General features: G+C 60.1%; 49 protein-coding genes and 2 pseudogenes (1 of these 51 cut by a window edge). 24 read left to right on the forward strand and 27 right to left on the reverse strand.

Going from position 1 to position 57,671, the window contains the following annotated elements:
- The 7 genes from metZ to N4R57_05180 all read left to right on the forward strand — a co-directional run.
- Position 1: a 1-nt sliver of an O-succinylhomoserine sulfhydrylase gene (gene metZ / locus N4R57_05150; protein ID UYV38462.1), read on the forward strand. Its footprint begins 1,181 nt before the window's first position; only 1 of the gene's 1,182 nt is visible here; the start codon falls outside the window, past its left edge; only part of the stop codon is in view: it crosses the left edge, with 1 base visible at position 1.
- A gap of 121 nt (positions 2-122) precedes the next feature.
- A complete protein-coding gene (locus tag N4R57_05155; GenBank protein ID UYV38463.1) occupies positions 123-317 on the forward strand; it encodes a hypothetical protein in 195 nt (64 codons plus the stop codon).
- Positions 317-1,036: a DUF4386 domain-containing protein gene (locus tag N4R57_05160; GenBank protein ID UYV38464.1), complete on the forward strand. Its 720-nt coding sequence runs from the start codon at positions 317-319 to the stop codon at positions 1,034-1,036. The genes N4R57_05155 and N4R57_05160 overlap by 1 nt, the downstream gene beginning before the upstream one ends.
- Before the next feature lie 193 nt (positions 1,037-1,229).
- Positions 1,230-2,333: a GTP cyclohydrolase FolE2 gene (folE2, locus tag N4R57_05165; protein UYV38465.1), complete on the forward strand. Its 1,104-nt coding sequence runs from the start codon at positions 1,230-1,232 to the stop codon at positions 2,331-2,333.
- Between the two features lie 159 nt (positions 2,334-2,492).
- Positions 2,493-2,717, forward strand: coding sequence for a hypothetical protein (locus tag N4R57_05170; GenBank protein UYV38466.1), 225 nt, complete (start codon positions 2,493-2,495; stop codon positions 2,715-2,717).
- A gap of 88 nt (positions 2,718-2,805) precedes the next feature.
- Positions 2,806-4,254: a TrkH family potassium uptake protein gene (locus N4R57_05175; protein ID UYV38467.1), complete on the forward strand. Its 1,449-nt coding sequence runs from the start codon at positions 2,806-2,808 to the stop codon at positions 4,252-4,254.
- Positions 4,254-5,921, forward strand: a complete 1,668-nt coding sequence (locus N4R57_05180; protein ID UYV38468.1) for a thiamine pyrophosphate-binding protein — start codon at positions 4,254-4,256, stop codon at positions 5,919-5,921. The genes N4R57_05175 and N4R57_05180 overlap by 1 nt, the downstream gene beginning before the upstream one ends.
- A 332-nt stretch (positions 5,922-6,253) precedes the next feature.
- On the opposite strand, the gene N4R57_05185 is transcribed toward N4R57_05180, so the two are convergent.
- On the reverse strand, positions 6,254-8,005 hold the full coding sequence (locus N4R57_05185; protein ID UYV38469.1) for a serine protease: 1,752 nt from the start codon (positions 8,003-8,005) through the stop codon (positions 6,254-6,256).
- A gap of 173 nt (positions 8,006-8,178) precedes the next feature.
- Here N4R57_05185 and N4R57_05190 point away from each other — a divergent pair, with 173 nt between their 5' ends.
- The 5 genes from N4R57_05190 to N4R57_05210 all read left to right on the forward strand — a co-directional run bounded on the left by N4R57_05190 (position 8,179) and on the right by N4R57_05210 (position 15,401).
- The gene (locus N4R57_05190) at positions 8,179-9,123 is read left to right on the forward strand and encodes a glycine--tRNA ligase subunit alpha (protein ID UYV38470.1); all 945 of its coding nucleotides are present in this window, start codon (positions 8,179-8,181) and stop codon (positions 9,121-9,123) included.
- Positions 9,120-9,677, forward strand: coding sequence for a DUF6446 family protein (locus tag N4R57_05195; protein ID UYV38471.1), 558 nt, complete (start codon positions 9,120-9,122; stop codon positions 9,675-9,677). The genes N4R57_05190 and N4R57_05195 overlap by 4 nt, the downstream gene beginning before the upstream one ends.
- 1 nt (position 9,678) lies before the next feature.
- Positions 9,679-11,928, forward strand: a complete 2,250-nt coding sequence (glyS, locus tag N4R57_05200; protein UYV38472.1) for a glycine--tRNA ligase subunit beta — start codon at positions 9,679-9,681, stop codon at positions 11,926-11,928.
- Positions 11,929-12,057: 129 nt separating this feature from the next.
- Positions 12,058-14,604, forward strand: a complete 2,547-nt coding sequence (gene ppdK, locus N4R57_05205) for a pyruvate, phosphate dikinase (GenBank protein UYV38473.1) — start codon at positions 12,058-12,060, stop codon at positions 14,602-14,604.
- Between the two features lie 179 nt (positions 14,605-14,783).
- Complete coding sequence (locus tag N4R57_05210; GenBank protein ID UYV38474.1) at positions 14,784-15,401, forward strand: cell wall hydrolase; 618 nt, start codon at positions 14,784-14,786, stop codon at positions 15,399-15,401.
- An 11-nt stretch (positions 15,402-15,412) separates the two neighbouring features.
- On the opposite strand, the gene N4R57_05215 is transcribed toward N4R57_05210, so the two are convergent.
- Positions 15,413-16,411 (reverse strand): DUF2125 domain-containing protein, encoded by a 999-nt coding sequence (locus N4R57_05215; GenBank protein ID UYV38475.1) that lies wholly within the window; start codon positions 16,409-16,411, stop codon positions 15,413-15,415.
- An 81-nt stretch (positions 16,412-16,492) separates the two neighbouring features.
- On the opposite strand from N4R57_05215, the gene N4R57_05220 reads away from it, so the two are divergent.
- The 8 genes from N4R57_05220 to N4R57_05255 all read left to right on the forward strand — a co-directional run bounded on the left by N4R57_05220 (position 16,493) and on the right by N4R57_05255 (position 25,606).
- On the forward strand, positions 16,493-17,020 hold the full coding sequence (locus N4R57_05220) for a gamma-glutamylcyclotransferase (GenBank protein UYV38476.1): 528 nt from the start codon (positions 16,493-16,495) through the stop codon (positions 17,018-17,020).
- Between the two features lie 119 nt (positions 17,021-17,139).
- Positions 17,140-18,372: a biopolymer transporter ExbB gene (locus tag N4R57_05225; GenBank protein ID UYV38477.1), complete on the forward strand. Its 1,233-nt coding sequence runs from the start codon at positions 17,140-17,142 to the stop codon at positions 18,370-18,372.
- 3 nt (positions 18,373-18,375) lie between these two features.
- A complete protein-coding gene (locus N4R57_05230; protein ID UYV38478.1) occupies positions 18,376-20,484 on the forward strand; it encodes a peptidoglycan -binding protein in 2,109 nt (702 codons plus the stop codon).
- A 115-nt stretch (positions 20,485-20,599) separates the two neighbouring features.
- Positions 20,600-21,202 carry a sulfurase gene (locus N4R57_05235; protein ID UYV38479.1) on the forward strand — a complete coding sequence of 201 codons (603 nt, stop codon included), beginning with the start codon at positions 20,600-20,602 and terminating at the stop codon, positions 21,200-21,202.
- Positions 21,203-21,389: 187 nt separating this feature from the next.
- Positions 21,390-23,066 (forward strand): formate--tetrahydrofolate ligase, encoded by a 1,677-nt coding sequence (locus N4R57_05240; GenBank protein ID UYV38480.1) that lies wholly within the window; start codon positions 21,390-21,392, stop codon positions 23,064-23,066.
- Between the two features lie 78 nt (positions 23,067-23,144).
- Positions 23,145-24,029 (forward strand): bifunctional methylenetetrahydrofolate dehydrogenase/methenyltetrahydrofolate cyclohydrolase FolD, encoded by an 885-nt coding sequence (folD, locus tag N4R57_05245; GenBank protein ID UYV38481.1) that lies wholly within the window; start codon positions 23,145-23,147, stop codon positions 24,027-24,029.
- 101 nt (positions 24,030-24,130) lie between these two features.
- Positions 24,131-24,595, forward strand: coding sequence for a hypothetical protein (locus tag N4R57_05250; protein UYV38482.1), 465 nt, complete (start codon positions 24,131-24,133; stop codon positions 24,593-24,595).
- A gap of 243 nt (positions 24,596-24,838) precedes the next feature.
- On the forward strand, positions 24,839-25,606 hold the full coding sequence (locus tag N4R57_05255; protein UYV38483.1) for a LytTR family transcriptional regulator DNA-binding domain-containing protein: 768 nt from the start codon (positions 24,839-24,841) through the stop codon (positions 25,604-25,606).
- Between the two features lie 15 nt (positions 25,607-25,621).
- Here N4R57_05255 and pdeM read toward each other — a convergent pair whose 3' ends face one another.
- The 3 genes from pdeM to N4R57_05270 all read right to left on the reverse strand — a co-directional run bounded on the left by pdeM (position 25,622) and on the right by N4R57_05270 (position 30,590).
- Positions 25,622-26,284: a ligase-associated DNA damage response endonuclease PdeM gene (gene pdeM, locus N4R57_05260; GenBank protein ID UYV38484.1), complete on the reverse strand. Its 663-nt coding sequence runs from the start codon at positions 26,282-26,284 to the stop codon at positions 25,622-25,624.
- Positions 26,285-26,346: 62 nt separating this feature from the next.
- Entirely contained in the window at positions 26,347-28,761 is a 2,415-nt protein-coding gene (locus N4R57_05265; protein ID UYV38485.1) for a ligase-associated DNA damage response DEXH box helicase, read from the reverse strand.
- 521 nt (positions 28,762-29,282) lie between these two features.
- Entirely contained in the window at positions 29,283-30,590 is a 1,308-nt protein-coding gene (locus tag N4R57_05270) for an ATPase (protein ID UYV38486.1), read from the reverse strand.
- 215 nt (positions 30,591-30,805) lie between these two features.
- On the opposite strand from N4R57_05270, the gene N4R57_05275 reads away from it, so the two are divergent.
- Positions 30,806-32,302 carry a hypothetical protein gene (locus N4R57_05275; protein ID UYV38487.1) on the forward strand — a complete coding sequence of 499 codons (1,497 nt, stop codon included), beginning with the start codon at positions 30,806-30,808 and terminating at the stop codon, positions 32,300-32,302.
- Positions 32,303-32,308: 6 nt separating this feature from the next.
- Here N4R57_05275 and N4R57_05280 read toward each other — a convergent pair whose 3' ends face one another.
- The 12 genes from N4R57_05280 to N4R57_05335 all read right to left on the reverse strand — a co-directional run bounded on the left by N4R57_05280 (position 32,309) and on the right by N4R57_05335 (position 43,524).
- On the reverse strand, positions 32,309-32,803 hold the full coding sequence (locus tag N4R57_05280; protein ID UYV38488.1) for a prepilin peptidase: 495 nt from the start codon (positions 32,801-32,803) through the stop codon (positions 32,309-32,311).
- 11 nt (positions 32,804-32,814) lie between these two features.
- Positions 32,815-33,672 (reverse strand): tetratricopeptide repeat protein, encoded by an 858-nt coding sequence (locus N4R57_05285; GenBank protein ID UYV38489.1) that lies wholly within the window; start codon positions 33,670-33,672, stop codon positions 32,815-32,817.
- 38 nt (positions 33,673-33,710) lie between these two features.
- Positions 33,711-34,265 (reverse strand): tetratricopeptide repeat protein, encoded by a 555-nt coding sequence (locus N4R57_05290; protein ID UYV38490.1) that lies wholly within the window; start codon positions 34,263-34,265, stop codon positions 33,711-33,713.
- 148 nt (positions 34,266-34,413) lie between these two features.
- Complete coding sequence (locus N4R57_05295) at positions 34,414-35,385, reverse strand: type II secretion system F family protein (protein UYV38491.1); 972 nt, start codon at positions 35,383-35,385, stop codon at positions 34,414-34,416.
- A 15-nt stretch (positions 35,386-35,400) separates the two neighbouring features.
- Positions 35,401-36,369, reverse strand: coding sequence for a type II secretion system F family protein (locus N4R57_05300; protein UYV38492.1), 969 nt, complete (start codon positions 36,367-36,369; stop codon positions 35,401-35,403).
- Positions 36,370-36,374: 5 nt separating this feature from the next.
- Entirely contained in the window at positions 36,375-37,829 is a 1,455-nt protein-coding gene (locus tag N4R57_05305; GenBank protein UYV38493.1) for a CpaF family protein, read from the reverse strand.
- A gap of 18 nt (positions 37,830-37,847) precedes the next feature.
- Positions 37,848-39,086: an AAA family ATPase gene (locus N4R57_05310; protein ID UYV38494.1), complete on the reverse strand. Its 1,239-nt coding sequence runs from the start codon at positions 39,084-39,086 to the stop codon at positions 37,848-37,850.
- Positions 39,087-39,505: 419 nt separating this feature from the next.
- Entirely contained in the window at positions 39,506-40,162 is a 657-nt protein-coding gene (locus N4R57_05315) for an OmpA family protein (GenBank protein UYV38495.1), read from the reverse strand.
- A 16-nt stretch (positions 40,163-40,178) separates the two neighbouring features.
- A complete protein-coding gene (locus tag N4R57_05320) occupies positions 40,179-41,606 on the reverse strand; it encodes a type II and III secretion system protein family protein (protein UYV38496.1) in 1,428 nt (475 codons plus the stop codon).
- A 229-nt stretch (positions 41,607-41,835) separates the two neighbouring features.
- Complete coding sequence (gene cpaB, locus N4R57_05325; GenBank protein UYV38497.1) at positions 41,836-42,717, reverse strand: Flp pilus assembly protein CpaB; 882 nt, start codon at positions 42,715-42,717, stop codon at positions 41,836-41,838.
- A 288-nt stretch (positions 42,718-43,005) separates the two neighbouring features.
- Positions 43,006-43,194 (reverse strand): hypothetical protein, encoded by a 189-nt coding sequence (locus tag N4R57_05330; protein ID UYV38498.1) that lies wholly within the window; start codon positions 43,192-43,194, stop codon positions 43,006-43,008.
- 150 nt (positions 43,195-43,344) lie between these two features.
- On the reverse strand, positions 43,345-43,524 hold the full coding sequence (locus tag N4R57_05335; GenBank protein ID UYV38499.1) for a hypothetical protein: 180 nt from the start codon (positions 43,522-43,524) through the stop codon (positions 43,345-43,347).
- Between the two features lie 367 nt (positions 43,525-43,891).
- Between N4R57_05335 and N4R57_05340 the strand changes: the two genes are divergently transcribed.
- Together N4R57_05340 and N4R57_05345 are read left to right on the forward strand one after the other, a co-directional pair.
- Positions 43,892-44,770 carry a lytic transglycosylase domain-containing protein gene (locus N4R57_05340; GenBank protein UYV38500.1) on the forward strand — a complete coding sequence of 293 codons (879 nt, stop codon included), beginning with the start codon at positions 43,892-43,894 and terminating at the stop codon, positions 44,768-44,770.
- A complete protein-coding gene (locus N4R57_05345) occupies positions 44,770-45,945 on the forward strand; it encodes a UbiA family prenyltransferase (protein UYV38501.1) in 1,176 nt (391 codons plus the stop codon). Before N4R57_05340 ends, N4R57_05345 begins: the two co-directional genes overlap by 1 nt.
- A 35-nt stretch (positions 45,946-45,980) precedes the next feature.
- Here N4R57_05345 and N4R57_05350 read toward each other — a convergent pair whose 3' ends face one another.
- The 8 genes and pseudogenes from N4R57_05350 to topA all read right to left on the reverse strand — a co-directional run bounded on the left by N4R57_05350 (position 45,981) and on the right by topA (position 54,230).
- Entirely contained in the window at positions 45,981-46,718 is a 738-nt protein-coding gene (locus N4R57_05350; GenBank protein ID UYV38502.1) for an SDR family oxidoreductase, read from the reverse strand.
- Entirely contained in the window at positions 46,715-48,019 is a 1,305-nt protein-coding gene (locus tag N4R57_05355; protein ID UYV39510.1) for an FAD-binding oxidoreductase, read from the reverse strand. The genes N4R57_05350 and N4R57_05355 overlap by 4 nt, the downstream gene beginning before the upstream one ends.
- A 24-nt stretch (positions 48,020-48,043) precedes the next feature.
- Positions 48,044-48,958 (reverse strand): annotated as a pseudogene (locus tag N4R57_05360) (flippase-like domain-containing protein).
- A 211-nt stretch (positions 48,959-49,169) separates the two neighbouring features.
- Entirely contained in the window at positions 49,170-49,796 is a 627-nt protein-coding gene (locus tag N4R57_05365; protein ID UYV38503.1) for a CoA transferase subunit B, read from the reverse strand.
- Positions 49,797-49,816: 20 nt separating this feature from the next.
- Complete coding sequence (locus tag N4R57_05370) at positions 49,817-50,032, reverse strand: hypothetical protein (protein ID UYV38504.1); 216 nt, start codon at positions 50,030-50,032, stop codon at positions 49,817-49,819.
- Positions 50,033-50,043: 11 nt separating this feature from the next.
- Positions 50,044-50,742 (reverse strand): CoA transferase subunit A, encoded by a 699-nt coding sequence (locus N4R57_05375; GenBank protein ID UYV38505.1) that lies wholly within the window; start codon positions 50,740-50,742, stop codon positions 50,044-50,046.
- Between the two features lie 200 nt (positions 50,743-50,942).
- A complete protein-coding gene (locus N4R57_05380) occupies positions 50,943-51,497 on the reverse strand; it encodes a L,D-transpeptidase (GenBank protein UYV38506.1) in 555 nt (184 codons plus the stop codon).
- 145 nt (positions 51,498-51,642) lie between these two features.
- A pseudogene (gene topA, locus N4R57_05385) lies at positions 51,643-54,230 on the reverse strand (type I DNA topoisomerase).
- A gap of 164 nt (positions 54,231-54,394) precedes the next feature.
- On the opposite strand from topA, the gene N4R57_05390 reads away from it, so the two are divergent.
- Positions 54,395-54,847, forward strand: coding sequence for a hypothetical protein (locus N4R57_05390; GenBank protein ID UYV38507.1), 453 nt, complete (start codon positions 54,395-54,397; stop codon positions 54,845-54,847).
- 45 nt (positions 54,848-54,892) lie between these two features.
- On the opposite strand, the gene dprA is transcribed toward N4R57_05390, so the two are convergent.
- Both dprA and N4R57_05400 read right to left on the reverse strand, forming a co-directional pair.
- Positions 54,893-56,068, reverse strand: a complete 1,176-nt coding sequence (gene dprA / locus N4R57_05395; protein UYV39511.1) for a DNA-processing protein DprA — start codon at positions 56,066-56,068, stop codon at positions 54,893-54,895.
- A gap of 87 nt (positions 56,069-56,155) precedes the next feature.
- The gene (locus N4R57_05400) at positions 56,156-57,574 is read right to left on the reverse strand and encodes an FAD-binding oxidoreductase (protein ID UYV38508.1); all 1,419 of its coding nucleotides are present in this window, start codon (positions 57,572-57,574) and stop codon (positions 56,156-56,158) included.
- Positions 57,575-57,671: the final 97 nt, after the last annotated feature.

The raw sequence follows: 57,671 nt of genomic DNA on the forward strand, positions 1-57,671 counted from the left end.
ACGCCGCAAACGACGGCATCACCGGGACTGTGAAATTTGGGCTTGATCTAAAGTTAACTTGAGGAATTACACCCTTTGGGGACAACGCGATCTTTAATCGCAAATCCCCAAAGGAGACCCTCATGTTCCGACACCCCCTGAACCCCCGTCCGCTGTCACGCGCCACCAAGGAGCGCGCCACGCCTGCACGCTCCGCCATGAGCGACGAATTGATGAGCCTCTGCCTCAAAGCCCAGTTTCAGGCGCTGATCGAACGCACCGCTGCGCCCGATTGTGGCTGCCTTGCGCATTATGACCATCAAAAGGGGGGCGCGTGATGTCTGGTAAAACAACGGGGTTCGCGCGGCCCATCCGCACGCTCGCCCTCCCGGCTGGCGGGCTTTACATCGCGATCATCCTGCTCGGCATGACCTCGGAAATCGCCCTGCGCGGCCCGCTCATCGCCTATGGCGACGCCGCTCAAACCGCCGTCAATATCCTCGCCAATGAGACGGCCTTCCGCCTGTCTCTCTTGGCCGATCTGTTGATGGCGATGGCCGATGTCGCGCTGGCGGTGCTGCTCTGTGCGATGTTCTGGGCGATTAGCCCGCTTTTGGCCGTGCTCGCCACCGCGTTCCGCCTGATGCAGGCCGCGACGATCGCTGCCAACCTGCTCACCCAGCAAAGCGCGCTGCTGCTTCTCACCGGCCCGATGGACCCCTCCGCCGCCGCGCCACTCGCGCTCCATGCCATGACGCAGCACGCTTATGGCTATGATCTGGGCCTTGCTTTCTTTGCACTAAACTCTGCGCTGCTCGGTCTCTTGCTGATCGTTGGGCGCGACATGCCTGCATGGCTTGGCGTGGGGCTGATCGGGGCAGGGGCCGTCTATGCCACCGGCACTCTGCTTCGCTTGCTCGCACCGTCGTATTTTGCCGCGTTCACCCCGGCCTATGCCCTCCCTCTCTTGGCTGAAACGGCGATGGCGCTCTGGCTGCTCTGGCGGGCGTTCGCGCTCAAAACGGCCCACCATCGCCCGCCTCTCGCGCAAATGTGACCCGTTTGCCTGCGGCGACAAACCACCACCAACAACGTGACCCACAGGCAAGTTTCGCGCCAAAACGCCCCGATCTGGCCGTAACATTTCACCCGCCACTGGCGTCGTTTTCCCGCATTTTGCGCCGCCCCATTGGTAATCCCGTCAAATCCGCCTAAATTGACGACACAAACGCTCCTGAAAGGACGCAGCGATGAATCGGCACGTTTCAGAAATTGATGAACAGCCCAGCCGCGACGAGGCCGAAACCGCTCTCGCGCGTCTGCGTCAATGGGCCGAAACCGCCACACCGGAAGAGATTGCCGACCTCGACCCCGCCATTTCGCGCCTTTTGCCAGAGACCACGCTGATGAATTACCCGGCGCTGGTCCGTGCCTATCCTGAGGATTTTACCGTCGATGACGCCTACAAGGCCTCGCTGCCCGATCTGCAAAACGGCCCCGAAAGCCTGATCAAAGGCGCGCGCCGGCTGATCCAGCACGTCGGCATCTCGAATTTCCGCCTGCCGATCCCCTATCACACCCGTGACAATGGCGACCTCACGCTCGAAACCTCGGTCACCGGCACGGTAAGCCTTGAGGCCGAGAAAAAAGGCATCAACATGAGCCGCATCATGCGCTCGTTCTATGGCCATGCGGAAAAAACCTTCTCCTTCGAGGTGATCGAAGCCGCGCTCGACGACTATAAAGCCGATCTCGAAAGCTTTGATGCCCGTATCCAGATGCGGTTTTCCTTTCCAATGAAAATCCCGTCGTTGCGCTCCGGGCTCTCCGGTTTTCAATACTACGACATCGCTTTGGAACTGGTGGAACAGGGCGGGGTGCGCTCGAAGATCATTCACCTCGATTTCGTTTATTCCTCAACCTGCCCCTGTTCGCTCGAACTTTCCGAGCACGCCCGCCAGACCCGTGGCCAACTCGCCACGCCGCATTCCCAACGCTCCGTTGCACGGATCTCGGTCGAGGTGAAATGCGACACCGATTGCCTCTGGTTCGAAGATCTGATCGAACTCGCCCGCTCTGCCGTGCCGACCGAAACCCAAGTGATGGTCAAACGCGAGGACGAACAGGCCTTTGCCGAACTCAACGCCGCCAATCCGATTTTTGTCGAAGACGCCGCCCGTCTCTTTGCCAAGGCCCTCGAAGAAGAAGAGCGCATCGGTGATTTTCGCATCGTCGCCTCGCATCAGGAAAGCCTGCATTCCCATGACGCCGTGTCGATCCTGACCGAGGGCGAGCTGTTCAAAACCGACAGCCTCGACCCCAAGCTGTTCACCACGCTGTTTCACGTCGGCTGACGCATTTCGCGGCTTTTCGCAAACTGCACATAAAATTTGCTGCGTTGCAGCGAGCGGGGGCGGCCATGCAAAAGCGTCAATTGTTATGTCAGCATTCATGTCCTATCTTCAATGGCAGGGAGGGAACCAAACCTCAATACATTGGAAAGGTTTCCAAAAATGGCCGACGTTACATCACAGTTCACTTTCGCCGATCACGCCCGTTCGGGCTTTCAGCGGGCACTCCGTTCCGTAGCGAATGGGATCGAACATTACGCACGCGCACGTTCGCGTGTTGACCAGATCGAAAAACTCGAAGCAAAATCCGATGCCGAGCTGGCAAAAATGGGCATCGCCCGTGACCAGATCGCCTATCACGTCTTTCGCGACCTGTTTTACGTCTGAATGATCACGGCCTTCGGGCCGGACTTGCGGCAATTTCAGCGGGCGAGGCGCTTGACTTCGCCCGCCGCTGCACCCAACGCTTTGCCGCATGATTGATCTTCGCCCCGTTGGATATGTAATCGGACTGCTGACCACCGCACTTGGCCTGACCATGCTGCTGCCGATGGTGGTTGATCTGGCCGAAGGGCGCGGCCATTGGGCCGCTTTTGCCGAATCCTCGGTGCTCACGGTGCTGACCGGCGGGTTGATCGCGCTCACCTGTCAGAACGGCGTGCGCGAAGGGCTGACGCTCCAGCAAACCTTCCTTCTGACCTCCGGCGTCTGGCTGGCTTTGCCATTTTTTGCCGCGCTCCCCTTCATGCTGGGCGAAACCGACGCCCGCTTTGTTGATGCGTTTTTCGAGGCGATGTCAGGCCTCACCACCACCGGTTCGACCGTGTTCACCGGGCTTGATGATATGCCAAAGGGCATTTTGCTGTGGCGCGGCATCCTTCAATGGCTCGGCGGGATCGGCATCATCGTCGTGGCAATGGTCTTCCTGCCCGAACTGCGGGTCGGCGGAATGCAAATTTTCCGCTCCGAAGCCTTTGATACAATGGGTAAAATTCTTCCCCGCGCGACACAGATCTCGGGCCAGATTTCGGTGATCTACCTTGGCATCACCATGGCCTGTATCATCACTTACCTGTTCCTCGGCATGGATGCGTTTGATGCCACCGTTCATGCGCTCACCACGGTGTCGACGGGCGGGTTCTCGAATTATGACAACTCCTTTAGTGGCTTCTCTGGCGCGCCCGAATACGCCGCATCCTTCTTCATGATCCTCGCCGCTTTGCCCTTCGTGCGCTATGTGCAACTGGTCAACGGCAATGCCAAACCGCTGCTCAAAGACACCCAGTTGCATGCCTTTCTCGGCACAATCGCGGTGCTGACGATCATCACCACGCTGATCCTCACCTCGATCTTCCCGCACCATTGGGAACAGGCCATGCGTGAGGGGCTGTTCAACATCACCTCGATCATGTCTGGCACCGGCTATTCCTCGGTCGATTACATGGCTTGGGGTCCTTTCCTCATCACAATCTTTTTCTTTGTCGGCCTCGTCGGCGGCTGCGCCGGGTCAACCGCCTGTTCGGTCAAGATTTTCCGCTACCAGATCCTGTTTTCCTCGATCAAAGCCCAGATCAAGCGCACCGCCTATCCGCATGGCATCTTCCCGCCCCTCTACGATGGCCGCCCCATTTCCGAGGATGTCCTGAACTCGGTGATGAGCTTTTTCGTCTTCTTCACCGTCACTTTGGGCCTGCTTGCCGTGGCGCTCTCCCTCACCGGGCTCGATCTCATCACCTCCCTGTCCGGCGCGGCCACTGCCATCGCCAATATCGGCCCCGGCCTCGGCGACACGATCGGCCCGGCGGGCAATTTCTCGACGCTCAATGACACCGCCAAATGGATTTTGGCCCTCGGCATGTGGATCGGGCGGCTCGAATTGATGGCGGTGTTTGCCCTCTTCACTCTGCAATTCTGGAGAGCCTAATGTCAGATCAGGCCACATCCCCCCTCGGTGCTCAAATCTCTCATATGCTCAAATCGCGTGGGGTGGACACGATTTTTGGCATTCCCGGCGTTCATAACATCGAAATGTATCGCGGAATCGAAGACGCCGGCATCACTCATATCCTCGCCCGTCACGAACAGGGCGCGGGGTTCATGGCCGATGGCTTTGCCCGCGCAACCGGACGCCCCGGCGTGGCCTATGTCATCACCGGGCCGGGGGTCTGCAACATCATGACGCCGATGGGGCAGGCCTATTCCGATTCCGTGCCGATGCTGGTCATTTCGTCCTGTCTCGATGAAACCGCCCGCCGCTGCGGGCAACTTCACCAGATGCTGGATCAAGAGAGTGCCGCCGCCACGGTCTGCGACTGGAGCCATGAAGCCCGCACGCCGCAATCCGCCTTTGATCTGATCGACCGCGCTTTTTGCGAATTCAACAGCCAACGCAAACGCCCCAAGCATATTCAAGTGCCGATTGCCCTCGGCGGCATAGCCTGCGCGCCGGCCCCGAATGCCCGCGATTCGCTCACTGGGGCAGCAGGGGTAGGGGGGCTCGCCTCCGCCGATCCGACCGCGATAACCGCCCTGTCTGCGCGCCTTGCGGCTGCGCAAAAACCACTGTTCATCTTTGGTGGCGGCGTCGTTGCCGCGGGGGCCGAACAACGCGCCCGCGACATGCTGCAGCACTTCGGCGCGGCTGGGTTTACCACCTACGCCGCGGGCGGCGTGCTTGCCCCCGATGACCCGATGAGCTTTGGCTGCTACCTCGGTAGACCGGAAAGCGCGTCGATCATCGCCAGCTCTGATCTGGTGATTGCGATTGGCACGGAACTGGCCGAGGTTGATCTCTGGCGCAACACCCTTGGCCATACCGCCACCTTGGTGCGCGTCGATATTGATCCGGCGGTTCTGGCCGACGAACATCGCGCCGACATTATCTTTCGCGCCGATGCCAAAGCGTTCCTCGATGCCCTTCTTGCGATGTCGCAAGAGGCCAGCGCAAAAGGCAACGCCGCGCCGTCCGCCAAGCCATCGCCCAAACGCTCTACGACCCGTTGGGACGCTGCTGAAATCGCGGCCTTCCGGGCCCGCTCGCGCGCCGAAGTTGACGCCGAACGTCCCGGCATCACCCCGATCTGCGATGCGCTGCGCGACTGCCTGCCTGTTGACGCTATGATCTATTCCGACATGACCCAGTTCGCCTATGTCGCGCGGGAGGTTTGGGACATGCCGCGCGCGGGTCATTGGCACCATCCCACGGGCTTTGGCACGCTGGGGTATGCGCTGCCAGCGGCGATCGGCGGGGCGGTCGCGCGCTCTGGTTTGCCGACGCTGGCCATTGCGGGTGATTACGGCCTGCAATACACCATCCAAGAGCTCGGAACCGCTGTCGAGCTGCGCTTGCCTCTGCCGATCCTGATCTGGGACAATGCCAAGCTGGGCGAGATTGAAGACGCCATGACCGGCGCACAGATTGCGCCCAACGCGGTGGTCGCGCGCAACCCGGATTTCCTCAAACTGGCCGAGGCTTACGGCGCTTACGCTGCCGAACCCACAACCCTTGCTGACTTGCAAAAGACCACGCTTGCCGCGCTCAGCGCAGATCGTCCCACGCTTATCCGCATGACGTCCGCGCTGTCTGTATAGGCGCGGCATTGGCCCGGCGTCCCCGCTTAGGCGCCTGTGCACCCGGCTCATCCCCCATCGGTGGGCAGCGGTCAGAACCCGCCTCACCGCGAGAATGATCCAAACAAAGTTGAGAGACAGACGCCATATCATGCGCAAAGCGTGGCAGAGAAACCTTGAGCTTTGGTTAACGCGCCGTGCGCCGTAGTAAAGTTAACCTGCGTTAACCACTGCTCACCGAACGGCAGCCGGGAGTCAGCCGGATGTCAGCCGGGAGTCACCCCCCCAATTTGCCGGTTTTTGCACCGTTAACCTTTATCGCAAAACCGCCCCCAAAACGGGGGCGGACCTACTTACCAACAGCTTACCAAAACGGTCATGCCCTGCGCCTTGAGCGTCAAATCTTCAGGCGCCATCGCGGCAGTGCTGTCCGGCAGGTTGGCGCTGATTCCAGCGGCTTCAAGCACTTGCCGCAGCGTGTTGGAATCCATCGAGAAACTGACGTTTTCAGGCAGCTTCTTGTCACCCTCAGGCAGCGGAAGAAGCATCCCCATCACCGCGCCGCCCGCATCAAACACAGGCCCGCCCGCATCCCCGGGCAACGCGCTCAGCGCCAGCCGGTTCAAATCACTCTCACCGCGCAAACCTTTGACATCGCTCAGCTTTCCAAAGGTCATCGTCGGTGCGCCCAGAACGCCCTCGTAAGAGAACCCGGCAACCGCCACGTCCGACTGCAACCGCGGCTCTCCCTCGCGCAGCGTCGCAAATGACGCCGGCGCCAGCGCGTCGCGCGCGCGCAAAACCGCCACGCCCCGCGCCGCGTCGCTCATCACCACATCGGCCTCGTGATCGCCGTCCAGCGTGATTTTCGAACAGCCTGCAATCGCCTCGACTGTGGTTACAACCGTGCCTTGAGCATCGACATAAAAGCCCGAACGTGACAGCTTGGGACGGCGGATTTCAAGCCCGGCCACAAGGTCAATGTTCTGCGCTTCATTCATCCCCGCAGCGGGGCTCATGACGCCATCCAAACGTTTGAAACTCTTCTGCATTTCACCCAACAGACGGGTCCGGCGTTCTTCGTCACCGGCGGGCCAGACAAGGGTGAAACCCTTGACCATTCCGCCCTCAAGACGCGCTTCGGTATGCGAGATGAAATCGGCGCCTTCGCCGATGAGAACAAAGCTGTTGTTCTTGCGCTCACGCGGGCCAGCCTCGGGCACAACTTCCAGCGTTTGCATGATGTCGTACAGCCCGAAAAGCGTGTTCTGATCGCCCTGTTGGCTGATCAAAAGAACCCGCGCCGGGATGTCGCCAGCGGCCTCGAAATGGGCAAACGGCGGGCTGTATTTGGCGAATGTCACAGCCCCCAAAGGCAGCTTCATCTCGATCCCGGTTGTCGTGTCGCTCACCACCTGAAGGTCAAGCCCGTCCAGCACAGCGTTATACATCTTGCGCAGGGCAATGCGTTGTTTTGTCGTCAAAATCCCTGTCTTCTCGAACCCGTTCGCCTCTTGCCAGCTGGCCATCGAGCCGCGTGTGCCGCGCCCGAATGCGCCATCGATGCCGCCGGTGTAATGCCCGGCCCATTTCAGCATCACTTGCAACTCCATGCGCTCCTCGCGGCTCAACGCCGCTTCGCTGCGCCGGGCCTGGCTTGGGGTTTCATCTGCGGGGATAATCTCAACCGGAGCCGAAGGGGCGGCGGGCTGCGTGTTGGTCGCGCTCCCGGTGTCACCAATCTGCGGCTCGGCCACTTGCGGCAGGTTCAAAAGATCTGCACCCACCGGCCAGAATTGCTGACGAAAGGCGCTGGAAAACGCCAGGAAACTGTCACTCGGAATTTCGCGTTCCGCCCGGTAAACCTGCAAGACCCGCTCAGCATCGCTGCGGGTATATGGCCCCAAAACAATGGCATACCAGCCGCCGCCAAGGGAAAAGCCGTTCACATCAGGCAGCCGCGCCCCATAAGCGCGAATGCGTGTCTGAGTGGTGTTGAGGTTCGGATGCGCTTCGATCTGCACCCATGCGATATCCTGCTGGGCCTGAACCGCGTTAACCTGAATTAGAAGCGTGAGAATTACTGTAACGAAAAGTCTTTTCATCGTCCCCAAAGTGCCCTTGCATGTTCGCGTGTTACGTCCTGTCTGCGGGGACTTCTATCAAATCTAGGGTCTCTTGCACCCAAATAATGCGTGAGCACGCAATTGACCCTGCCGCGCCCCACCAGTAAGCAGGGCGCGATTACGTTTTAAGCACTCGGGCAAGGGGTTTTGGCATGACAGCCGGGCAGACCAAACCACGCAGTTTTCAAGAGATTATCCTGCGTTTGCAATCCTATTGGGCATCGCGCGGCTGTGCCGTGATGCAGCCCTATGATATGGAGGTCGGCGCCGGCACGTTCCACCCCGCCACGACATTGCGCTCACTTGGCTCTCGCCCTTGGGCCGCGGCCTATGTGCAGCCTTCGCGCCGCCCCACCGACGGGCGCTATGGTGAAAACCCGAACCGTTTGCAGCACTATTACCAGTATCAGGTGCTGATCAAACCCTCGCCGCCCGACCTTCAGGACCTCTACCTCGGTAGCCTCGCGGCCATTGGCATCGACATGGATATGCACGACATTCGCTTTGTCGAGGATGACTGGGAATCGCCCACGCTCGGCGCTTGGGGGCTGGGCTGGGAAGTTTGGTGTGACGGGATGGAGGTCTCTCAGTTTACCTATTTTCAACAGGTTGGGGGGCATGATTGCCATCCAGTCTCGGGAGAGTTGACTTACGGGCTGGAACGCTTGGCGATGTATGTGCTGGGCGTCGATCATGTGATGGACATGCCGTTTAATGACCCGCAAGCGCCTATCGCTCTTACTTATGGCGACGTGTTCCGCCAGACCGAGCAGGAATACAGCCGCTGGAATTTTGATGTGGCCAACACAAAAGTTTTGCTGAAGCAGTTTGAAGAGGCCGAAGCCGAGTGTCAGAATATCCTCTCGCAGGCGCATGACGACCCGAAAACCGGCAAACGCATCATCATGGCGCACCCGGCCTATGATCAATGCATCAAAGCTTCACACATTTTTAACCTTTTGGACGCGCGCGGCGTCATTTCCGTGACCGAGCGTCAGGCCTATATCGGCCGTGTGCGGGCGTTGGCCAAACAATGTGCTGACGCTTTCGTTCTGACCGAAGCCGGGGGCTTTGCGCCGGAAAGCGCAAGCGCATGAACGGCAAGCTCGTAGGAGGGTTCATCGTGTTAGTCGCCGCAATCGCAGGGGCCGCGATCTATTACCTGCAGGTCTATGCGTTCTACGAAGAGGTGAGCGTGACCGGCACCGATGACGTAATGCTGACCTCGCTTGTCTCCGGGCAAGCCGAGCCGATCCTCTATGAGGACTTCAAGGCGATCAACGCCACCTCCTCGCCGATCCGCTATCGCGCGTGTTTCACCACGGCGCAAAGTCAGGCGATGATGACGGAAACCTATGAACCCTACGCCACGCCCGAACCCCGCGTCGCGCCTGACTGGTTCGACTGTTTCGATGCCGAAGCCATTGGCCAAGCACTTGAAAAAGGGGATGCGATTGCCTTCTTGGGGCAGTCCAATGTTGTCTATGGCATCGACCGCGTTGTCGCCGTTTATCCAGACGGGCGCGGCTATGCCTGGCACCAGATAAATCACTGCGGCGAAATGGTTTTCGATGGGCAACCCGCGCCCGCCGATTGCCCACCCCAACCGCAAGCCAACACGCCCGTAACCGCCGGACCGGAAAGCGACTGACATGCCTGATCTTCTGATCGAACTCTTTTCCGAAGAAATCCCCGCCCGTATGCAGGCGCGTGCCGCCGATGATTTGAAAAAGCGCATGACCGATGGTCTGGTCGAGGCCGGCCTCACTTATGGCGGGGCCAAGGCTTTCTCGACGCCGCGCCGCCTTGTGCTCGCACTCGACGATCTGCTCGCCGACAGCCCCACCGTTCGCGAGGAACGCAAAGGCCCGCGCGCCGATGCGCCCGAAAAGGCGATCGAAGGCTTCCTGCGCGGCGCAGGCCTTGCCCGCGATCAACTGGAAGAGCGCGACACCCCCAAGGGCAAGGTGCTCTTTGCCACGATCGAAAAGCCGGGCCGCCCCGCCGCCGAGATCGTCGCCGAAGTGCTTGAGACGACCATCCGCAACTTCCCTTGGCCCAAATCCATGCGCTGGGGCACGGGCAGCCTGCGCTGGGTGCGCCCGCTGCACTCCATTCTGTGCGTCCTTAGCACCGAGGAAGGGGCCGAGGTTGTGCCACTCGAGATCGACGGCATCACCAGCGGCAACATCACCCGCGGCCACCGTTTCATGGGGGGCGCCTTTGCGGTGACCGGCTTTGACGACTACGTGGCGCGGCTCAAACGCGACCGCGTGATCCTTGATGCCGTTGAGCGCGCCGACCACATCTGGCAAGAGGCCACCAACATGGCTTTCGCCTCTGGGCTCGACGTGGTTGAAGACAAAGGCCTGCTCGCTGAGGTCGCGGGCCTTGTTGAATGGCCCGTGGTCCTGATGGGAGAGATCGGCGAGGAATTCCTCGGCCTGCCGCCCGAAGTCTTGCAAACCTCGATGAAGGAACATCAAAAGTTCTTCTCGGTCCGCAACCCCAAGACCGGGCGCATCGAACGCTTTATCACCGTCGCCAATGTCGAAACGGCGGACAATGGCGCGACCATTCTTGCAGGCAATCAAAAAGTGCTCTCGGCGCGGCTCTCGGATGCCAAGTTCTTTTGGGAAAACGATTTGCGCGTTGCCAAGGCGGGTATGGGCGACTGGCTCGACAAGCTCGACAATGTGACGTTTGAGCGCCAGCTCGGCACCCAAGCCACTCGTATTGCGCGTATCGCTCGCCTTGCCCGTGCGCTGGCTCCGATCACCGGGGCCGATCCTGCCGTGGCCGAACAAGCCGCCAAGGTCGCCAAGGCCGACCTCTCCTCGGAAATGGTCTATGAGTTCCCTGAGCTTCAGGGCCTGATGGGGCGCTACTATGCCGAGGCCGCTGGCCTCCCTGCGGATGTGGCCACAGCCTGTGAAGAGCATTACTCGCCGCTTGGTCCGTCCGATGACGTGCCCGAAGGAGCAGTATCGCGCGCCGTGGCACTGGCTGACAAGCTCGACACGCTCACCGGCTTCTGGGCGATTGATGAAAAGCCGACCGGATCAAAAGACCCCTTTGCCCTGCGTCGTGCCGCGCTCGGGGTGATCCGCATCATTCTGGCGGGTGATCTGCGGCTCTCGCTCGATGCGTTTACAGAATCGCAACTTCTATTGCACAAGATCGGTCTCAATCGCGCCAAAGCATCCATCGGTGAAATTGATACCCTCGAAGAGGTCATCGACGAAATTTCTGATCATGGCGTGTTTGGTGCTGCCTTTCAGGCCGTGCTTGACCGGGTAAAAGACCGCGACAATGCGCCGGATACGGGAGATGGCTCATTCCTGCGCTCGGTCGGGGATAAACTCCCCAGCATCTCGACCGATCTTTTGGCGTTCTTCCATGATCGTCTCAAGGTCTATCTGCGCGATCAGGGGCTGCCGCACGACGTGATTGATGCCTGCCTCGAAATGGGCGGTGGCAATGATCTGACCATGCTTGTCAAACGCGCCGATGCTTTGGCCGCTTTCCTTAAGACTGATGATGGTGACAACCTTCTTCAAGGGTACAAGCGGGCCAATAACATCCTCACTCAGGCCGAAGCTAAAGACGGCGTTGAATACAGCTATGGCGCCGATGTGAAATTCGCCGAAACAGCCGAAGAAAAGGCGCTTTTCGCCGCTCTTGATGCTGCCGACAGCGAGATTTCCGCCGCCATGGACGCCGAGGATTTCGCCGGTGCAATGGCTGGAATGGCGCGTCTGCGCGGCCCGATTGATGCGTTTTTCGAAGCGGTTCAGGTTAATTCCGACAACGAGGTGCTGCGCCGCAATCGTCTGAACCTGCTGTCGCGTATTCGCAAGATCTGCCTGCGGGTGGCCGACCTCGACAAGGTGCAAAGCTGAGCGCGGAGCCGATCCGTCACACCCGGTAACGGGTGTTGCGCTAGGCTCGTTCCGGCATATGGTGTAGGGGCTTTGCTCTTGTCAGAACGGATTGCGGGCGTATGCTGCGCGCAATCGAGAGGTGCCGCAGTGCAGCAAGAAGACCGTAACATCACCCTGATCACCCCCTCCGCCCCGGTGGCAGCAATCACCCATGGCGGACGGGCGAAATGCCTCCAACGGCTGGTGCGCCTCGACCTGCCTGTTCCGGTGACGGTTGCCTTGTCTTTTACCGCTGTGCATCGCATCGCTGCGGGCAAAATGCCCAACATGAAAACCCTTCTTGAACCCTTTGGAAAGGCACCGCTTTTATGCGTGCGCCCCTCGTCCGAAGACCCCGATTGGGGCGGGCCGGGGGCTGTGCTCAACATCGGGATGAACGATGCCACCTATGACGAATTGGCGGACCGTCTGGGCCATGACGCCGCCGCAACGATTTATCTGCGCTTCGTGCAGGCCTATGCCATCCACGTGGCGCGGCTTGACGCAGATGTCTTTGACGAAATTTCCAGCACCGGCAAAGAGGGCCTGAACGAGGCGCTCGCCCTATACGAGGACGAGGCCGAAGAGGTGTTTCCACAGGATCCAGCGGTGCAGCTTGCCGCCGTCCTGCGCTCAATGGCGCGCGCGTGGGAGGGGACAACCGCCCGCCTCCTGCGACAGGCCAAAGGGGCGCCCGCCGATGCCGGCCTTGGTCTGGTCGTGCAAAGCATGGCCTTGGGATATGGCTTGGGTGGCGAATGCGGCTCCGGCGTGATCCAGCTGGTGAATTCCGAAACCGGGCTTGAGAAAATCACGGGCCGCTATCTCAGCCAAAGTCAGGGGCGCGATGCGCTCGAAGGCGAAGCCTCGCTTTTCCTTGAATGCGACCCGCGCGGCCCCTCGCTTGAAGAGTTGGCCCCCAAAGCATTTGCTGAACTGATCGAATTTACGCAATTGATGCGCCGCCGCTTGCGGGCCGAAATGCAGGCGGAGTTTACCATCGAAGACGGCAAGGTTTGGTTGCTAGACGGGGTGCGCGTTCAACGCTCAACCCGCGCGGCTGTGCGCATCGCTGTGCGCTTGGCCGAAGACGGTATTATCCCGCGCGAAGAAGCACTTATGCGCATTGAACCGCGCGCCTTGAATGAGCTTTTGCACCGGCAAATCGACCCCGAAGCCGAGCGCGATGTGCTTGCCAGCGGGATCGCCGCCAGCCCAGGTGCCGCCCATGGTAAAATGGTGTTCACCGCCGCCGAAGCTCAAGCCAGCGCAGCGCGCGACGAGCCCTGTGTGCTGGTCCGGCGAGAAACCTCGCCCGAAGATATCCGCGGCATGCACGCTGCTGCGGCGGTTCTAACTGAGCGCGGCGGGATGACCTCCCATGCGGCAGTGATCGGCCGCGGTATCGGGCTGCCCTGCGTCGTTGGCGCGTCGTCCATGCGGTTTCAGATCGGCAAGAAAACTCTGACCGCCCCGGATGGCCGCGTCTTTCGCGAAGGCGACACGATCACTATTGATGGCACCCACGGCGAAGTGCTCGCCGGCACGCCGCCCTTGCTCGAAGCGGCGCAGGACGATGCCTTTCAAACCATGATGTCCTGGGCCGATGCCGTGCGCGACATCAAGGTGCGCGCCAATGCCGACACACCCTCGGACGCGCTAACGGCGCGAAATTTTAAGGCCGAAGGGATCGGGCTTTGCCGGACCGAGCATATGTTCTTTGAGCAAGACCGCCTTATCGTCATGCGCGAAATGATCTTTGCTGATGCGCCCGAAGATCGCCGCGAAGCCCTTGAACGTCTGTTACCAATGCAGCGCGCAGATTTCACCGAACTCTTCCGCATCATGAGCGGTCAGCCCGTGTGCATCCGGCTTCTCGATCCGCCCCTGCACGAGTTTCTCCCTCACGACCGCGCCGGTCACCGCGAGCTGGCCGAAGCGCTTGATCTGCCCTTGTCCCAAGTCACGCGCCGGGTCGAGGCGCTTGGCGAATACAACCCGATGCTGGGGATGCGGGGCGTTCGCCTTGGGATCACGCTGCCCGAAATCTACGACATGCAGGCGCGCGCGATTTTCGAGGCCACGATAGAAGCCAGCCGTGATGGCGCTCCGGTGGTGCCGGAAATCATGATCCCATTGGTTTCGGCGATGCGCGAAGTTGAGATCGTAAAAGCCCGCGTCGACGCAGTTGCCGCCGCTGTGCGAAACGAAACGGGTCAGTCCTTCACCTACCGGTTGGGCGTCATGGTTGAAACACCGCGCGCCGCGCTCAGAGCAGGGGAAATCGCGCCGCACAGCGCTTTCCTAAGCTTCGGAACAAACGACCTCACGCAGATGACCTATGGCTTGTCGCGCGATGACGCGGGACGGTTCATGTCGAAATATGTTCAGGCAGGGGTCTATTCCGAAGACCCGTTTCACACGCTCGATACCGATGGCGTCGGCGAATTGCTCACAATCGCAGCCGAGCGTGGACGCGCTGCACGCCCGGACCTGACGCTATCGATTTGTGGTGAACATGGCGGTAGCCCCGAATCAATCGCGTTCTGTCGCAATGCCGGTTTCGACTATGTTTCATGCTCCCCCTTCCGCGTGCCAGTGGCGCGATTGGCTGCGGCGCAGCTTGCTGTGAATGAAAAGATAGCGACAACATAAAGTGGGTTGGATATAGACTGATCCCACATTCTGGGGTGTCCCATAAGTGGCGCGCCCTTAACGCCACACGCCATTTAGGTGGTGAATCCCGCAAACTGGACTGAAAGCGAAATTTCAATTAAAACCCGCGTATTAACGGGTCTTATTGATCTTGTGCGTTAGGTGTCTTGGGGGCAAAAATGCGATTTTTAGTGTTCGTTCTAGTCAGCATTGGGCTGGCATTTCCAGCTTTGGCTGATACATCCGTGAAGCAACTGGTTAGCAAAGAAAAGCGCGCATTGGGAACAATTCCCGCGACGCAACTTGATGCTTTGATGAAGCGTCCCAACTCGGCCGGTCCGGTGACCTACAGCGCTCGCTGGCTCGCTTCGCAACCCCGCGCCAAAGGTGGTGCGCAATGGGCCTGCCTTGCCGAAGCACTTTACTTCGAGGCGCGCGGCGAGAGTGTTAAGGGGCAATTTGCGGTTGCAGAAGTCATTCTCAACCGTGTGGACAGCCGCTTGTTTCCGAATTCGGTCTGTGGTGTCGTCAAGCAAGGCACCGGGCGCAAATACGCGTGCCAGTTCACCTATACTTGCGACGGCTACAGCGACGTTATCCGCGAGAAAGCGGCCTATGACCACGTTGGCAAGATTGCCAAGCTTATGCTGAAGGGCGCGCCGCGCCCTCTGACACGCGGTGCAACATATTATCATACCAAGGCCGTGCGCCCGAAATGGTCGCGCAAGTTCACCCGAACGACAACGATTGGCGTTCACCATTTTTATCGCCGTCCAACACGTCTCTCACAGAACTGAAAAACATAGGCTTAGCGCAAACGAATTACGGGGGCTGGTCCAAGCGGGATCGGCCCCAGAGCCATTTGCCCGTTCTTGAAATCTAGCGGCAGATCGAGCGTTTCTTGGTTGCCTGACAGTTGAGCCGCAAGCGAAAGACCCTGTTCCAGCGGATCGATCCATGTGTCGGGGACTGCATTCATCTGGCGCAGGATTGTGATTATATCGCGCCAATTTCGCGCCTTGAGTGTTATCCTCCCGCTGAGGTGTCCGTCGACGCCAATCTCGACCGCTCCCGCCATGGCAAGCTCCAAATCTCCCCATTTCGCTTCGGCGAGCCGCAGCTTTAACCGCGTAGGCTGAGGGCGGCCAGTTTCGATGGTGCTTAAATCCCAAGGGCGGTCAAACTTCATCGTGGCATCAACGCGCAATGCCTCAAGCTGACGTGGCAATGCGCCGCCAGTGCGTAGCGTCAGCGGGCCGGAGAGCGCCGGGGCTAACCCGTCAATATTGGCCGAAAGGCGGTATTCGGAGTCTGCTCCTTCGAGGCGAGAGGCAGCAACTTGCACGCCGCCGAGCGTGGTAATCCCCGCTTTCGTCGTCACGGCCATGGCTTGCGCGACGAGGTTCGCTCGCTCAAACGGCAGACTGGTCTCCGGGGCCATGACAACGCTCGCGCGCATGTCTTCACTGGCGATGTTATAATGGGTAAGGGGCGTCGAGAGGCGCTGCGACTTGGGCCAAACCATGATGACGTGATTGGGCTTGTAGCTGAGCGCGAAAATCTGAAGGAACGCAGCCTCCCACGCCAAACCAGTGGCAGGATCGGCCAACACGGGCTTGTCAAAGGTGGCGTCTATACGATTGGGAAAGCCGTTGATTTCAAGCGCGCTATACTCTGCCTGCCAACCGGCGGCGCGGCGTGCCTCGAACCAGCTTTCAAACCCGCTTTTTGCTCCGCGCATCGCCACATACCAATACACGGACCAGCAGGTCATTATGATGATGACGATCACTAGCAGACGTTTCATAACTCACCCTCTTTTCAGACCGCAACGCATGGTGTTTACAGGGGCTGTATGTAGCGGGCCAGATAACGAAGGACCAGCGGGATGACGATGTGGGTGTTTGGCTATGGTTCTCTGATCTGGAATCCCGGATTTGAGACGCAAGAACGCGTCATTGCGCGGCTTCCCGGATATGCGCGCACGTTTTGCATGCGTTCGGTTCATTACCGTGGCACGCCTGAAAGTCCGGGGTTGGTTCTCGCGCTCGACCAATACGAGGGACATGTTTGCGAAGGCGTGGCTTTGCGCGTCTCGGACGAAGCCCAAGACGAGGTGCTGGCCTATTTGCGCGAACGGGAGCTTGTATCCTACGCCTATAAAGAGATGCGCTTGCAGGTCATTCTGGCCGATGGTCGGATCGAAGAAGCGATCTCTTACGTGGTTGACCCGGATCATGTGCAATATTGTGGTGGGTTAGACCTTGAAGAGCAGGCGCGTATCATTGCCACGGCCCAAGGCGAAAAAGGGCCTAACCACGAATACTTGATCAACACCCAGTCCCATTTGACCGAGCTTGGCATCCACGACCCCGAGATTGATTGGCTGGCCCGGCGCGTGCGTGTCATGCTCTGAGCCTAAATTTCGAGGCGCCATTGTAGAGAGGGCTGAAATCCGCCTAATTTCCTTGGCTTACGGATTTCTTGCCCCTATCATCCCTGCCAAAGAAACAACGTGCCAGGAGCTGTGTCACGATGGACCAGCCGGACCGCGAGGCCGAGCCACACTTTTCACACCCCATTCGCCAGATTGTGCTGATGTTTATGGTATTGGCGATGTCGGGCGTTGGCATTTTCTTTGCCTTGCCGCGGGTGTTGCCGGTGTTCTTGGCGAACCCTTACCTCAATGGCTTTATCGGTTTTGTCTTTGTGATCGGGCTTTTGGCCTGTTTCTGGCAAGTCTATCAGATGAGCCGCTCGGTGCGTTGGATCGAGGCCTTTGCCGGCGGCCGGGCCGAGGCGGAAGGCGTGCGTGCGCCGCAATTGCTTGCGCCATTGGCCACGCTTTTGCGGGCCCGAGGTGCGCGGATGCAGATTTCGTCAAGCTCCGCGCGCTCAATTCTTGATTCCGTCGCCACGCGGATCGACGAAGAGCGCGAGATCACCCGCTATATCGTCAGCATGTTGATTTTCCTCGGACTGCTGGGGACATTCTATGGCTTGGCGACAACGGTGCCTGCGGTGGTCGACACCATTCGTTCGCTTGCGCCGCAAGAGGGCGAGGGCGGCGTAGAAGTGTTCAACCGTCTAATGACCGGTCTGGAGGCACAGCTTGGCGGGATGGGCGTGGCCTTTGCCAGCTCGCTTTTGGGGCTGGCGGGGTCGCTGATTGTTGGGTTGCTGGAGTTATTCGCTGGGCATGGTCAGAACCGTTTCTATCGCGAGCTTGAGGAATGGCTGTCCTCGATCACCCGTATGGGGTTTTCCTCAGGCGACGGTGAAAGTTCTGATGCGGCGATGTTCGCCAGCGTGGTCGACTCTATGGCCGAGCAGATGGAAGAGCTGCAACAGATGTTCACCCAGTCCGACGTCAGCCGGGCGATGGTGGATGAAAAGCTGGGGCATTTGGCCGACGCGATAGAGCGTATGACCTATCGGATGAGCGATCAGACCCCGGTGAACGCCGCGCTGATGCGCGTTGCTGAAGGACAGGAAGCGATCCTTGAGGAAATGCGGCAATCCCCCAAGGTTGGCGGTGAGGCCGGGATCGACGCCGAAAGTCGTATGCGGCTGCGGTCGATCGACGTGCAGATGCTTAGAATTCTGGAAGAGATCAGCGCGGGCCGGCAAGAAACCATGTCCGAGCTGCGCACCGACATCAACGCTTTGGTCCGGGTGTTGAGTGATCAGATGAAAGCCAAACAGCGGCCATTGAAACTGCAAGCGCAGGCCCCCGTTGATGTTCCCAGCAAGGGCGAGGAGGGCTAGGTCATGGCCTTATCCCGGCGCACGGGGCAGAGGTTTCAGGCGGCTATCTGGCCCGGGTTTGTCGATGCGATGACCGGTCTTCTGCTGGTCCTGATGTTTGTGCTGACCATTTTTATGGTGGTGCAATTTGTATTGCGCGAAACGATCAGCGGACAAGAAAGCGAGCTGGACACCTTGTCGGCCGAGGTTGCGGCGCTGGCGCAGGCTTTGGGGTTGGAGCGCAATCGCGCGCAAGGTCTTGAGGCGCGTGTGGGAGAGCTTTCGTCGACGATTGAAGGCGCACAGAAGCAAGCGGAGCAACAACAGGCGGTGATTGCATCGCTCACCGCCGCGCGGGCGGCGCAGGACCGTGCGCTTGAAGCCGCACGTGGTCAGATTGCAAGTTTTGAAGAGCAGGTGGCCGGGCTCCTTGCCGCGCAAAAAGATAGTCGCGCCACGATTTCGGCGCTTGAGGCCAAGCAGGCTGAACTTGTCACCGCTCAAGAGGCGCTCAACCTGTCGCTTGCACAGGCGAGGAGCGAGATTGATGCGGGAACAGAGGCGGCGCGTCTGGCGGCGGCAAAGCGCGCGGCGTTGGAGGCTCTGATTGCGGGGTTGCAAGCCGACAAGACCGGCCTAGAGGCGCGGCTTAGCGAAGAAGAAGCGGGCCGGTTGGCAGAAACGGCGGCGGCGCAGGCTTTGCGGGACAAGCTCAAATCCGCGAATGCCGAGTTGACAGCAATGACGCTGTCACTGGAGGCGCAACGTAAAGCTGCCGAGGATACGCTCACTTTGTTGGCGGCAGCCCAAGCGGCGAAAGAAGACCTAGATTTGCGTTTGGCGGCGGCTCTTTTAGAGAGCGAAAAGGCGCAATCCGGGCTGGAAGCGCGGCTTGCAACGCTGGAGGCCGCGTTGTCGGACGCCAAAGCGAAGGCGGCAGGGCTGCAAACACAGCTTGCCGCCTCGGACGCCGCGCTTAAGGCCGCACAGAGCGGCATGACCACCGAAGCATCCAAATTCGAAGCGCGGCTGGCGGCCGTGCAAGCGGCGTTGGATGCCGCGGTTAAGGAAAAAGCGACGCTTGAACAAACCGCGACCACGCTTGAAGAGAAGCTGGCCGCTGCCGAGGCGGCGTTGGCTGCGTCAAAACGCGAGACTGCTGTGGCGAGCGAGAAATCGGCCAGTGAACGCGCAGCGCTTGAGGCGCGGCTGGCGGCGGCGCTTGCAGATATAGAGGTGGCTAATGTTGGCAAGGTCGAACGCACTGCGCTTCGGGATCAGCTCCGCGCGGCGCTGGCGGCGAAACTTGCTGCGGAAGAGAAGGCACAACGCGCGCTCACCGAGGCGCAAACGCAAGCGGCTTTGCTATCAACGGCCAAGGATGAATTGGGTCGCAAAACCAATGCTGTCACTGAAGCGCAAAAACAGCACACCCTGCTCAATCAGCAGGTTGCGGCGTTACGCACTCAGCTTGGCGGACTTCAGGCTTTGCTTGACGATTACAAAACGCGCGATGCGGCGGCGCAGGTTCAGTTGCAGACTTTGGGAGCGGATTTGAACGCGGCGCTGGCGCGGGCCGTGTCAGAGGAACGCAAGCGTCGCCAACTTGAGGAAGCCGAGGCCAAGCGATTGGCCGAAGAAAAGCGTCGCCTTGAGGCAGAAAAGAAAGACCTTGAGAAATACCGCTCTGAATTCTTTGGCAGGCTGCGCGATGTGCTTGGCAGCAAACAAGGCGTGAAGATCGTGGGCGACCGGTTTGTGTTCTCGTCCGAGGCCCTATTTCCACCGGGGCAGGCGGGGCTGTCACGTGAGGGGCAGGCACAGATCGGCGATGTCGCGCAGCTTTTGCAGGAGGTTGCCCGCGATATTCCGGAAAACATCGACTGGATCATTCAGGTCGATGGGCACACCGACAACGTGCCTCTTTCAGGATTGGGGGAGTTCGCTGACAATTGGGAGTTGTCGCAGGCACGGGCGTTGTCCGTGGTGCGTTACCTTAGCCAGAACCTTGGGATTCCGCCCTTTCGCCTGTCTGCAAACGGGTTTGGTGAATACCAACCGGTGGCGCAGGGCGATAGCGAGGCTGCTCGTGCGCAAAACCGTCGGATCGAACTGAAGCTGACCGAACGCTGACCCTTTGCTGATTTGCGGCTGGCATCGCCGCCAGTTTCAAACGGGTCACAAAAGATGATTTGAACCCTGCTCCATTGCAGGACAGGGTGCGGGACATCAACAAGGAAATTTCGATATGCCTGCTTTGAAAGCGACAGAATTCTATGGAGAAATCACCTGGCTTGGGCGCGTGGCCAATCGCGAAGCGGCTTTGGCTGCCGAGCGGCTTGAAAGTGCCGAGTTGGAGTGGTCCGGGATCGCTGGAGAAGCGCATGGCGGGGTGACGCGAGCGTCGTGCTCGCGCGTGCTGGATCAACATCCGCGTGGCACGGAAATTCGCAATGTGCGGCAACTGTCGGTCCTATCGACTGAGGATCTGGCGCAAATTGCGACGCGTATGGAGTTGGAAGGCATGCTAGAGCCGAGCTGGCTTGGCGCGTCGCTTGTGCTTGCGGGTTTGCCGGACCTGACCCATCTGCCACCGAGTTCACGGCTGCAAGCGCCCTCTGGTGCAACATTGGTTGTGGACATGGAAAACCGTCCCTGCCATTTGCCCGCTCCTGTCATAGAAGAGACGCATCCGGGCTTTGGCAAGCGGTTCAAAGCCGCCGCCAATGCCCTGCGCGGTGTGACGGCATGGGTGGAACGCCCCGGTGGGATCGCCCTTGGTGACAAGTTGAGACTTCACATTCCTGATCAACCGGCGTGGCCGCATCTTGAGGCCGCGCGCGGCGGGTGAGTGCGAGGCCTGTGGCCGCGTCGAGCAGGTTGATTGCGCGAATTTTCTTTCCGATGCGAAACCCGTTGCAGTGCCGCCGCCGCTACCGGTGCTGAAAATGTCGGATTCGCTCCCGCGATTGCCATGACAGCAGCGTAAGAGCGATAGATAACGATCATGCCCACGCAGCAGGAAAAGGTGCGCGCCCATGTCTTATAAGTCAGATATCGAAATTGCCCGCGAGGCCAAGAAACGCCCGATTCAAGAGATCGGAGCAAAACTTGGCATTGGTTCGGACGATTTGCTTCCCTATGGCCACGACAAAGCCAAGGTGAGTCAGGAGTTCATCAACTCGGTTCAGGGCAACAAAGATGGCAAGCTGATCCTTGTGACCGCGATCAACCCGACCCCCGCAGGCGAAGGCAAGACGACAACCACTGTCGGGCTGGGTGATGGGCTGAACCGGATCGGCAAGAAAGCGGCGATTTGTATTCGCGAAGCCTCGCTTGGGCCGTGCTTTGGCATGAAGGGCGGGGCCGCTGGTGGTGGCTATGCTCAAGTGGTGCCGATGGAGGAAATGAACCTGCATTTCACCGGTGATTTTCACGCTATCACCTCGGCGCATAACCTGCTGAGTGCGCTGATCGACAACCACATTTATTGGGGCAACGAGCTTGAGATTGATGAGCGCCGGATTGCGTGGCGTCGGGTGATGGACATGAATGACCGCGCGCTGCGTGACACGGTTGTGTCGTTGGGCGGGGTGGCCAATGGGTTCCCGCGTCAGACGGGGTTTGATATCACTGTCGCCTCGGAAGTCATGGCGATCCTGTGCCTTGCGACCAGCCTTGAAGACCTGCAAAAAAGGTTGGGGGATATTATTGTCGCCTACACCCGCGAGCGGCAGGCGATTTACGCCCGTGACATCGGCGCCGATGGCGCGATGACCGTTCTGTTGAAGGATGCAATGCAACCCAATCTGGTGCAGACGTTGGAGAACAACCCGGCCTTTGTGCATGGTGGACCGTTCGCCAATATCGCCCACGGCTGTAATTCGGTCATCGCGACAACGACAGCTTTGAAAATCGCCGATTACGTGGTGACCGAAGCCGGCTTCGGAGCCGATCTTGGGGCCGAGAAGTTCATGAACATCAAGTGCCGCAAGGCCGGGATTGCGCCTGATTGTGTCGTCCTTGTTGCCACGGTTCGTGCGATGAAGATGAACGGAGGGGTGGCCAAGGCGGACCTTGGTCAGGAAAACGTGCAGGCGGTCAATGATGGGTGTCCGAACCTCGGGCGGCATATCGGGAACCTCAAGGCATTCGGCGTGCCCGTGGTTGTGGCGATCAACCATTTCGTCACCGACACAGACGCCGAAGTTCAAGCCGTGATCGATTATGTCCAAGGTCAGGGATCGGAAGCAATCCTTTGCCAGCATTGGGAAAAAGGCAGCGAAGGCACCGCCGCACTGGCCACCCGGGTTGCCGAGATTGCCGATGCGGGCGTGTCGCAGTTCGCGCCGCTTTATCGCGATGAGTTGAGCTTGTTCGAAAAAATCGAGACCATTGCCAAGCGAATTTATCGCGCTGACGAGGTGCTGGCGGACAAGAAGATCCGCGATCAATTGCGCCAATGGGAAGAGGCCGGGTTTGGCCATCTGCCGGTCTGTATGGCCAAGACTCAATACAGTTTTTCGACCGATCCGAACCTGCGTGGCGCGCCCACCGGGCATAGCGTGCCGGTGCGTGAAGTGCGGCTTTCTGCTGGGGCGGGGTTCATCGTGGTGATCTGTGGTGAGATCATGACGATGCCGGGCTTGCCGCGCAAACCTGCCGCGCTTGAGATCGGGTTGAACGATGCGGGCGATATTGAGGGCCTATTCTAAGCAAACCGGCTTGACACCCGCCCGTTGCAGGGCAAGTAGAGCGGGTGTCAGGTGAAGCCCAGCGGAGGGAACAATCAGATGACGGCAACGATCATTGACGGCAAGGCCTTTGCCGCAACTGTGCGCGAGAAAGTCGCCGGGCATGTCGCCCGCCTCAAGTCAGATCATGGCATCACGCCGGGGTTGGCTGTGGTGCTGGTGGGTGAAGATCCAGCAAGCCAAGTTTATGTGCGCTCGAAGGGGAAAATGACGGCAGAAGTCGGCATGAATTCCTACGAGCACAAGCTGGACGCGGCGACGCCGGAAGGCGATCTTTTGGCGTTGATTGAACAGTTGAACAATGATGCGGATGTGCATGGAATTCTTGTGCAATTGCCGTTGCCGGAACACTTGAACGAAGACCTTGTGATCAACGCTATTGATCCAGCCAAAGACGTCGATGGGTTTCACATCTCGAATGTTGGGTTGTTGGGCACGGGCCAGAAAAGCATGGTGCCCTGCACGCCTTTGGGCTGTTTGATGATGCTGCGAGAGCATCACGGGAGCTTGAGCGGGTTGGATGCGGTTGTGGTTGGCCGGTCCAACATTGTGGGCAAACCGATGGCGCAGCTTCTGCTTGGTGACAGCTGCACCGTGACAATTGCCCATTCGCGGACCAAGGATTTGCCCGACGTGGTGCGCCGTGCGGATATTGTTGTGGCCGCTGTTGGACGGCCCGAAATGATCCCGGGCGACTGGATCAAACCGGGGGCGACCGTGATCGACGTAGGTATCAACCGCGTCGAGGGCCGCAAGGGGCTTTTGGGTGACGTGGATTTTGCCAGTTGCGTCGAGGTGGCCGGTGCGATCACCCCGGTGCCAGGCGGCGTTGGGCCGATGACCATTGCGTGCTTGCTTGCCAATACCGTCACGGCCTGTAGCCGCGCGAACGGGCTGCAAGAGCCCGAGGGGCTAACGGCGTAACGTCAATTTACGACTCTACAACTATTCGGCGATCACCTGCTTGCATCTAGCTCCCCGCTTGGGGTATTTAAGCGGGGCAGTCACGAAAAAGCATCGTTGTTTTGTCAGACACTTATGCAAATTTCCCCACCAGTTTCTTTCGCGCGGTGTTCCGCCCGCTCGCGGTGGTAATATGGCTGTCGGTCTCTGGTGTCGCCGCTTTGGCGGGCCCGTTTGGCACCTATGAAATCTTTCCGTTTGAAACCCGCCTGACGTATTGGATCGTCGTTGTCGGGCTCTCGGTCTTCTTGGGACGTGCGATTAGGCTCATTTCCGAGAGGGTGCTGAGCCAGAATCCAATATGGCTTGAGATTTTCTCAGTAAGCACGATGACGCTCGTTCTTACCGTAATTCTGTGGTTTTTGACGCCGCTGCTGCTCGGGGTATCCAACCGGCTGACACCATCATTTGAACGTATGACGCTCTATGTGCTGACCGTGTCGATCTCGGTCGCTGTGGTGCGCCGTTGGGCGGTGGCGCGCATGCTGAGGTGCCGATCGCCGCAAATGGGAGCCATCCTCGGCTGATGGCGCGGCTGCCGGAGCATATGAAAGGCACGGTGCTTCGCTTGTCGGGGCGGGACCACCACGTTGAAGTTGTTACGGAAAATGGGTTGACGACAATTCGCATGCGGTTGGCTGATGCGATTGCAGAGAGCTAACGGCGTAACGTCAATTTACGACTCTACAACTATTCGGCGATCACCTGCTTGCATCTAGCTCCCCGCTTGGGGTATTTAAGCGGGGCAGTCACGAAAAAGCATCGTTGTTTTGTCAGACACTTATGCAAATTTCCCCACCAGTTTCTTTCGCGCGGTGTTCCGCCCGCTCGCGGTGGTAATATGGCTGTCGGTCTCTGGTGTCGCCGCTTTGGCGGGCCCGTTTGGCACCTATGAAATCTTTCCGTTTGAAACCCGCCTGACGTATTGGATCGTCGTTGTCGGGCTCTCGGTCTTCTTGGGACGTGCGATTAGGCTCATTTCCGAGAGGGTGCTGAGCCAGAATCCAATATGGCTTGAGATTTTCTCAGTAAGCACGATGACGCTCGTTCTTACCGTAATTCTGTGGTTTTTGACGCCGCTGCTGCTCGGGGTATCCAACCGGCTGACACCATCATTTGAACGTATGACGCTCTATGTGCTGACCGTGTCGATCTCGGTCGCTGTGGTGCGCCGTTGGGCGGTGGCGCGCGCTGATGCTGAGGTGCCGATCGCCGCAAATGGGAGCCATCCTCGGCTGATGGCGCGGCTGCCGGAGCATATGAAAGGCACGGTGCTTCGCTTGTCGGGGCGGGACCACCACGTTGAAGTTGTTACGGAAAATGGGTTGACGACAATTCGCATGCGGTTGGCTGATGCGATTGCAGAGATGGAAGCTGTAACAGGGGTTCGCACCCATCGGTCGCATTGGGTTGCGCTTGCGGCGATTGTCGGGGTGGAGCGTGAGCAGGGGCGTGTCGTCCTGCAACTTGCCAACGGTGATCAAGTGCCGGTAAGCCGCAAATATAGTCCGGCGCTGGAAGCCGAGAACATTATCTGAGCGGTGGGCGCCGTTCTAGCGCGGCATCGGGATCGGCGCGGGAAATGGTCCCGTTAACACTGCAATTGCTTCTTCGCGCATGAGGTCGGACAATACCGTATCGTGCGAGTGCAGGCCGCCGGTATAGGTGCCAAACGCCGGCATGATGACCCGATCACCGTCGATCAGGAAACAGGGCCGCGTGATGCTGCGCCCCTTGGTCGAAAGCCGGGCCTTGGGGTGGTAGTGGCCAGAGATGTCTCCGGCTTGCGACACTTGGGCGATATGGCGGAAAACCAGAGGGTTGAGCGGCAATTCAGCCAGATGTGTCCCACCAAGGTCGACCGGGCCGGGATCATGGTTGCCTTCGATCCAGACCCAACGGCGCCCGGCTTGAAGCCGCGAAATCCACAGTTTTTCCTGATCCGACAGGGCATCCGCGGCGTCGCGATCATCAAAGGTATCGCCAAGGCAAACAACGGTTTGCGCCTCGGTTGCGGCCAGTTCGGCATCGAGGCGCGATAGGGTGTCGTGGGTCTCGTACGGGGGCAGGGTGGCGCCACCGCGCCGCGCCAACCGTTCGGATTTGCCAAGGTGAAGATCGGACACGCAAAGCAAGTTGCGCGCAGGCCAATAAAGCGCGCCGGATCCGCGCGCCTGCAAATCTGCGCCAGACAGGGTGAACTCGTATCCGTCCATGCCCTGTTGTTGACCGCTAGAACCTTGTATTGCAAGGGCTATTCGCGGAGCGTCAGCGAGATTTACAGATGTGGATCAGGCCGGGCCAACCCGGCGGCCTGCATCAGGCGCTCGGTCTCTTGTTTGAGCAGGCGCTCTTCGGCTTCGCCTTGAACCGGGACCTTGCCAACTTCGAGGAACAGCGGTGCGGCCAAGGGGGTGACGCGGTCAAGACGGGTCGTTTCGATGCGCCCGTGAACCCGGCGGGCCATGTCCTCGATCCTTGCGAAATCGACAAGGCCGCGCATGGCTTCGGTTCGGGTGACTTGCATCAGCAGGTGATCGGCGTCGTATTTCAGCAGCGTTTCATAAAGGATGTCCGAGGAAAACGTAGCCTGCCGCCCGGTTTTGCGCTGTCCCGGCATGTTGCGTTCGATCAGCCCGGCGATGGTGGCCACGCCGCGAAAGGTGCGTTTCATGACGGCATTCCCGGCGAGCCAACCGTCAAGCCCGTCGCGCAAGCGCGCGAGGTCAAACAGCGGCGCGGCATCGTCGATCGGGTCAAGCCCCCAGATGAGCGTGGCATAATCCGTCGCGACAAAGCCGAGTGGGGCGAGGCCCATTTCCTCCATCCGTTTGGTAAGCAAAAGGCCCAATGTTTGTTGGGCATTCTTGCCCGCAAATCCATAGACGCAAATATGCTCTCGTCCGTCATGAGGGAAGCTTTCGACCAACAAACGCCCCGGCTGAGGCAGGCTGGAAACGCGGGTCTGGAGGTGCAGCCACTCGCGGGTATGGTCGGGCAATTCGGGCCAGTCGCGCTGTTTGAACATCCGCAAGACGCGCTGTGACAGCTGGGTTGAGGTGGCGAATTTCGTGCCTGAGAAAACAGCAAGTTTCGGCTTGCGCCCCTTATCGCGAGAGACCTCAACTGTCATTTCCTTCAGGCCTTCGTATCGCACGATTTTACCGCCGATAAGGAATGTATCGCCTTGGGAAAGCGAGGCGGCAAATGCCTCTTCAACCTCGCCCAGAGCGGGACCGCGCCCGCGCATGCGCACTTTTAGCAGGTCGGCATCCTGAATGGTGCCGATATTCATCCGGATACGCGCGGCGGCGCGGGGGTCACGCAATTGCCAGGCGCCGTTGCGCTCCTGTAACCTTTGCCAGCGGTCATAGGTGCGAAAAGCATAACCGCCGGTCGCGACGAAATCGAGACAGGCGTCAAAAGTGTCACGTGACAGGGTCACATAGGGGCCAGCGCTCACAATCTCAGAAAATAGTTTATCGTCGGTAAACGGACCGGAACAGGCCGCGATGAGGATATGCTGGCAGAGCACGTCAAGCGGTCCGCTGCCGCGCGGGTCGCCATCAAGATCGTTCTCACGCGCCGCTGCAAGGGCGGCATGGCATTCGATGACCTCAAAGCGGTTGGCGGGCACCAGAAGCGCCTTGGAGGGTGCGTTGTAGCGGTGATTGGCGCGGCCAATCCGCTGGACGAGGCGCTTGACGTTTTTGGGCGCGCCGACCTGAATGACAAGGTCCACATCGCCCCAATCGAGCCCGAGATCGAGGCTGCCGGTACACACGATGGCGCGCAGGTCGCCGCGCACCATGGCGGCTTCGACTTTTTCACGCTGGGCCCGGTCGAGAGAGCCATGATGGATCCCGATGGGTAGGCCGTCTTCGTTGGCAAGCCACAGATTATGAAAGAAAATTTCCGCCTGCGCGCGGGTGTTGTGAAAGATCAGTGTGGTCTTGTGCGCCTTGACCTGCTCAAGCACCGCGGGGATCGCATAAGCCGCGCCGCCGCCCGACCATGGCGGTGCTTCGGCGGTGTCTAGCATGGCGATGTCGGGGGCAGGACCAGGGTCGGCACAAATTACTGCGCAGGGATCGGGATGACAGGCCAGAAGACCGGCGATGTCATCCGGTCGGTCGACCGTCGCCGAGAGCCCGACGCGCCGCAGTCCGGGCGCGAGGGTTTGCAGCCGCGACAGGGCGAGAAACAGCTGATCGCCGCGTTTGGATTCAGCCAGCGCATGGATTTCATCGACGATAACGCGTTGTAACCCTTTGAAAATATGCGGCGCGTCGGGGTAGGAGGTCAAAAGCGCAAGGCTTTCTGGCGTGGTGAGGAGAATATGCGGCGGATCGACTCTCTGTGCCTTCTTGCGGGTTGCGGTGGTGTCGCCGGTGCGATCGTCAATTCGGATGGGTAGCCCCATCTCGTCAACCGGGGTGCGAAGGTTGCGTTTGATGTCCGATGCGAGGGCTTTGAGCGGCGAAATATAGAGCGTATGCAAGCCCTTATGCGGTTCAGAGGCCAACTCGGAAAGGGTTGGCAGAAAGCCTGCAAGCGTTTTGCCACCGCCAGTCGGCGCGATCAAAAGCAGCGCAGGTTCATCGGCGCGTGCCAACATCTCAAGCTGATGAGGATGCGCAGACCAGCCGCGGGCATCAAACCAATCAGAAAGAGGGGAAGGCAGGGCTGTCATACCCAATGGTTTAGAGAAGCTTGCACCATCGTGCGAGAGGGTTAATTGCGTTCAGGTCCTCAAATCAAAGTGTATGACTCGCGGCTGACATCCGGCTGACTCCCGGCTGCCGTCTGAGCCGGTATTTATGAACGCGTCATTAAGTTAATGGAGCGCACGGTCGGGTTTCTTCAATTGTAAAAATACCCAAATCCGACGACGCCGCGTTGTGACACCGTTCGCCGCGTAAGCGCAACCTTTGCCACAAGCATGCGCCGAGCGAAGCGAGGCGCCCCCCGGCGACGCCGAAGGCGGCGCAAGACCTGAAAACGGGGGCCAGACAGTATCTTTGCGTCCCTTCGGTGCGACACGCTCAGGCTTAACTTGGGGCCAGCCCCACACGCTGGTTTAAGTGGGGAGCCAGCCCCCAAACGCGGGTTAAAGTGGGGGCCAGCCCCCACACCCCCGGGATATTTCCAGTCAGATGAAGGGCAAAGGCCTGCGCATTTTGGGGCAGGCCTTTGCTTGGGGGTGGCGGGGGTTTATTTCACGATCTTCTCGTTTTTGACGAACATGTTCGCCCATGCGCGGTCGATCAGTTCGGGAGACATCTTGTAGGGGATGCCTTCGAAGTCGCAGACCGAGATCATTTGGTCGATCAGGAAGATCGGTTGGTAGTTTGCGTAGATGTTCTTGATCGTCGGATATTTTACTTTGAGCAGGTGAACCAGCGACGCCTCGTCCAGTTCCATGCCGCGTTTTCGGGCGACCATGGCGAAGATTTTGAGGAAGTCTTCCTGGTTCGGGCCGTCGATTTTGATCTTGAAGAAGATCCGGCGCAGGGCCGCTTGGTCGAAGATCTCGTTCGGGTGGAAGTTGGTGGAGAAGATAACCAGCGTGTCGAAGGGCACTTCGAATTTTTCGCCCGATTGCAGCGCGAGGATGTCTTTGCTTTCTTCCAGCGGAACGATCCAGCGGTTGACGAGCGCCTGTGGCGGTTCCTGTTGGCGGCCCAAGTCATCGACGATGAAGATGCCGCCGGTGGATTTGAGTTGCAGCGGCGCCTGATAGGTTCGCGCGGTCGGGTTGTAGACGAGGTCGAGCATGTCGAGTGTCAGCTCACCGCCGGTAATCACGGTGGGGCGGTCACAGCGGACATAGCGCGTGTCGAATTGCGTGCGACGGCGCAGCGAATTGGGGTCGTCGGCGTCTTCTTCGGCGGCGGAGTGCACGATCGGGTCATAGACTGTGATGACCTGACCCGAGTATTCTATGGCGCGCGGCACATAGACCTTGTCGCCCATGGCATCGCGGATGCCATTGGAGATCGAGGATTTACCGTTGCCCGGCGGGCCATACATCAGGATCGAGCGGCCCGCGCCCACGGCCGGGCCGAGGTGGTCGAGCAATTCGGGCGGCAGCACCAGATGGCCCATCGCCCCGGTCAATTGGTCACGTGTGATCTGGACATTGCGGATCGACTGTCGCTTGACCTGTTCGCGGTAAACCTCGAGCGGGACGGGCATGGCCCCGAAGTATTCCGATTGGGCCAGCGCGTCGAGCGCGCGGGCCTTGCCCGCATCGGTCAGCTGGTAGCCCATTTCGCCGCCGGAGTTGGCGCTGAGCGTGCCGGTTGCTTCGAGCAAACGCTGTTCGCGTGACAGGTCAACCAGTTCCTGTGTCACCTGCCGGGGCAGGCACACGGCCTTGGCCAGTTCGGTCACTTCGGTCACGTTCTTGCGGAAGATGGTTTTTAGAAGAATGTCGCGCATCATCACGACGGGAAGCTTCATCTCTTCCATCTTCTTGGGCGGCGGGGGCGCCATAACGGCTGTGGGCTGCATGTTCATCGCAATACGCCTGTATCTCTACTTGGTTATGGCGCGATAGGCTGCGCCCTGAATGCTCGACTGCGCGTTTCGCGCTTATGTGCAGGAGTTTACCGCGATAGCGGGAACCGCCCAAACAAAATCCGTGCAATGGTTAGAATGCCTCAATAAAGTGCAGGAAAAATGGAACGGTTGAGCGAATGCAGGCAAATCCAAGGATTGTTTTGGGCGTCATTATGGCCGCAGTCGCGGTTTTGGCAGGGTTTGCCGCGCTGAGCGGAGGTTTTTGGGTCGCCAAGCATGAGACCGATACGCTTCATTTGTTCGATATTGTCCTGCGTCGCGCCGCGGGGGAGGTGCCCCATATAGATTATATGACCCCTTTGGGGGTGCTGGCGTTTGAGCCATTCGCGCTGTTGCATCGCGCGGGGCTTGAGCTGGGGGCGGCGTTGGTTTGGGGGCAGGTATTGGTGGCGGCTGTGTTGGCGCCAGCGGCGTGGTGGGTCGCGGTGCGGCGCATGCCGATGCCGGTGGCCATCGCGTTTGGCCTGATGATCGTGCTGTTGGCCGCAGGGATGGTCTATGGCGGGACCGACACCAAGCTGTCGCTGTCGATGCATTACAACCGCTGGGCCTGGGCGTTGGCGTTTTTGGCGTTGGCCGTTGTGGCCTTGCCCGCAGAGCGCGAAGCGCCGTTGGCTGACGGGTGTGTTGTTGGCTTGGCGATGGCTGCGCTGGCGGTGATCAAGGCGACGTATTTTGTGGCCTTTGCCCCGGCGGTTTTGGTTGGGTTGGTCCTGCGTGGGATGGGGCGGACCTTGGGCGTGGCGGCATTGGCGGGGCTTGGGGTGCTCGGCGTGCTGACGCTTTCCTTTGGGGGGGCGATTTGGTCCGCTTATGTCGGTGATTTGCTGGCGGTCATGGGTTCGGACGTGCGGGCGGCCCCGGCGGGGGCGGCATGGGCCGAGGTTGTGCTGTCGCCGAAATACGCCGGCAGCACATTTCTGGCTGTGGCGACGGTGATGATGCTGCGCAGAAGGCCGGAGCACCGGGGTGTTTGGCTGGTTCTGGCGCTGATGCTGCCCGGCGCGCTTTATGCGACGTATCAGAATTTTGGCAATGACCCGATGTGGTTGCTGTTCTGGGCGGTGGTGATGTTCTCCCTGCCCGAGGCGGCAGTTGGCTGGGGTCGGGAGAGGGTGATCGGGGCTGTGGCCGTGGCTTTGATCCTGCCGGTGGCGTTGAACATCGCGATCAGCCCGGCGCGGCAGCTGGTGCAGCCCAAGGCGGTGTTTTCACGCATGTTTCCCGATGCCGAGGGCCGCAGCGACGTGTTTGCCGTGACCGCGCGGATGGAAACGATTGAGGGGCGCATGGCATTGGCCAAGGAGGGCGGCAAGTGTCAGCTTGCGGGCGGGGCCGTGGGTTGGATGCGGGCACAGGCCGATGCTTTGGTTGAGGCGCAGCACGGCGAGGCGAAAGTGTTCGTGGCCGATCTGTTCAACGCGCTGTGGTTGTTTGGCGATGTCGAGCGGCTACGCAACGGGGCGCCGTGGGTCTATGGCGGCTTGCCCGGCTTTGATGAGGCCGAGGTGCTGGTGGTGCCCAAATGCCCGATCGACAAGCGGCTGAGTGCGCGGATGAACGAGCGCATCATGATGCAGCTGAGCGGTGTGAAGCTGACGCAGGATTTCGAGAATGACCTGATGGTGGTTTACGAAATCAGCCGGTGAACCGGCTTAGCTTCCGTACCAGATGCCGAGGCCGATGTAGGCGGCCAGCGTGTTGCCGAGCGCGAGGCCCATGGGGAAATCCCAACCGCGGCTCCAGCTTTCCCAATTGGGGGCAAGATTGCGCAGGCGGCTGTGCAGCGCCAGCCGGTGGGTGGCATAGGCGGCCAGCAGGTTGGCGGCAAACAGCGGCAGGATCAGACGCAGATCGCCGCTGGCAATAAAGGGGGCGGCGGCGGCGGCGAATTTGGCATCCCCCGCGCCAATCATCCCCGCCGCGTTCATCACGATACCCACCAGAAGGATGAGAACGAGTTGTCCCAGACGCCATGCGAATTCGGGGAGGGGCATGAAAAACAGCCCCATCACGAGGAAGATCGCCACCAGCGTCATCACCGCCTTGTTGGGGATGCGCATGGTCGCCATGTCGGACCACGCGACCCACGCACAGACGGGCCAGACGAAGGGTGCAAACCACATCGCCGAAAGCTGGGTGATCTCCATCTTGCGCCGGCTTAGTTGGTCACGTTCGATTCCAGCGCGCGCAAGCTACGCACGGCGGCTTCGAAGTGTTGTGGATGGGTGTCGATCGCTTCGCGCAGCAGGCCTTTGCCGGTTTCGACGTCGCCCTGTTTGATCGCCGAGAGGCCCAGCGTGTGCAACAGTTGCGCACGTTCGGACTGGCTCATCGGGATGACGGGCAGGTTATAGTTGCGCTGCGCCCCGCGGGCCAGAACCATGTTGTTCTTGGCGGTAAAGAGCGTTTTGTCGTGTTTGATCGCATCACCGAACAGGCGCTCGGCCTCGGTGAAATCGCCACGGGTCAGTTTGGAATAGCCCCAGTTGTTCATCACGCCGCCGGGGCGGGTGGTGAGACCAACGGCGGTTTCATAGAAGCTGTCGGCTTTTTTCCACTGCTTCTTGCTGTCGGCAACCATCGCTTCGAGGCGGTAGCGTTTGAAGGTCTCGTGGGTGGGGGGCACGGTGTTGAGCGTGGCCTCGGCGGATTTCCAATCGGCGGCGCGGATCTGGGCATCGGCCAGATCGACGCGGTCGTCATCGGTTGCGCCGTCGAGTTTGACCACCTTTTGATAGGCGCTGACCGCTTCGGTGGCGCGTTTGGCGCGCACCAGCGATTGCGCCAGCCCACGTTGCAGATCAATCCGTTCGGGGTGATCCTTGGTTGCGCGCTGGAAATAGGTGACCGCTTCGTTGGGGTCAGCCACGGTGAGCATGATGTCGTTGAGATTGCTCTCATCCACCACGTTCACATTTTGCAATGCGCGGTTTACGTCGCCGTTCTGGGTCTTGTCACAGGCGGTCAGAAATACCGCACCCGTCAGGCACAGGGAAAGAATCTTGAAGTGGCGCATGTTTCCTGCGTCCTTTTACTGCCTCAGCCTCAATCTGCTCATGGTATCTGACGTATCAGGAAGTCGCTGCTTCCGCGCCGTACCAATTTATAGTCTTGTTCTTGGACCCCATCATACGTTGACTCTTCGGATTTTGCGAGTGCCAAGCGTAAATTATCACGAATTGAGTCACTTTCGCCATTGTCGAGCGCATAGGCGCGGCGAAAGACCTGTTCGGCTTCGGGGAATTTGCGTTGTTCCATCAGGACAACGCCGAGATTGTTCCATGTTTCGGGGATGGTGTCATCGGCCTTGACCGCGCGGCGCAACAGCTTTTCCGACTGGCCCAGTCGCCCCAGCCCGAGATTGGCAGAGCCAAGCGCGGAGAGCACATCGACGGTCAACCCATGCTCGGCGGCGGCGCGGGTGAAGGCCTGAAGGGCGAGTTCGTTTTCGCCCGCCGCCATAAGGCGATGGCCCACGATTAACCCGTCAACGGCGTCTGCATTTTGCTTGGTGCCGGGCGCAAAGGGGCTGTTGCGTGACGGCCCAAGGGGCGCGGAACACGCAGACAAACACGCGCAGAAAATAACAATAAGGCCCATACGGGTCATGTGTTGGCTCGACAGGTTGTTTTTTGGTTTTGTCGTTTGAGGCAAGAATGACCCGAAATATTGTCGTTGAGAACAAAAAATCCCCGGCCCGGCTTTTTTCAAGCCGGACCGAGGATTGGGTGCATCACTTGATCGCGTTTGGCGCGGATCAGTTGCCCATATTGCCGAGCTGCGAGATGCCGTGCACGGACGGACCCACAAGGATGATGAGCAGCGGTGGCACGGTGAGCATCATCGTGGCGAGCGTCATCTTGGTCGGCAGTTTGTTGGCGGCCTCTTCGGCGCGCATCACACGTTTGTCGCGCATTTCTCCGGCATAGACGCGCAGGGCGTCCGAGATCGGTGTCCCGAAGGATTGCGACTGGTTCAGAACGGTCACGAAGCTGGAGACGTCCTGCACACCGCAGCGTTCGGACATGTCGTTCAGGACGTTGGATTTGTCCTTACCGGCCTTCATTTCGTGCGCGACCATTTCGAATTCATCCGCCAGCGCCGGATAGGAGGCGCGGATTTCAGCGGCGACGCGAATGATCGCCTGATCCATCGACTGACCCGCTTCGACGCAGACAAGCATCATGTCGAGCGCATCGGGGAAGCCGTTGGTGATCTCTTCCTGACGTTTGCCCTGACGTTTTGTCACCCAGTATTTGGGCAGCATATAGCCGGCGGCACCGGGGCCAAGGATATACATCAGCGTTTGCTGCGTGTTGGTTTCACCCCCTGATTTGACGAGGATGAAATAGATCACCCCGGCAATCAGGAAACCAATCCCAAGCGCGAATTGCGCAAAGTGGAAGTAGCGCACGGCGTCGCGGTCGCGGTAGCCCGCCTGCAGCAGCTTGAGCTTGAGGCCGGCGAGTTCTTCTTCGTTTTGCGGCTCAAGGAATTGCGCGTATTTCTCGAGTTTGTCGTTGCGCTGTTTGTTGCGCAGCTTGTCCTTGTGGTCGAGCTCGTTCTTGGCCGATTGCTGGGACTTTTTGAGCTTGTCCAGCGGGTCGACTTCGCGCTTAAGGAAAAGCGGCAGGGTGACGAGGATCATCACAACACCGAGCATTCCGACGGCGATCAGCGGGCCCATCGGGCCAAGCAGTTCAGTCAGGGTTTTATTGAGTGCGTCCATTGGTATGCCCTCCGATCAGACTTTGATGTTGGTGAGCCAGCGCATCACGATAAGGTTCAGCGTCAGGAAACCACCGACAAAAAGACATGCCGGAATAAAGTAGGGGTGATCCATCACTTCATCATAGTAGCCCGGATCGGTCAGCAGGATCGCCATAAGAGCGAACACTGGGAAGCCCGACAGAAACTTGCCTGACCACTGGGCCTCGGCGGTGATGGCTTTTACGCGGCGGAACAGGCGGAAGCGGGCACGGATCACCGCGGCGAGACCGGCGAGGATTTCGGCGAGGTTACCACCCGATTGCTGTTGAATGGTCACGGCCACGGCGAGGAAGCGCAAATCCTGAAGACCGATACGTTCGGCCATATCCTTGAGCGCTTCGCCCATGTCACGGCCATAGGCGGTTTCGTCCGAGATAATGCCGAATTCCGAGGCGAGGGGATCTTTGACCTCTTTCGAGACGATCTGGATCGCCGACGAGAACGGATGGCCCACACGCAGCGAACGCACCATGAGTTCAACCGCATCGGGCAGTTGCTCTTCGATCATCGAGAGGCGTTTCTTGGCCTTGTTGGAGACCCAGAAATAGACCCCGCCGATGCCCATTGCGGGGGCGATGGCGGCACGGATTTCAACGGCGGTTTCGGTGCCGATGGTCAGCCCGACAAAAGACACCGCCGACAGGCCCGCCATGATCATGATGAGCTGAACCGGGGTAAAGGCAATCGCCGCTTTCTGGGCTTTGTCAGCCAAGAGGGAGTAGAGCGGGATTTTCCGCGACTTCATGTGCTGGTGCATCTCCTTGCGGAGTTTTTCCATCACTTCTTCGCGGTTGGTGCCTTTTTCGAGCATCTCGAGCCGGCGGTTCACGCGGCTGTTGAGCGAAATCGACTTGCCGAACATGGTCAGGTAGAGACCTTCGACAAGCACGAGCACGCCGATGAAAATCAGGCCGTAGATAAGGGGTTCTGCGCTGATGGACATGTGGTTTACTCCGCAGCCAATGTGGGTTCAAAGATTGCCGGTGGCAGGTCATAGCCCCACAGGCGGAAACGTTCGGAGAAGTGCGAGCGCACGCCCGTCGCGGTGAAATGGCCGATGATCTTGTTTTCCGGCGTCAGGCCGACGCGTTGGAAGCGGAACACTTCCTGCATCGAGATCACGTCGCCTTCCATGCCGGTGATTTCCGTGATCGAAGTCATCCGGCGCGAGCCGTCCTGAAGGCGCGAGGCCTGCACGATAAGGTTCACAGCCGAGGAAATTTGCGAGCGCACGGCCTTGAGCGGCATTTCGATCCCGGCCATGGCGATCATGTTTTCCAGACGGCTGATACCGTCGCGGGCGTTGTTGGCGTGGATCGTGGTCATCGAGCCGTCGTGGCCGGTGTTCATGGCCTGGAGCATGTCGATAACTTCTTCGCCCCGCGTTTCCCCAACGATGATCCGGTCAGGACGCATCCGAAGGGCGTTTTTCAGACAGTCGCGGGGGGAAACCTCGCCTTTGCCCTCGACGTTGGGGGGGCGGCTTTCCATCCGACCGACGTGGGTCTGTTGCAGTTGAAGTTCGGCCGTATCCTCGATTGTGAGGATACGTTCGGCATCGTCGATGAACGACGACAGCGCGTTGAGCGTTGTGGTTTTACCAGAGCCCGTCCCGCCCGACACGATCACGTTGAGGCGGCAGGCCACGGCGGCCTGAAGGTAGGCGGCCATTTGTTCGGAGAACGCGCCGAAGTTGACCAGCTCGTCGATGCCGAGCTTGTCCTTTTTAAACTTACGAATGGAGACCAGCGAGCCATCAACCGCGATTGGCGGCACCATGGCGTTGAAACGCGAGCCATCCTGCAAACGGGCGTCAACATAGGGGTTGGATTCATCAACCCGGCGACCCACGGCGGAAACGATCTTGTCGATGATCCGCATCAGGTGTTTTTCGTCTTTGAAGGTGATGTCGGTCAGCGTTAGCTTGCCATCACGTTCGACGAAAATCTGTTTCGGGCCGTTGACGAGAATATCGTTCACGCCATCGTCTTGCAAAAGCGTTTCGAGCGGGCCGAGGCCTTTGACCTCGAAGAACAGTTCCTGATTGAGCTGATTGCGATCCTCGCGGTTCAGCACAACGGCTTTCTGGTTCAGAACCTCGTTGGTGATCTCGTTGATCTCGGCACGCAGGTCGGCCTCGCTTGCCTGATCAAGGGCGGCGAGGTTGAGGTTTTCCAGCAGCTCACGGTGCAGTTCGAGCTTGAGCTCGCCCATGCGGTCCTTGCGCTTTTGTTCCTTGTCGTCAGGGGCTGCGCGCGCGGCCGTTTTCTGAGACGGGCGGCGCATGGAGGCCGCGACGTCCTCTTTGGGCGCGTCGGAGGCTTTTGGAAGCTCGGTGACGTTGCCGCCGGCGGCTTTGACGGGCTTGCGGGGAGCGTCGTTCTTTTTGTAGCGCGAAAACATCTGACTTTATCCTTTGCTTCAGGCCGCCTCGGCCGAGTCCTGACCGATTTCATGCAGGCTCTGGGCGAGTTTTGCGATTTCCTTGCGCAGCGGGTTCTTGGCCGCCGACGAGGCGAGGGGAAGACCGTGGTCGCCCGCCTGCATCACCGGCTTTCCGCCATCGGGAAGTTGTAATTCCACAGAGATATCAAGGCTTTCTCCCAAACGCTTCACGCGGGATTTGCCGTTGAGATCGGTGAATTTCGGCGCCCGGTTCAGCACATAGCGCAGCTTTTCATAGGGCAGCTCTTCGCCTTGCAGCGCGCGTTTGAGGCGCAGCGTGTTCTGGGCCGAGCGCATGTCGAGTTCAAGCGTGCCGAAATAGACATGCGCGGCGTTGAGCACCACTTCGCTCCATTGCACCAGGGTCTTGGGCATGTCGATGATGACGTAATCAAAATGGCTTTTGGCCATGTCGAGCACGGCGGTCACGTCCTCGGAGGTGATCAGGTCAAGCGGCAGCATCTCGGTTGGGGCGGTCAACACGCGCAGTTTTTCTTCGAAGGTCACAAGGGCCTGCTTGAACACATCGTCATCCATGCCGTCGGTGTCGGTCAGCATTTCATAGACGGCCTCGCGGCGGGGCAGGTCGAGATAGGTCGACACGGCGCCAAACTGGAGGTCGAGGTCCATCAGGCAAACGCTGGGCGAGTCGGTCTTGTCGATTGTTGCGAGTTCCCAAGCGAGGTTCACCGCAAGCGTGGTCGCGCCGGTGCCGCCAGCAAGGCCATGCACGGCGATGATGACGCCATCGCGGTTGCCCGGTCCGGTGGCTTTGGTCGGGGCCGCTGTGGGTTGAGGAATAGGCTCGGGCGTTTGCAGGCGCAGAATCGCGGCCTGAAGCTCGTTTTCGGGAAGCGGGTAGGGGACGAATTCATCGGCGCCATGGCGCAGCAGCTGGTGCAGCGCGGCGGGGCTGACATCTTCGGCGATGAGAATCACCTTGATGCCCTTGGCCTTGGCGGTTTCGATGATTTCACCCAGCATGACGAGTTTTTCCTCGTCGCTCTCATCAATGGCAATTGCCACAAATTCGAGAGATTCGGCTTCTGGCTGACTGAAGAAAGATTTGGCCTCGGCAAAGCCGAGATCACCCCAGTTTTCACCAAGGGCGGTCTCCATATCTTCGATCAGAAGATCGAAATTCTGCACGTCACGGCTGATCGTACAGGCTTGAAGCGGGCTCGTTTCCGCTTGCAGAAGCTCATTACTCGTCATCGCCTCTAATCCTTTTTGATGCGGGTTTGCGCCGCGTATCCCTGTGTTGGATTTTTCCGCAACAGGTGGCCTCAACCCGGCACCCATTTCATTGGGCGCACATTCTTTCACATGGGGGCAATCTGTTCGCGAACTGGGGCAACATTAGGGCTAAAAAACCGAAATTGTGCGGAATTCTGCGACGATCAGGGGGGGGGGGGTGCCTTGGTTGCGGAGGCGGAAACGCTGTGTGATCGGCGATCGGGGCGCGGAAAATGCGCTGGCCGGGGGGAGGGGATTTCGCCCCAGTGAGGCCCAGTGAAGCCCTGTGCGAGGGTATAGGCGTGTATCCGGGAATATTTTAGGCAAATGGTGGGCAAAAAATTGGGGCGCCCGAAGGCGCCCAGTGAGGTAGTCCGGTTCGATTGCTGTGATCCGGTTTATTCGGTTGTCTTGAAGTCCCGGCCGCTGATCCCGGAGAGGGCCGCTTTGGGCTCGGCGCTGTTGACGTATTCGCGGTAAACCACTGCGGCATAGTTGCCATCGAGAGTGCCGTGGTATTTGCGCGCAAAGCCGGAAACTTCGGTCACGGTGCGCCGATTGCGGCGGTCGCGGCCTTGGGTCATGATGACCGGCTGTGTTTCGCCAAACGAGGCAACCGCTTCGAGGCGCGAGCGGCTGATGCCTTGGGTCGAGAGGAAACGCACCACCGCCTGTGCCCGGCGCAGGCCGAGGCGTTTGTTATAGGCGCTGGAGCCCGGCGCATCGGCGTGACCATAGACCCGGAAGCGGACTTCGGGGAATTGGCGGATCCAATGGGCCTGTTGGCGCAGGGTATCGCGCGAGCCGGCGTCCAGAACCGTGCTATCGAAGGCGAAATTGACCGTCGAGGGCACTTCCTGAGCGAAGCGGCTTGCCAGAGCGTGGACGTAGCTGCGCTCGCCCGACATCATCTGTGTGTTGTTCATCGTCGCGTTACCGAAGTAACCATCGTCGATGCCTGCGCCCGCTTCGCGGAAGAAGGATTGGCCGCCGGGGGTGTTCACTGCACATGCAGTGAGCGCCACAAGGCTGATCGGTGCAATCAGTTTCAACATGTGCATGCTCCCTGCATCAATCCATTACATAGCCGTAAGAGCCGGTGAAATCCTGCTTGGCCACTTCCCCGGCTGCGCCGCGGGTGGGGCGGGTGCCTTTGCGGGCAACCTTGCCATTCAGGAAGAGGTCTTTCTCGGTCGGCGGGCGGATCCTGTCAGTTGGCAGGGCCAGTGCTTCGCCGCGAGTCGGCGTCACCAGATGGGCGGTGACGATGATGACCAGCTCAGATTGTGACCGTTGGTAGGACGCCGAGCGGAACAGAGCGCCAAGGACCGGAACATCGCCCAGCCACGGCACCTGACCGTTCACATCCTGAAAGTCATCCTGCAACAGACCCGCGATGGCAAAGCTGTCCCCGTCGCGAAGTTCCACGGTGGTGGAGGTTTCGCGGCGTTTGAAGGCGCTGATCGAGAAGTTGTTGAAGTTTGCGGCGTTGGTTGGGTCAAGCGACGAGACCGCGGCTTCCATTTCTAGGTTGATGAGGTCGCCATCGACAACGCGCGGGGTGAAGTTGAGCTCAACCCCGAACGGTTTGAATTCGATGGTGATGGCACCGTTGTCCTGGCTGACCGGGATTGGGTATTCGCCACCGGCGAGGAACTTGGCCTCTTGGCCCGAAAGGGCAGTGAGGTTGGGTTCGGCCAGGGTGCGCACAACCCCTTTGCTTTCAAGGGCTTCCAGAAGGACACCGACCTGAACAGCGCCGGCGTTGAAGCCAAAGACCATGGCGCCGTTGCTATCGGAAGTGGCCGGAATGGCCCCGCCGAGCGAGGTGCCGACCGCGCCGGAGTTGTTGTTGCTGTTGGTGCCGCCATTCACGCCCAGACCGCCACCGAACATGGCACCGTCAAGCGCCAGAGAGGTGGAGAGCGATTTGGACACGGTGCGCTGCATTTCGGCAAAGCGCACTTTCAACATCACCTGTTGAACGCCGCCAACAGCCATCAGGTTCGAGACCCGCTCTGGTGCGTAGCGTTCCGCGAGATCAAGCGCCCGTTGCAGGCGCTGTGACGAGGACACGGTGCCGGAAAGCACGATGCCGTCGTTTGCGGTGCGCACTTCGATCTTCTCACCGGGGAGAATTTGGCGCAGGCGCTCTTTGAATTCGGAAATATCCGCCGCCACACGCACATCCACGTTGGTGATAAGCTGGCCATTGGCGTCCAGCAGAGTCAGCGTGGTCAGCCCCGGCGATTTGCCGAGCACATAGATGGTGCGGTCGCTGAGCGATGAAATGTCAGCGATCGACGGGTTTGCGATGGAAAGTTCCGCGAAGGGAACGTCGCTTTCGACCACAACCGCGCGGTTCATAGGAACGCTGAGTGAAGACGATGTGCCACGCTTTACCACGCGAAGGGATTCAGCCACGCCCGTATCCGGAACATGGGCAAACCCAATTGTTAGGCCCAAAAGGGCCGCTGTCAGTATACTTCTCTTCTGCATTGTGACCTGCCTCTCTGATCACACCTCGATTGCGGGTCTTAGTGCCCGTGTTTTGCGGAGCTTGCGTCAATTTTAGTTTTTTTGCAAGAATCAATGGCTTCCAAGCGCCAGCTTATGTGGATAACCGGCAACAGCGGCAAAAAAGCGGCATGCGTGCTTGGGCAATAAAAACGGGGGCAAAGCGCCCCCCGGTTCGAAGATATTGTAGCACAGCAATCGCTTGGCGCGATCAGTTGGTGCAGGGGATCGGAATTTCGACCACCTCGGCACCACGGCGGGTGCGGATGGTGCAGATCTCTTTTTCCTTGGGCGCAGGGGCCGGGGCCTCGGCTGCGGCGATACCAAGGAGAGCGTTCTGGTCGATTTCGATCGGGCCTTCGGCGACACCATCAAGGCCGGGTTCGCCAACGAGGGTCAGGGCAAGGCGCCCGGTTTTTTGACCCTGATTGATGCGCAGCGCCTGTGTCCGGTCAACCGCCACGGTCACGGTGCGGGCAACAGCGGCCTTGGCCACATCGACATTGGCGGATTGGTCAATCGCGATGATCTTGAGGCCGGTTTCGATCAGGCGGGTGACTTCGCGGCTGCTTTCGGTGCCGCGGATTTCGCCTGTCCAGTAGACATCAACAAAGTTGCCGGGGCGCAGGAAGCCCGAAACGCCCGAGGTCACGTCAACCTTGATCGAGGCGGCGCTTTGTCCGGGTTCGAGCAGCGAGGTGATCCCGGCGATCTCGCCCGGTTCGGTGACTTTGACGGCGGTGAGGGCTTCGTTGGCTTCAATGGCGCGCAAGAGCACGCGATTTTCGCCCGAGGGGGCGAAAAGAAGCGGGGTGTTGAATTCCTTGGCACGTTCGGCGGAGTAAAACACGCCTGCGGGCTGGAGGTTTGCGGGCCATTTGACGACGGCCACGGCATCCGGGGTCAGCTCGTCACCGTATTTCATGGGTTTCTTGGCCACATAGATGTCAACGGTATCAATCAACCCGCCATTGGCCTGGCGTTGTCGCTGAAGTTCGGTCTCATAGGCGGCAAACTGGTTCTTGATCATGTACACGGCAAAGCCGGCCAATCCCAGGCCCACGATAAGAACAAGTCCAAATACGGCTCGCATTGTCTCAACCTTTCATTATTGTCCCGGTTCTTTGACCGGTCCCCCGAAGTCCTGTGCGGGGTATATCGGCCTTTAACTGACAGCCGAATATGGCGAAAATCAGGAAAAGGAGAGGTGGTTGATCGACAATTCCGGACAAGAAGCGGAAGTGTTTCCAGTTTCGCGCGGAAGAGGTGGTCGCCGACCAGTTGTATACACGCAAACGGCCCGGCGTTCTGCCAGGCGCCTCGGTGAAGAAGCTTGCATTGCTCGCGCAGTTTTACCGCGCGGCTGAATGTGTAAACCGGATCAGAAGGTCCAGTTGGTCATATAGGTCGCGGTGTCGGTCGACAGATCATTGGTTCCTGTTTCCAGAGCGCCGTAGCCGGCCCCAAGAAGCGTGACAACAAGAGCCGACAGAACAACCCAGTCAACAGTGACCGCACCATCTTCGCTTGCGGCGAAGGTCCGGGGGAAGTCAATCAAGTACCGTTTCATAGGTAGTCTCCCTTGGCAGCGTGTATGCGAAGCGCATAACGGTCCGAACAGATCACATGGAGCAAAACAGAAGGTGCCAGGTGTAGGTTCGGAAAAAGGGCCGCACTCAAGCGAGCGCGGCCCCCTTTGTCTGGTCAGCTAAGCCGAAACTTAGTTCGGTGCTTGGCTGCCCATGTAAGTCGCGGTCGACGCGGTCAGGCCAGTGGCGCCCGACTCGATCGAGGAGTAAGCAGCAACGGCCAGGCCAACCACAGCAGCGGTCAGAACAACCCAGTCAACTGTTACGGCGCCGTCTTCGTCTGCACGGAAGTTTTTGATGAATTTGATCATTGTGTGTCCCTCCAAAGGATCAGTTGAATTAAACCTTAGCAGCAAGTTCGTTGGACCGTTTCTCTCTCATTGGCCCGTTGCCGCTTTGGATGAAGCTATATAGCCCTTGGAATTAGGCAGGAATTGGGCGCGATTTTAGCAATTCAGGTGTAAAATCAGGGCGACAGGTAGAAAAGAGTTAAGTGTCTGTTTTTGCTGCTAAAAATTAGTTAATAAAAGTTAATGTTAGGTGTTGTTAGGGGGTTTTTAGGGGTTGGGCGTGGTAAATGTGGCATATTTCTCGGGGATTTTGAGCGTCGATCTGGTTTGAAACGCATGAACCTGCGAGTATTCCGGTAATAATAACGAGGCAGGGCAGATCGCAAACATGCGACGCAATGGAAAAAAAGTGGCGGTGGCCGCGCTTTTGGCGCTGTCGATCGCGTCTCAGGGTTGGGCAGATGCGCCCAAGCCGTTCGAGAATTTTACCTTTAAGAAGGTGGGCCCCCCAAAGAAGGGCACCAAGAAGAAGCGGATCACCATCCATGTGACGCCAGAAGATATGGCGCGTCAGAACCCCAAGCTTGGCCGTAAGGGCAAGCCGGAAGAAAAAACCGCCACCGGGGCGGCGCCCGCGAAACCGGGGGCCAAGGACCGGCCGGGGCATTACGCGTGGTTCTGGGACAAGATCTCGCCCGATATGGACAAGAGCGGGCCAGGGCGGCTTGAGCTGGCGCTGAACCGGATTGCCAACCCGCCGGGGGGTAAGGGTGGGGTGAAATCGCCACGGCTTCAGGGATTGCAGGAACTGGCGCGCGTGCGTGGTGCAGAGATTTTGCTTGCGACCGTGGGGACCGAAGTGTCGCCTGCTTTGGTTCTGGCGGTGATGTCGGTGGAAAGCGCCGGCAAGATTGACGCGGTATCAAGCGCCGGTGCGCAGGGGTTGATGCAGTTGATGCCCGCCACGGCGGCGCGGTTCGGGGTGACGGATATCACCAAGTCGGATCAGAACATCAAGGGCGGTGTCGCGTTCCTTGATTTTCTGATGAAGGAATTCAACCGTGATCCGATTCTGGTGTTGGCCGGGTATAATGCGGGCGAGGGCGCGGTAAAGACCCACAAGGGCGTGCCACCCTATGCCGAGACCCGCGATTATGTGCCCAAGGTGCTGGCCGCGTTCAACACGGCGCGGGGGCTGTGCCTGACCCGGCCACAGTTGGTCACGGATGGCTGTGTCTTTAATATAGATGTGAGCGGGGGCCAGTAATGACGGCAAGCGAACCGTTGGTTCTGCGCCTTGGTGGCGGGTTTTTGCGCAGCGATCCGGGGCTTGAGCGGGCGCTGGACGGGATTACGGGCGACGGTGTGTTGCGGGTCGATCTGTTGCCGGTGTCCGCCGAGGCGCTGGAGATGGTCGCGGCGGCACGCAGCGAGGGGCGGCAGGTTTTGCTGTCTGCGCAGGGTGAGCCGGAGCTGGCGGCGGCGCTGGCTGCGCATCACGGGTTGGACGGGGTCAGCGAAGCGCCGGGCGCGCGCGTGCCGCAGCCGTGGCGCAAGCGCGATCTGTTGCGCGCGTTAAGGCCGCATCAATGGGTCAAGAACGTGCTGCTTTTGTTGCCGCTGTTGGCGGCGCACCGGTTTGAATGGGCCGCCTTGGTGCAGGTTCTGCTGGGCATCGTGGCGTTTTCGGCGGCGGCGTCGTCGATCTATGTGGTGAATGACCTGCTCGATCTTGAGGCGGACCGGCTTCATGCCAAGAAATGCCGACGCCCGTTTGCGAGCGGTGCTGTTCCGCTAAAGGTTGGCATGGGGGCGTTTGTTGTTCTGGTGGCTGTGGCGCTGGGTGTGGGCGCGCGATTGGGCGGGTTGTTCGTGGCGATCACGCTGGGATATGTCGCTTTGTCGGTGATTTATTCGTTCCGGCTTAAACGCGCGCGTTGGGTCGATATTGGCACGCTGGCCTCGCTTTATACTGTGCGCGTGGTGGCCGGGGCGGCGGCTGTGGCGGTGGACACATCGTTTTACATGATCGTCTTTGTGTTCCCCGTGTTCCTGACGCTGGGTGCGGTAAAGCGGCTGACCGAGCTGACATTGGCCAAGAATGATGACCCGTTGCCGGGGCGCGGATATGGCCGCCCGGACCGCGGGGCATTGTTGAACCTGTCGGTGGTGGGGATGGCGGCGTCTTTGCTCGTCTTCTTCTTATATACGGTGTCACCGCAGGCGTCGGGCCTTTACCCGGACCGGATATTCCTGTGGCTGGCGATGCTGCCGCTGGCGGGGTGGTTGTTCCGCATGGTGCGCTTGGGCTTTTACGGCAAGCAGGATTACGACCCGATTGTTTTTGCCATGCGCGACAAGCGGGGCTTGGGCCTGATCCTGATCACCCTGTCGCTAATGATGTATGGCGCGGGGCTGTTGGGGCCGTGGCTGGGCATGTGAGCGGGCTGGGGATGTGAGGGGGCGCGAGGCCCCGCTCAGATCGAGAGCTTTTTGAAGATCGGTTCCGGGATCGAGCGGATGATCAGCATGATGTAGCGCCAGAAGAACGGCGTGTAGATCACGTTGCGCCGCTTTTTCACAGCGCGCAGGATGTCGGCGGCGACCTTTTCGGGGGGCGCGACGAGGAACATCCCTTCGATGCCCCATGTCATCGCGGTGTCGACAAAGCCGGGTTTGACCGTCACCACATGCCCGCCCGCGCGGGTGAGCCGGTTGCGCAGGCCAGAGAGGTAGGTATGAAACCCCGCCTTGGCCGCGCCATAGACATAGTTGCCCACGCGCCCACGGTCGCCCGCGACCGAACCGACGCCGACGATTGTGCCGCTGCCGCGTTCTTCGATCAGGGGGGCGAGCATTTGCAGGAAGCGCGCCGGGCCGGTGAAGCTGTCCATAATCGTGCCGTCTATCAGGGCGGGATCGGCGTCGATCGCTTCTTGCTCGGGCATAGAGCCGACAAAGACGGCGGCGTTGAGCGTGCCCTCTTGCTGGGCGAGGGTTTCGATCAGCGGCGTGAAGGTCGCGGGTTTGCGGGCGTCGAACTTTACGGCTTGGGCAAGGGGCGCACCGCGGGCGGTGCAATCGGCGGCGATGCGGGCGATGTCGTCCATGTCGCGCCCGGCGAGGAAGAGGCTGTGGCCCTGTTCGGCCAATGTCCGCGCCAGCGCGCGCGCCATCGAGGACGTGGCCCCGAGAATGATCCAGGTCTCTTTCATGATACGCTCCTTAGGCCCAAACGGCGGGTCAGATCGGTTTCCAGCTGGCGTTTGGGGTCGGCCTTGGCGGCCTCGGCGGCCCATTTGGCATGGCCGGGATACATTTGGCGCACGATCGCCCCATCGGCGAGCGAATCCTTGGCGAGATAGACCCGCCCGCCCGCTTGCCCGGCTTTGGTGCCAAGGAAGCGGATCATATCAAGAGCGCGGTCGCGGTTGGGGAAATCAACGGCCAGCGTATAGCCCTCCATCGGGAAGGACATCAGGCCGTCGCCCTGAGGCCCGAGCCGTTTGAGGACGGCAAGGGGAGAGGCAAGGCCGGAGCGGGCGATGACTTCGAGCAATTCGCGCAGCACGGCGACCTCGCCCGTGGGCAGGACGCATTGAAACTGGTGAAAGCCACGTTTGCCATAGAGGCGGTTCCAGTTGAGCACGCGATCGAGCGGGAAGAAAAAATCCTCGACCGTGCGGAACCGGGTGCGCCCACCTTCGGGGACGCGGCCATAGTAGCGGGCGTTGAACGCCTTGACGATGGGTTTGGACAGCGCAAAGTGCGGCGCGTTGAAGGGCACGGATTTCGGCTTGCCGGGGCGCGGGGCGGGGTCGAGGCTGTGCTCGCCTTCCTCGATGATGCCACGGCCAAGGGCGGCGCCTTTGGCGGCGGCGTCGATCCAGCCGACCGTATAGGTGGCGTCGGAGGCGTCCAGCAGGGCGAGGTGTTCATCAAGATCGCCGGCGCGGGATTCGCGGACTTTCATGGTTTCGCCGGAACAGGCGGCCATTTGCAGCCGTGCCGAGACGATCATCCCGGTTTGCCCCATGCCGCCGGTTGTGGCGCGGAACAGGGTGGGGTTCTTGTCAGGCGTGATGGTTTTGAATTTGCCCTGATGCACGAGGGTGATCGACAGCACATGCGCGCCAAAGGCCCCGTCGCGGTGGTGGTTTTTGCCGTGCACATCCATCGCGATACAGCCGCCGACGGTGGCAAAGCCGGTGCCGGGCATGACGGCGGGGATCCAGCCGCGGGGCACAAACAGGCGGGCGAGTTCACCGATGGGCACACCGGCTTCGGCCTCGACCACGCCGGTGGCGGGATCAAACGACAGCACCCGGTCAAGCCGGGTCATATCGACCGCGCGACCATCGGAGTTGAGGCAGGCATCACCATAGGAACGGCGCGCGCCAATGGCGGGGGTGGGGGGCAGGTCACGCAGGGCGGAGAGGCGTTCGGGGCGGGCGAGATCGCCTTCGGCCTCGATCACACGGCCCCAGCCGGTATAGCGGTCAGATTTCCAGCGCATCGGCGCGCTCCTTTTTGATTTGGTTTCGGCGTGGGGGAACACGCAGAGCCCTATGAGAATGGCGAACCACAGGGTGGTGACGCGGATGACGGCAGTGGCGGGGACGGCGATTTCGGGGCCGATCCCTTCCATATAGAGGAGGGCGACCATGGCCGCTTCGGCCCCGCCGATGCCGCCGGGCGCGCCGGTGAGGCCGCCTGCGAGGGTTGAGAAGACAAAGATCATCACCGCCGTCCAGAAACCGATATCGGCCCCGAACCAGCCCAGCAGCAGGTGGAAAGCGTAGCCTTCAGCGAGCCAGCCGATCAGGCCGAGCAGCGCGGCAAAGCCGAGCGTTTGCGGATGGGAGAAGGCGCGCAGGCTATTGGCGGCGCGTTTGATGCGGATCATCAGGCGCGGGAAGAGGCCCGTGGCGCGGTAGAACCGCGTGGCGAGGCCGGATAGAAGGGCGGGGCGGGTGACGATCACCGCGCCGATCAGCGCCAGCAGCGCGACGGGCAGGCCGAGTTTGATGCCGCCAGCGGCCAGCGACAATGCGATGCAGAGGATCAGCCCCATCGCCGCAAGGTCAGAGGCGCGGTCGATCAGCACAAGGGGCGCAGTGCGCTCAAAGCTCCAGCCGGTTTCGCGGGCGATCCAGCGCATGCGGATCAGCTCGCCCACACGGCCCGGCGTGACGGACATGGCAAACCCGCCAAGGAAGTGGCGCAGGTTCGCCCCAAGGCCCAGCGGCAGGCCGAGGCGCCGCGCAAAGATATGCCAGCGCAGCCCGCGCAGCACGTAGTTGGCGATGGAAAGCGCCAGCAGCACGGCGATCTGCACCGGGCCGAGTTTGGCCAGCTGTTCGGCTGTTTCCTCCCAACCGGTGGCGGCGGCGAGGCTGATCAGCCCGCCGATCACCAGCACGAAAAGCCCGCCCAGAAGGGCGAGGTCACGCATCCGGCGGGGCCGGGAAGATGTGGTGTTGGCGCTGCTCATGCTCATTGCTGCCCGGATAGAGACAGATTTGGGCAAGAATATGAATTTGATGCGGAATAGGAAACAATTTCTTGCCCGGCTGTGGCCGCGTGACGCCGGGTGTTGCGCATATGAAAAAAGGCGCCCGCTGGGGGCGCCTTGTTTGATCGTTTGGCCGTGCGTGGCGCGGTGATCAGATGATCGTGGCCTCGGTCGCGGCGCGCATGTCTGCTTCGCTGACATCGGGGGCGAGTTCGACGATCTTGAGCCCTTTGTCGGTGACTTCGAGCACGCCAAGGCCGGTGATGATCAGGTCAACAACGCCTTGCCCGGTGAGGGGCAGGGTGCATTCCTTGAGCACTTTGGAGTCACCATGTTTGTTCTGGTGATCCATGACCACGATCACGCGGCCAACACCGGCGACAAGGTCCATCGCGCCGCCCATGCCTTTGACCAGCTTGCCGGGAATCATCCAGTTGGCGAGATCGCCGTTTTCGGCAACTTCCATCGCGCCGAGGATGGCCATGGCGATTTTGCCGCCACGGATCATGCCAAAGCTGGTCGCGCTGTCGAAATAGGAGGTTTGCGGCAGCTCGGTGATGGTCTGTTTGCCGGCGTTGATGAGATCGGCGTCTTCGGTGCCTTCAACCGGGAACGGGCCCATGCCGAGCATGCCGTTTTCCGATTGCAGCGTCACTTCGACACCTTCGGGAATGTGGTTGGACACCAGCGTCGGGATACCGATGCCGAGGTTCACATACATTCCGTCTTCGAGTTCCTGTGCGGCGCGAGCGGCCATTTGATTGCGGTCCCAGGGCATGTCTCAGCCTCCTTTTTCGTCTAGATTCTGGCGATCCGGCGCAGGGAGGCGGCGTTCAATTCTGCCGCTTCAAGCTGGATCATGGCCGTGGCCAGTTGCGCAACGATCAGGGAATGATCGCTGGAGGCGTCGATGCCGAAAGCATCGAGCGCCATACGCTTGGCCCGGTGAATATAGTCTGCCGTGCGATCCTCGATCAGGTCGGCGCGGCGTTTGAGAGCGTCTTCGCGGTCCATCACAGCCCCCTTTAGGCCGCAGGCCGGGTGGTGCGCTGTTCAATCCGCTTTTCGTGATCGCCCTGAATCAGGCGGTGCACGTAGATGCCGGGCAGGTGGATGTTGTCGGGATCAAGTTCGCCGGGTTGGACGATTTCTTCGACTTCCATGATGCAGACCTTGCCACACATCGCGGCGGGCGGGTTGAAGTTGCGCGCGGACTTGCGGAAGATCGCGTTGCCGGTGGTGTCGGCTTTCCACGCTTTGACGATGGCGAGATCGGCAAAGATACCCTCTTCGAGGATATAGGTCTCGCCATTGAAATCCTTGTGCTCTTTGCCCTCGGCAATCACGGTGCCGACGCCGGTTTTGGTATAAAAGCCCGGAATGCCCGCGCCGCCGGCGCGCATGCGTTCGGCCAGCGTCCCTTGGGGGTTGAATTCAAGCTCAAGCTCGCCCGAGAGATACTGGCGCATGAATTCGGCGTTTTCACCGACATAGGAGGAGATCATTTTGCGCACCTGCTTGGTCTGGAGCAGGATGCCGATGCCGAAATCATCAACCCCGGCGTTGTTGGAGGCAAATGTCAGATCCTTGACGCCGCTTTGCTTGATCGCCTCAAGCAGCAGTTCGGGGATGCCGCAAAGGCCAAACCCACCGGCGGCGATGAGCATGTCGTCGCGCAGAATACCATCGAGAGCTTCGGCGGCGGATGAATACACTTTTTTCATGGAGAACTCCCTAAAGCGTTTCGCAAATGCAGGCGCAGCACCGGTCCGGCCCGGAGATCCCGGAGAACCCAGAGAAAGCGCCCTTGGTTGCGCCCGTATGTGACGCGGGGGAAAGGCGGAGTCAACATGGCGCGCACCGCTTAGGCGTTTCTACCTATGCGATTTGCGGGCTGCGCATTCTGATGGACCGTGATGCGTGCTTAGATAACCCGCACCTGAGTGCCGATGGGGGTGATCGCAAACAGCTCGGCGATTTTCTCGTTATAGAGGCCGATGCAGCCATCCGAGGAGCGCCGCCCGATCTTGCGGGTGTCATGGGTGCCGTGGATGATATAGGCGGGCCAGTCGAGATACATCGCATGGGTGCCAAGCGGGTTTTCGGGGCCGGGGCCGATGGGTTTCCAATCGGGGAAACGCTGCATTTGCGAGGCGGTGGGTGTCCAGCTTGGGCCGACCTTTTTGCGCACGATCTTGGTATAGCCGCGCTTTGTCAGCTCGTCGGTTTTCGGAACCGATGTGGGATAGACCCGGTAGTCGCCCGTTGCCGACCAGTAATGCAGCGCCCGCGAGACGGTGTCGCAGACAATCGCGGCTTTGCCGAGGTCGTCGAAATGCTCGCGCCAGTCCTGCATCACGAAAGAGGAGATGTTGTTACGCGCAAAATCGCTCTCTTGAGCGCGAAGACTTGCAGGGAGAAGCGTGGCAGAGCCAGCAGTAGCAAGAAAAGCGCGGCGGGAAAACGGTGGGGTCGACATGGGGTCTGCTCCGGGATGTTCTGAGAGAGCGCCAGAGGGGGGCTCTGGGGGTGCTCTGAAAGGGGTTATTTCCCGAAAGCTATATTCGGCGCGGCGCAAAAGGCCAATCACACTCGCGTGTAACGGCGATCTTGCGCCGCTGCTGTTAACTTTTGGTCGCGGTCTTGCGCGGTGCCGCTTTTTTCGCCGCAGTTTTCTTGGCCGGTTTCTTGGCCGGTTTTTTAGCCGATTTTTTGGCGGTGCCCTTTTTAGAGGCCTTTTCGGCGATCAGGGCCACGGCCATGTCCATTGTGACATCCGCAGGTTCGGTGTCTTTGGGCAGAGTCGCGTTGACCTTGTCCCATTTGACATAGGGGCCATAGCGCCCCTCCATCACGTTAACGGGACCGCCGCTTTCGGGATGTTCGCCCAGCTCTTTGAGCGGTTTGGCGGCGGCACGGCTTCCGCGTCGGCCCGGATTGGCGCGTTTCTCGGCCAGAAGCTCGACCGCGCGGTTCATGCCCAGTTCAAAGACGTCGTTGGGGTCTTTGAGGTTGGCATAGACCGGCTTGGCCTCGTCCGGGAGCTGATGCATCACATAGGGGCCGAAACGGCCGAAATTGGTGCTGATTGCGCCGCCTTCGGGGTGGTCACCGATCTGGCGCGGCAAGGAGAGCAGCGTGAGCGCCTTTTCAAGGTCCATCGCGTCCTTGTCCCAGCCTTTGGGCAGGAAGCGCGTGGCGGTTTCTTGTTCTCTGGCGTCGGCTCTCCGCGTTGGACGTAGGGGCCGAAGCGCCCGGCCTTGAGCCAGATTTCGTCGCCTGCATCCTCGCCCAGAAGGCGTTCATCGCCCTCGGCCCCTTCGCCCGCGATGGGGCGGGTATAGGTGCATTCGGGGTAGTTGCCGCAGCCCACGAAGCCGCCGGTGCGCGAGGATTTGAGGTGAAGCTGACCGTTGCCGCATTTCGGGCAGACGCGCGGGTCGCTGCCGTCTTCGCGCGGCGGATAGAGTTGATCGGAGAGCGCATCATCAAGCACGTCGAGCACTTGGGAAATTCGCAGCTCAGAGGTTTCGGCGATGGCAGCGTTGAAATCCTGCCAGAAGCGTTTGAGCACGTTCTTGTAGTCACGGTTGCCCGCGCTCACGTCATCAAGCTCTTCCTCGAGATTGGCGGTAAATTCATAGCCGACATATTTGCGGAAGAAGTTCAGCAAAAAGATCGTGACGATCCGGCCCTTGTCTTCGGGGAATAGGCGGTTCTTGTCCTTGCGAACGTATTCGCGGTCTTGAATCGTGGTGATCACGCTGGCGTAGGTCGAGGGGCGGCCAATGCCGAGCTCTTCCATGCGTTTGACCAGCGTTGCCTCGGTATAGCGGGGGGGCGGCTGGGTGAAATGCTGCTCTGGCGTGACGCCTTTCTTGTCGGCGGCGTCGCCTTCCATGATCTGGGGCAGGCGCTTGTCGTCGTCATCGACCACCTGATCGTCGCGGCCTTCTTCATAGACCGCAAGAAAGCCGTCGAACAACACGACCTGTCCGGTGGCGCGCAGGCCGATTTGGCCGTCTTTGCTGCCGACTTCGACGGTGGTCCGCTCGAGCCGGGCGCTTGCCATCTGACAAGCGAGCGTGCGTTTCCAGATCAGGTCATAGAGCTTGCGCTGATCGTCTTCGCGCAGGTTCAGGGACGCGGCATCGGCCTCCATGTTGGTGGGGCGGATACATTCGTGGGCTTCTTGCGCGTTCTTGGCCTTGTTCTTGTAAATACGCGGGCTGTCGGGCACGTATTCGGCGCCATAGCGACCGGCGATCGCATCGCGGGCGGCGCTGACGGCTTCGGGGGCCATGTCGATCCCGTCGGTCCGCATATAGGTGATGTGGCCGGCCTCATAGAGGCGCTGGGCGGTGCTCATGCATTGGCGCGCACCCATGCCGAATTTGCGGCTGGCCTCTTGTTGCAGGGTCGAGGTCATGAAGGGCGGCGACGGGTTGCGCGCCGCCGGTTTGGCTTCGACGCTGGTGACCGAGAGGTCACGGCTTTCGATGGCCTGCACGGCCATTTCGGCTTGGGTGGCGTTCTCGATGTCGTATTTATCGAGCTTCTTGCCAGCCAGAACGGTGAGGCGGGCCTCGTATTGCTGACCACGCGGCGTGCCGAGCTGGGCTTTTACGCTCCAGTATTCGCGGGCGTTGAAGGCTTCGATCTCCATCTCACGCTCGACAATCAGGCGCAGACAGACCGATTGCACGCGGCCCGCGCTGCGCGCGCCGGGCAGTTTGCGCCAGAGCACGGGCGAGAGGTTGAAGCCGACGAGATAGTCGAGCGCACGGCGGGCGAGATAGGCGTCAACCAGCGGTTGGTCGATCTCGCGCGGGTTTTTCATCGCTTCGGTCACGGCGGATTTGGTGATGGCGTTGAACACCACGCGGCTGACTTGGCTGTCTTTCTTGAGAGCACGGCGTTTGCGCAGGGCTTCTTCCAAGTGCCAGCTGATCGCCTCTCCCTCGCGGTCGGGGTCAGTGGCGAGGATCAGGTTCTGGTCATCTTTCAGCGCGTCGGCGATGGCTTTCATATGGGGGCGCGAGTCGGTGCCGACCTCCCATGTCATCTCGAAATCATTGTCGGTATCGACCGATCCATTCTTGGCCGGAAGATCGCGGACGTGGCCATAAGACGCCAGAACGGTATAATCCTTGCCGAGATACTTATTGATGGTCTTGGCCTTGGCGGGGGATTCGACAACGACAACTGGCATGAAATTCCTTTCGACTCGACCGCATTTTTCCGCGCCCATCTGGCGGCGGAACATGTGTCGCCGGAGGGGGGATTGTCAATGCGCTCTATATAAAGGTTGCATTATGATTGGGTGCAACCCCGCCGTTTAGGCGGATTTTTTGGCAGAATAGAAAGGATTTCAGGATGTGGCGATTTGTCTTTTTGATTTGCGTTTTTGCGGCGTCGTCCTTGCAGGCGGATTATGTCGAGCCGAAGCGTGGCAGCTATGATCGCAAGGGGATGCTTGATGCGCTGCGCCCGCGGGTGGAGTGGATGCTGGGCATGCCGGTGGAGTTTGTCGTCCATGATGCGCGGCTGGCCGAGGGGCAGGGGTTGTCGCGCCCGGTTGGGTTTGTTTCGGTTACGGCGCAGCGGCCGGGCGGGACGCCGATTGATATGCGCAAGACGCCGGGATTTGCCCGTGGGCAGATTGACCCGGAGTACATGGATGGCAGCACGTCGCAGGCGCTTTTGATGAAGGTCGGCAAGACCTGGGTCGCGGTGCATTGGGCGCTGGGGGCGACCGATGCCTGGTATACCGCCGCCGAATTTTGCGAGCATTATTTTGCCGTTTTGCCAGAGGCTTGCGGCGGATAAAACGCTGGCTGTCTGGGCAGGGCAAGCAGGCGGTTTGGGCGGTGGTTATTTCCTTTCCCTAAGGCTTAATAATCCGCCGGCCTGACGTGCGACGCGGCCTTGCAGTTCAAGGTCGAGCAAGACGGGGGCCACCGAATTGGCCGGGCTGCCGAGGTCGCGGATCAGTTGGTCTTCGGCAACGGGAGAGGGGCCGAGCCGGTTGAGGATCATCTGATGCAGCGCGGCGGTTTCCCTGAGACTGCGTTGTTCGGGTGGGGGCGGGGCGGGCGCCGCTTCGGTTGGTGAGGCGAGTGGCATTTCGGATTGCGCCATGGGCGCATCCGGGGCGATGGGGGAGAGGGCTTCCATCACATCGTCGCCATTGCGCACCAGCCGCGCGCCGTCGCGGATCAGCATGTTGCACCCGGAGGCGCGGGCATCAAACGGGTGGCCGGGCACGGCCAGCACCTCGCGCCCTTGGTCTAGCGCATTGCGGGCGGTGATAAGCGAGCCTGATTTGGCGGCGGCTTGGATCACCACAACGCCGGTGCTAAGCCCCGAGATCAGACGGTTGCGGCGAGGGAAATGCCGCGCGATTGGGGACAGCCCGATTGGTTGTTCGGACAGTAGCAACCCAGCGGTGCTGATCTCCTCCGCCAGTTGCGCGTTTTCGCGCGGATAGACCACGTCAACGCCGCCCGCCATCACCGCGATGGTGCCGGCCTCGGCGCTGGCTTTATGGGCGACTGTGTCGATGCCCCGCGCCAACCCTGAGACGATCACCACGCCACGTTCCGACAGATCGCGGGCCAGTGATTTGGCCATGCGCAGGCCAAGGGATGAGGCATTGCGCGCCCCAACGATGGCCACCATCGCGCGCGTCAGGGCATCGCCGTTGCCCTTGATCCAGAGCAGTGGCGGCGCATCCTCAAGATCATGAAGTGCAATGGGGTAGTCCGCCTCGCCCAAGGCGACCAGCCGGGCGCCGAGCCGGACCCCGGCGCGCAGCTCACCAATGGCGGTTTCTTCTGAACAGGCGGTGTAATCTCTGATCCCGGCCTCTGCCGCGACATGGGGCAATGCGCCAAGTGCTTCGCGCGCGCTGCCATGTTCGCCAAGCAGGCGAAAGAAGGTCGATATACCAACGCGTTTGGAGCGCAAGAGACGGAGCCACGACAGCTTCTCATCTTCCGTGGTGGGTGGGAGTTGGGGGTGAGTGGAAGAGTGAAACTCGTTCGCCATCATGACTCCGCCTTCTTGCAGAATCATATCTAGCGCACGGATGGTTAACGGGAGGTAAACCGCGCCGGGAAAACCTGCGCGTCCGGTTCAGTTTTGCCGCAGAACAGCGCCCGGGTTCATGATCCCGAGCGGGTCGAGCGCCGCTTTGATGCCGCGCATCGCGGCCAGCCCGGTGGCATCGCCATACCGCTCAAGCTCGCCCACTTTCAGCCGCCCGACACCGTGTTCGGCCGAGAAGGAGCCGCCCCGCGCCGCCACCGCCTCGTGGACGAGGTGTTGCACCGGATCGGCCATGCCGGGATAGTCATCGCGGCGTTTACCTTTGGCGGGAAAGACGTTGAAATGCAGGTTGCCATCACCAAGGTGCCCAAAGCAGTTCACCCGGAAATCACCCAATTCGGTCAAGGCTTTGCGAGTGGTTTCGATGAAGGGTGCAACCTCGCTGAGCGGCAGTGAGACGTCATGGCTCGAGATCGACCCGATCAGGCGGTTCGCCTCGGGGAGACGTTCGCGGATGTCCCAGAGCGCGTCGCGCTGGCTGCCCGATTGCGCGATGACGCCATCGCTGACCAAGCCGGCGTCGAGGGCTGTCTCAAACAGGCTTGCCAGAGCGGCTTCGGGGTCTTGGCCGCCGAACATCCCGAGCTCGATCAGCACCATCCAGTCGGGGGCCGGGTCAAACGGGCGACGCAGGTCGGGGATCACCTCCTCAAGGAAGCGAAAACCTTCGCCGTCGATCAGCTCAAACGCGCTGACCGCGTCGCCGACGCGCGTGCGCAACATGGTCAGCAGGCTGAGCGCGGCTTGCGGGTTTGCCACGCTCAGAAGGGCAGTGCCTGCGGTCTCTGGCAAGGGCGCCAGTTTGAGAGCGGCGCCGGTGATGACGCCCAATGTGCCTTCGGAGCCGATCAGCAGGTTGCGCAGATCATAGCCGGTGTTGTCCTTGCGCAGCCGCGTCAGCCCGTCATAGACCGAGCCATCCGGCAACACCGCCTCGACCCCCAGACAAAGGTCGCGGGCATTGCCATAGCGCAGCACGTTGACGCCGCCGGCATTGGTGGCCAGCATGCCACCGATCCGGGCCGAGCCTTTGGACGCAATCGACAGCGGGAACAGCCGGTCCTCCGCCTCGGTTTTGGTGTGAATGTCCTGCAAGATGGCGCCTGCGTCGACAATGGCGACGTTCTCTTCGGGATAGATCGCGCGCATCCGGGTCATGCGCTCCAGCGACAGGATCATCGGAGCGGGGCCGGTTTCCATGACCTGTCCGCTGACCAATCCGGTGCCGCCGCCGTAGGGCACCACGCCGACGTGGGCTTTGGCGGCGCATTTGATGGCTGTGGCCACTTCTGCAGTATTGGCCGGGGCGACGACCACGCCGGCCTGTCCGTGCCATTTGCCGCGCGGCTCTTCGAGGTAGCGCGGTTCGACCTCGCGTAGGGCCGCCTCAGGCAGGTTCTGGCGTAAAAGCTCGACGAAGGTTTGATCAGCAGGGGACAATATCATGCCCCGTTTGTAACAGGTTGCACCGCCCTGTCGAGCGTGCAGGTGCCGCTGTTTCGGACTTGGTGCAAATACTCGGAAAATCCTGAAATTTTGCCCA

The organism is Rhodobacteraceae bacterium D3-12, from assembly GCA_025916135.1.
Classification (GTDB): domain Bacteria; phylum Pseudomonadota; class Alphaproteobacteria; order Rhodobacterales; family Rhodobacteraceae; genus JAKGBX01.

What these genes read in the sequence shown, in the direction of transcription:
- N4R57_05400 (UYV38508.1), bottom strand. Translation starts at nt 57,574, where the DNA reads ATGATATTGTCCCCTGCTGATCAAACCTTCGTCGAGCTTTTACGCCAG.
- N4R57_05335 (UYV38499.1), bottom strand. Translation starts at nt 43,524, where the DNA reads ATGATCAAATTCATCAAAAACTTCCGTGCAGACGAAGACGGCGCCGTA.
- N4R57_05315 (UYV38495.1), bottom strand. Translation starts at nt 40,162, where the DNA reads ATGTTGAAACTGATTGCACCGATCAGCCTTGTGGCGCTCACTGCATGT.
- N4R57_05275 (UYV38487.1), top strand. Translation starts at nt 30,806, where the DNA reads ATGGCCGCAGTCGCGGTTTTGGCAGGGTTTGCCGCGCTGAGCGGAGGT.
- N4R57_05240 (UYV38480.1), top strand. Translation starts at nt 21,390, where the DNA reads ATGTCTTATAAGTCAGATATCGAAATTGCCCGCGAGGCCAAGAAACGC.
- N4R57_05280 (UYV38488.1), bottom strand. Translation starts at nt 32,803, where the DNA reads ATGGAGATCACCCAGCTTTCGGCGATGTGGTTTGCACCCTTCGTCTGG.
- N4R57_05175 (UYV38467.1), top strand. Translation starts at nt 2,806, where the DNA reads ATGATTGATCTTCGCCCCGTTGGATATGTAATCGGACTGCTGACCACC.
- N4R57_05340 (UYV38500.1), top strand. Translation starts at nt 43,892, where the DNA reads ATGCGACGCAATGGAAAAAAAGTGGCGGTGGCCGCGCTTTTGGCGCTG.
- N4R57_05235 (UYV38479.1), top strand. Translation starts at nt 20,600, where the DNA reads ATGCCTGCTTTGAAAGCGACAGAATTCTATGGAGAAATCACCTGGCTT.
- N4R57_05160 (UYV38464.1), top strand. Translation starts at nt 317, where the DNA reads ATGTCTGGTAAAACAACGGGGTTCGCGCGGCCCATCCGCACGCTCGCC.
- N4R57_05380 (UYV38506.1), bottom strand. Translation starts at nt 51,497, where the DNA reads ATGTCGACCCCACCGTTTTCCCGCCGCGCTTTTCTTGCTACTGCTGGC.
- N4R57_05215 (UYV38475.1), bottom strand. Translation starts at nt 16,411, where the DNA reads ATGAAACGTCTGCTAGTGATCGTCATCATCATAATGACCTGCTGGTCC.
- N4R57_05355 (UYV39510.1), bottom strand. Translation starts at nt 48,019, where the DNA reads ATGCGCTGGAAATCTGACCGCTATACCGGCTGGGGCCGTGTGATCGAG.
- folD (UYV38481.1), top strand. Translation starts at nt 23,145, where the DNA reads ATGACGGCAACGATCATTGACGGCAAGGCCTTTGCCGCAACTGTGCGC.
- N4R57_05320 (UYV38496.1), bottom strand. Translation starts at nt 41,606, where the DNA reads ATGCAGAAGAGAAGTATACTGACAGCGGCCCTTTTGGGCCTAACAATT.
- N4R57_05345 (UYV38501.1), top strand. Translation starts at nt 44,770, where the DNA reads ATGACGGCAAGCGAACCGTTGGTTCTGCGCCTTGGTGGCGGGTTTTTG.
- N4R57_05350 (UYV38502.1), bottom strand. Translation starts at nt 46,718, where the DNA reads ATGAAAGAGACCTGGATCATTCTCGGGGCCACGTCCTCGATGGCGCGC.
- cpaB (UYV38497.1), bottom strand. Translation starts at nt 42,717, where the DNA reads ATGCGAGCCGTATTTGGACTTGTTCTTATCGTGGGCCTGGGATTGGCC.
- N4R57_05370 (UYV38504.1), bottom strand. Translation starts at nt 50,032, where the DNA reads ATGGACCGCGAAGACGCTCTCAAACGCCGCGCCGACCTGATCGAGGAT.
- N4R57_05390 (UYV38507.1), top strand. Translation starts at nt 54,395, where the DNA reads ATGTGGCGATTTGTCTTTTTGATTTGCGTTTTTGCGGCGTCGTCCTTG.
- N4R57_05300 (UYV38492.1), bottom strand. Translation starts at nt 36,369, where the DNA reads ATGTCCATCAGCGCAGAACCCCTTATCTACGGCCTGATTTTCATCGGC.
- N4R57_05220 (UYV38476.1), top strand. Translation starts at nt 16,493, where the DNA reads ATGACGATGTGGGTGTTTGGCTATGGTTCTCTGATCTGGAATCCCGGA.
- N4R57_05295 (UYV38491.1), bottom strand. Translation starts at nt 35,385, where the DNA reads ATGGACGCACTCAATAAAACCCTGACTGAACTGCTTGGCCCGATGGGC.
- N4R57_05330 (UYV38498.1), bottom strand. Translation starts at nt 43,194, where the DNA reads ATGAAACGGTACTTGATTGACTTCCCCCGGACCTTCGCCGCAAGCGAA.
- N4R57_05180 (UYV38468.1), top strand. Translation starts at nt 4,254, where the DNA reads ATGTCAGATCAGGCCACATCCCCCCTCGGTGCTCAAATCTCTCATATG.
- N4R57_05285 (UYV38489.1), bottom strand. Translation starts at nt 33,672, where the DNA reads ATGCGCCACTTCAAGATTCTTTCCCTGTGCCTGACGGGTGCGGTATTT.
- N4R57_05190 (UYV38470.1), top strand. Translation starts at nt 8,179, where the DNA reads ATGACAGCCGGGCAGACCAAACCACGCAGTTTTCAAGAGATTATCCTG.
- N4R57_05185 (UYV38469.1), bottom strand. Translation starts at nt 8,005, where the DNA reads ATGAAAAGACTTTTCGTTACAGTAATTCTCACGCTTCTAATTCAGGTT.
- folE2 (UYV38465.1), top strand. Translation starts at nt 1,230, where the DNA reads ATGAATCGGCACGTTTCAGAAATTGATGAACAGCCCAGCCGCGACGAG.
- N4R57_05155 (UYV38463.1), top strand. Translation starts at nt 123, where the DNA reads ATGTTCCGACACCCCCTGAACCCCCGTCCGCTGTCACGCGCCACCAAG.
- N4R57_05195 (UYV38471.1), top strand. Translation starts at nt 9,120, where the DNA reads ATGAACGGCAAGCTCGTAGGAGGGTTCATCGTGTTAGTCGCCGCAATC.
- dprA (UYV39511.1), bottom strand. Translation starts at nt 56,068, where the DNA reads ATGGCGAACGAGTTTCACTCTTCCACTCACCCCCAACTCCCACCCACC.
- glyS (UYV38472.1), top strand. Translation starts at nt 9,679, where the DNA reads ATGCCTGATCTTCTGATCGAACTCTTTTCCGAAGAAATCCCCGCCCGT.
- N4R57_05305 (UYV38493.1), bottom strand. Translation starts at nt 37,829, where the DNA reads ATGTTTTCGCGCTACAAAAAGAACGACGCTCCCCGCAAGCCCGTCAAA.
- N4R57_05375 (UYV38505.1), bottom strand. Translation starts at nt 50,742, where the DNA reads ATGAAAAAAGTGTATTCATCCGCCGCCGAAGCTCTCGATGGTATTCTG.
- N4R57_05270 (UYV38486.1), bottom strand. Translation starts at nt 30,590, where the DNA reads ATGAACATGCAGCCCACAGCCGTTATGGCGCCCCCGCCGCCCAAGAAG.
- N4R57_05365 (UYV38503.1), bottom strand. Translation starts at nt 49,796, where the DNA reads ATGCCCTGGGACCGCAATCAAATGGCCGCTCGCGCCGCACAGGAACTC.
- N4R57_05310 (UYV38494.1), bottom strand. Translation starts at nt 39,086, where the DNA reads ATGACGAGTAATGAGCTTCTGCAAGCGGAAACGAGCCCGCTTCAAGCC.
- N4R57_05265 (UYV38485.1), bottom strand. Translation starts at nt 28,761, where the DNA reads ATGACAGCCCTGCCTTCCCCTCTTTCTGATTGGTTTGATGCCCGCGGC.
- N4R57_05225 (UYV38477.1), top strand. Translation starts at nt 17,140, where the DNA reads ATGGACCAGCCGGACCGCGAGGCCGAGCCACACTTTTCACACCCCATT.
- pdeM (UYV38484.1), bottom strand. Translation starts at nt 26,284, where the DNA reads ATGGACGGATACGAGTTCACCCTGTCTGGCGCAGATTTGCAGGCGCGC.
- N4R57_05210 (UYV38474.1), top strand. Translation starts at nt 14,784, where the DNA reads ATGCGATTTTTAGTGTTCGTTCTAGTCAGCATTGGGCTGGCATTTCCA.
- N4R57_05290 (UYV38490.1), bottom strand. Translation starts at nt 34,265, where the DNA reads ATGACCCGTATGGGCCTTATTGTTATTTTCTGCGCGTGTTTGTCTGCG.
- N4R57_05230 (UYV38478.1), top strand. Translation starts at nt 18,376, where the DNA reads ATGGCCTTATCCCGGCGCACGGGGCAGAGGTTTCAGGCGGCTATCTGG.
- N4R57_05170 (UYV38466.1), top strand. Translation starts at nt 2,493, where the DNA reads ATGGCCGACGTTACATCACAGTTCACTTTCGCCGATCACGCCCGTTCG.